Annotated in this window: 55 protein-coding genes and 2 riboswitches (1 of these 57 cut by a window edge); of the genes, 41 read left to right on the top strand and 14 right to left on the bottom strand. The window is 70.2% G+C overall.

The window, feature by feature from the left end; genetic code table 11:
* Positions 1–74: 74 nt before the first annotated feature.
* The 10 genes from ACIHAD_RS36000 to ACIHAD_RS36045 all read left to right on the top strand — a co-directional run bounded on the left by ACIHAD_RS36000 (position 75) and on the right by ACIHAD_RS36045 (position 11,889).
* Positions 75–674 carry a serine hydrolase domain-containing protein gene (locus ACIHAD_RS36000; protein WP_397359363.1) on the top strand — a complete coding sequence of 200 codons (600 nt, stop codon included), beginning with the start codon at positions 75–77 and terminating at the stop codon, positions 672–674.
* 184 nt (positions 675–858) lie between these two features.
* Positions 859–1,956 (top strand): hypothetical protein, encoded by a 1,098-nt coding sequence (locus tag ACIHAD_RS36005; RefSeq protein WP_397359190.1) that lies wholly within the window; start codon positions 859–861, stop codon positions 1,954–1,956.
* A 74-nt stretch (positions 1,957–2,030) separates the two neighbouring features.
* The gene (locus tag ACIHAD_RS36010) at positions 2,031–2,582 is read left to right on the top strand and encodes a DUF305 domain-containing protein (RefSeq protein WP_397359191.1); all 552 of its coding nucleotides are present in this window, start codon (positions 2,031–2,033) and stop codon (positions 2,580–2,582) included.
* A 60-nt stretch (positions 2,583–2,642) separates the two neighbouring features.
* Positions 2,643–3,338 carry a FadR/GntR family transcriptional regulator gene (locus ACIHAD_RS36015; RefSeq protein ID WP_397359192.1) on the top strand — a complete coding sequence of 232 codons (696 nt, stop codon included), beginning with the start codon at positions 2,643–2,645 and terminating at the stop codon, positions 3,336–3,338.
* Between the two features lie 34 nt (positions 3,339–3,372).
* Positions 3,373–4,623 (top strand): ABC transporter substrate-binding protein, encoded by a 1,251-nt coding sequence (locus tag ACIHAD_RS36020; protein WP_397359193.1) that lies wholly within the window; start codon positions 3,373–3,375, stop codon positions 4,621–4,623.
* Entirely contained in the window at positions 4,623–5,462 is an 840-nt protein-coding gene (locus ACIHAD_RS36025; RefSeq protein ID WP_397359194.1) for a carbohydrate ABC transporter permease, read from the top strand. The genes ACIHAD_RS36020 and ACIHAD_RS36025 overlap by 1 nt, the downstream gene beginning before the upstream one ends.
* Positions 5,459–6,268 (top strand): carbohydrate ABC transporter permease, encoded by an 810-nt coding sequence (locus ACIHAD_RS36030; protein ID WP_397359195.1) that lies wholly within the window; start codon positions 5,459–5,461, stop codon positions 6,266–6,268. Before ACIHAD_RS36025 ends, ACIHAD_RS36030 begins: the two co-directional genes overlap by 4 nt.
* Positions 6,269–9,214 carry a glycoside hydrolase family 38 C-terminal domain-containing protein gene (locus ACIHAD_RS36035; RefSeq protein WP_397359196.1) on the top strand — a complete coding sequence of 982 codons (2,946 nt, stop codon included), beginning with the start codon at positions 6,269–6,271 and terminating at the stop codon, positions 9,212–9,214.
* Positions 9,211–10,443 carry an enolase C-terminal domain-like protein gene (locus ACIHAD_RS36040; RefSeq protein ID WP_397359197.1) on the top strand — a complete coding sequence of 411 codons (1,233 nt, stop codon included), beginning with the start codon at positions 9,211–9,213 and terminating at the stop codon, positions 10,441–10,443. The genes ACIHAD_RS36035 and ACIHAD_RS36040 overlap by 4 nt, the downstream gene beginning before the upstream one ends.
* A gap of 9 nt (positions 10,444–10,452) precedes the next feature.
* The gene (locus ACIHAD_RS36045) at positions 10,453–11,889 is read left to right on the top strand and encodes a S10 family peptidase (protein WP_397359198.1); all 1,437 of its coding nucleotides are present in this window, start codon (positions 10,453–10,455) and stop codon (positions 11,887–11,889) included.
* Here the strand turns inward: ACIHAD_RS36045 and ACIHAD_RS36050 are convergent.
* From ACIHAD_RS36050 to ACIHAD_RS36070, 5 genes are all read right to left on the bottom strand, one after another.
* Positions 11,848–12,762: a hypothetical protein gene (locus ACIHAD_RS36050; protein ID WP_397359199.1), complete on the bottom strand. Its 915-nt coding sequence runs from the start codon at positions 12,760–12,762 to the stop codon at positions 11,848–11,850. The genes ACIHAD_RS36045 and ACIHAD_RS36050 overlap by 42 nt on opposite strands.
* Positions 12,753–13,172 (bottom strand): peptidase inhibitor family I36 protein, encoded by a 420-nt coding sequence (locus tag ACIHAD_RS36055; RefSeq protein ID WP_397359200.1) that lies wholly within the window; start codon positions 13,170–13,172, stop codon positions 12,753–12,755. The genes ACIHAD_RS36050 and ACIHAD_RS36055 overlap by 10 nt, the downstream gene beginning before the upstream one ends.
* A 176-nt stretch (positions 13,173–13,348) precedes the next feature.
* Positions 13,349–14,119, bottom strand: a complete 771-nt coding sequence (locus ACIHAD_RS36060; RefSeq protein WP_397359201.1) for an SDR family NAD(P)-dependent oxidoreductase — start codon at positions 14,117–14,119, stop codon at positions 13,349–13,351.
* Between the two features lie 22 nt (positions 14,120–14,141).
* Positions 14,142–15,125, bottom strand: a complete 984-nt coding sequence (locus ACIHAD_RS36065; RefSeq protein ID WP_397359202.1) for a DUF4432 family protein — start codon at positions 15,123–15,125, stop codon at positions 14,142–14,144.
* Positions 15,122–16,291 carry a DUF4185 domain-containing protein gene (locus tag ACIHAD_RS36070; protein WP_397359203.1) on the bottom strand — a complete coding sequence of 390 codons (1,170 nt, stop codon included), beginning with the start codon at positions 16,289–16,291 and terminating at the stop codon, positions 15,122–15,124. The genes ACIHAD_RS36065 and ACIHAD_RS36070 overlap by 4 nt, the downstream gene beginning before the upstream one ends.
* A 128-nt stretch (positions 16,292–16,419) precedes the next feature.
* On the opposite strand from ACIHAD_RS36070, the gene ACIHAD_RS36075 reads away from it, so the two are divergent.
* From ACIHAD_RS36075 to ACIHAD_RS36095, 5 genes are all read left to right on the top strand, one after another.
* Complete coding sequence (locus tag ACIHAD_RS36075; RefSeq protein ID WP_397359204.1) at positions 16,420–18,030, top strand: ABC-F family ATP-binding cassette domain-containing protein; 1,611 nt, start codon at positions 16,420–16,422, stop codon at positions 18,028–18,030.
* A 64-nt stretch (positions 18,031–18,094) separates the two neighbouring features.
* The gene (locus ACIHAD_RS36080) at positions 18,095–18,895 is read left to right on the top strand and encodes a hypothetical protein (protein ID WP_397359205.1); all 801 of its coding nucleotides are present in this window, start codon (positions 18,095–18,097) and stop codon (positions 18,893–18,895) included.
* A gap of 103 nt (positions 18,896–18,998) precedes the next feature.
* Positions 18,999–20,462 carry a sigma factor-like helix-turn-helix DNA-binding protein gene (locus ACIHAD_RS36085; protein WP_397359206.1) on the top strand — a complete coding sequence of 488 codons (1,464 nt, stop codon included), beginning with the start codon at positions 18,999–19,001 and terminating at the stop codon, positions 20,460–20,462.
* Positions 20,463–20,600: 138 nt separating this feature from the next.
* Positions 20,601–20,813 carry a hypothetical protein gene (locus tag ACIHAD_RS36090; RefSeq protein WP_397359207.1) on the top strand — a complete coding sequence of 71 codons (213 nt, stop codon included), beginning with the start codon at positions 20,601–20,603 and terminating at the stop codon, positions 20,811–20,813.
* A gap of 143 nt (positions 20,814–20,956) precedes the next feature.
* Complete coding sequence (locus ACIHAD_RS36095; RefSeq protein WP_397359208.1) at positions 20,957–22,003, top strand: NlpC/P60 family protein; 1,047 nt, start codon at positions 20,957–20,959, stop codon at positions 22,001–22,003.
* A 3-nt stretch (positions 22,004–22,006) separates the two neighbouring features.
* On the opposite strand, the gene ACIHAD_RS36100 is transcribed toward ACIHAD_RS36095, so the two are convergent.
* Entirely contained in the window at positions 22,007–22,501 is a 495-nt protein-coding gene (locus tag ACIHAD_RS36100; RefSeq protein ID WP_357702209.1) for an inorganic diphosphatase, read from the bottom strand.
* Between the two features lie 86 nt (positions 22,502–22,587).
* On the opposite strand from ACIHAD_RS36100, the gene dacB reads away from it, so the two are divergent.
* The 11 genes from dacB to ACIHAD_RS36155 all read left to right on the top strand — a co-directional run bounded on the left by dacB (position 22,588) and on the right by ACIHAD_RS36155 (position 32,242).
* Positions 22,588–24,003 carry a D-alanyl-D-alanine carboxypeptidase/D-alanyl-D-alanine-endopeptidase gene (dacB, locus tag ACIHAD_RS36105; protein ID WP_397359209.1) on the top strand — a complete coding sequence of 472 codons (1,416 nt, stop codon included), beginning with the start codon at positions 22,588–22,590 and terminating at the stop codon, positions 24,001–24,003.
* 47 nt (positions 24,004–24,050) lie between these two features.
* On the top strand, positions 24,051–25,127 hold the full coding sequence (locus ACIHAD_RS36110) for a zinc-dependent metalloprotease (protein ID WP_397359210.1): 1,077 nt from the start codon (positions 24,051–24,053) through the stop codon (positions 25,125–25,127).
* Between the two features lie 75 nt (positions 25,128–25,202).
* Entirely contained in the window at positions 25,203–26,198 is a 996-nt protein-coding gene (gene tilS / locus ACIHAD_RS36115) for a tRNA lysidine(34) synthetase TilS (protein WP_397359211.1), read from the top strand.
* A 10-nt stretch (positions 26,199–26,208) separates the two neighbouring features.
* A complete protein-coding gene (hpt, locus tag ACIHAD_RS36120; protein WP_397359212.1) occupies positions 26,209–26,760 on the top strand; it encodes a hypoxanthine phosphoribosyltransferase in 552 nt (183 codons plus the stop codon).
* A gap of 238 nt (positions 26,761–26,998) precedes the next feature.
* Entirely contained in the window at positions 26,999–28,993 is a 1,995-nt protein-coding gene (gene ftsH / locus ACIHAD_RS36125) for an ATP-dependent zinc metalloprotease FtsH (RefSeq protein ID WP_397359213.1), read from the top strand.
* A complete protein-coding gene (folE, locus tag ACIHAD_RS36130) occupies positions 28,990–29,568 on the top strand; it encodes a GTP cyclohydrolase I FolE (protein WP_352318609.1) in 579 nt (192 codons plus the stop codon). The genes ftsH and folE overlap by 4 nt, the downstream gene beginning before the upstream one ends.
* 117 nt (positions 29,569–29,685) lie before the next feature.
* Entirely contained in the window at positions 29,686–30,492 is an 807-nt protein-coding gene (gene folP, locus ACIHAD_RS36135; RefSeq protein ID WP_397359364.1) for a dihydropteroate synthase, read from the top strand.
* Complete coding sequence (locus ACIHAD_RS36140; RefSeq protein WP_397359214.1) at positions 30,489–30,935, top strand: nuclear transport factor 2 family protein; 447 nt, start codon at positions 30,489–30,491, stop codon at positions 30,933–30,935. The genes folP and ACIHAD_RS36140 overlap by 4 nt, the downstream gene beginning before the upstream one ends.
* Positions 30,925–31,290: a dihydroneopterin aldolase gene (folB, locus tag ACIHAD_RS36145; protein WP_397359215.1), complete on the top strand. Its 366-nt coding sequence runs from the start codon at positions 30,925–30,927 to the stop codon at positions 31,288–31,290. The genes ACIHAD_RS36140 and folB overlap by 11 nt, the downstream gene beginning before the upstream one ends.
* The gene (gene folK, locus ACIHAD_RS36150) at positions 31,287–31,790 is read left to right on the top strand and encodes a 2-amino-4-hydroxy-6-hydroxymethyldihydropteridine diphosphokinase (RefSeq protein ID WP_397359216.1); all 504 of its coding nucleotides are present in this window, start codon (positions 31,287–31,289) and stop codon (positions 31,788–31,790) included. The genes folB and folK overlap by 4 nt, the downstream gene beginning before the upstream one ends.
* Positions 31,787–32,242, top strand: coding sequence for a DUF3180 domain-containing protein (locus ACIHAD_RS36155; protein WP_397359217.1), 456 nt, complete (start codon positions 31,787–31,789; stop codon positions 32,240–32,242). Before folK ends, ACIHAD_RS36155 begins: the two co-directional genes overlap by 4 nt.
* Here ACIHAD_RS36155 and ACIHAD_RS36160 read toward each other — a convergent pair.
* Together ACIHAD_RS36160 and ACIHAD_RS36165 are read right to left on the bottom strand one after the other, a co-directional pair.
* Complete coding sequence (locus tag ACIHAD_RS36160) at positions 32,239–33,345, bottom strand: acyltransferase (RefSeq protein WP_397359218.1); 1,107 nt, start codon at positions 33,343–33,345, stop codon at positions 32,239–32,241. The genes ACIHAD_RS36155 and ACIHAD_RS36160 overlap by 4 nt on opposite strands.
* Positions 33,342–34,487, bottom strand: a complete 1,146-nt coding sequence (locus ACIHAD_RS36165) for an NADH-quinone oxidoreductase subunit D (RefSeq protein WP_397359219.1) — start codon at positions 34,485–34,487, stop codon at positions 33,342–33,344. Before ACIHAD_RS36165 ends, ACIHAD_RS36160 begins: the two co-directional genes overlap by 4 nt.
* Before the next feature lie 123 nt (positions 34,488–34,610).
* Here ACIHAD_RS36165 and ACIHAD_RS36170 point away from each other — a divergent pair, with 123 nt between their 5' ends.
* Entirely contained in the window at positions 34,611–35,324 is a 714-nt protein-coding gene (locus tag ACIHAD_RS36170) for a DoxX family membrane protein (protein WP_397359220.1), read from the top strand.
* Between the two features lie 2 nt (positions 35,325–35,326).
* On the opposite strand, the gene ACIHAD_RS36175 is transcribed toward ACIHAD_RS36170, so the two are convergent.
* On the bottom strand, positions 35,327–36,616 hold the full coding sequence (locus tag ACIHAD_RS36175) for an aminotransferase class V-fold PLP-dependent enzyme (RefSeq protein ID WP_397359221.1): 1,290 nt from the start codon (positions 36,614–36,616) through the stop codon (positions 35,327–35,329).
* A 47-nt stretch (positions 36,617–36,663) separates the two neighbouring features.
* Positions 36,664–36,779: riboswitch (SAM riboswitch) on the bottom strand.
* Positions 36,780–36,854: 75 nt separating this feature from the next.
* Between ACIHAD_RS36175 and ACIHAD_RS36180 the strand changes: the two genes are divergently transcribed.
* Entirely contained in the window at positions 36,855–38,054 is a 1,200-nt protein-coding gene (locus tag ACIHAD_RS36180) for a cytochrome P450 (protein ID WP_397359222.1), read from the top strand.
* Here ACIHAD_RS36180 and ACIHAD_RS36185 read toward each other — a convergent pair.
* On the bottom strand, positions 38,038–39,000 hold the full coding sequence (locus ACIHAD_RS36185; protein ID WP_397359223.1) for an SAM-dependent methyltransferase: 963 nt from the start codon (positions 38,998–39,000) through the stop codon (positions 38,038–38,040). The two genes, ACIHAD_RS36180 and ACIHAD_RS36185, sit on opposite strands and share 17 nt — an antisense overlap.
* A 194-nt stretch (positions 39,001–39,194) precedes the next feature.
* Between ACIHAD_RS36185 and ACIHAD_RS36190 the strand changes: the two genes are divergently transcribed.
* From ACIHAD_RS36190 to ACIHAD_RS36210, 5 genes are all read left to right on the top strand, one after another.
* Positions 39,195–39,419 (top strand): chaplin family protein, encoded by a 225-nt coding sequence (locus ACIHAD_RS36190; RefSeq protein ID WP_352358570.1) that lies wholly within the window; start codon positions 39,195–39,197, stop codon positions 39,417–39,419.
* A 334-nt stretch (positions 39,420–39,753) separates the two neighbouring features.
* Positions 39,754–40,644 (top strand): Rossmann-like and DUF2520 domain-containing protein, encoded by an 891-nt coding sequence (locus ACIHAD_RS36195; RefSeq protein ID WP_397359224.1) that lies wholly within the window; start codon positions 39,754–39,756, stop codon positions 40,642–40,644.
* Positions 40,645–40,666: 22 nt separating this feature from the next.
* Positions 40,667–41,500, top strand: a complete 834-nt coding sequence (panC, locus tag ACIHAD_RS36200; protein WP_397359225.1) for a pantoate--beta-alanine ligase — start codon at positions 40,667–40,669, stop codon at positions 41,498–41,500.
* Positions 41,501–41,584: 84 nt separating this feature from the next.
* Positions 41,585–44,110 carry an L-aspartate oxidase gene (locus tag ACIHAD_RS36205; RefSeq protein WP_397359226.1) on the top strand — a complete coding sequence of 842 codons (2,526 nt, stop codon included), beginning with the start codon at positions 41,585–41,587 and terminating at the stop codon, positions 44,108–44,110.
* 3 nt (positions 44,111–44,113) lie between these two features.
* Positions 44,114–44,896, top strand: coding sequence for a type III pantothenate kinase (locus ACIHAD_RS36210; protein ID WP_397359227.1), 783 nt, complete (start codon positions 44,114–44,116; stop codon positions 44,894–44,896).
* Between the two features lie 65 nt (positions 44,897–44,961).
* Here ACIHAD_RS36210 and ACIHAD_RS36215 read toward each other — a convergent pair whose 3' ends face one another.
* Positions 44,962–45,438: a hypothetical protein gene (locus ACIHAD_RS36215; protein ID WP_397359228.1), complete on the bottom strand. Its 477-nt coding sequence runs from the start codon at positions 45,436–45,438 to the stop codon at positions 44,962–44,964.
* Between the two features lie 148 nt (positions 45,439–45,586).
* Between ACIHAD_RS36215 and lysX the strand changes: the two genes are divergently transcribed.
* Positions 45,587–47,068: a bifunctional lysylphosphatidylglycerol synthetase/lysine--tRNA ligase LysX gene (gene lysX / locus ACIHAD_RS36220; protein WP_397359229.1), complete on the top strand. Its 1,482-nt coding sequence runs from the start codon at positions 45,587–45,589 to the stop codon at positions 47,066–47,068.
* Positions 47,069–47,115: 47 nt separating this feature from the next.
* Here lysX and ACIHAD_RS36225 read toward each other — a convergent pair whose 3' ends face one another.
* Positions 47,116–48,045, bottom strand: a complete 930-nt coding sequence (locus ACIHAD_RS36225; protein ID WP_397359230.1) for an NADP-dependent oxidoreductase — start codon at positions 48,043–48,045, stop codon at positions 47,116–47,118.
* A gap of 80 nt (positions 48,046–48,125) precedes the next feature.
* Here ACIHAD_RS36225 and ACIHAD_RS36230 point away from each other — a divergent pair, with 80 nt between their 5' ends.
* Entirely contained in the window at positions 48,126–48,524 is a 399-nt protein-coding gene (locus ACIHAD_RS36230; RefSeq protein ID WP_397359231.1) for a winged helix-turn-helix transcriptional regulator, read from the top strand.
* Here the strand turns inward: ACIHAD_RS36230 and ACIHAD_RS36235 are convergent.
* Entirely contained in the window at positions 48,514–49,710 is a 1,197-nt protein-coding gene (locus tag ACIHAD_RS36235) for a cytochrome P450 (protein WP_397359232.1), read from the bottom strand. The two genes, ACIHAD_RS36230 and ACIHAD_RS36235, sit on opposite strands and share 11 nt — an antisense overlap.
* A 185-nt stretch (positions 49,711–49,895) precedes the next feature.
* On the opposite strand from ACIHAD_RS36235, the gene ACIHAD_RS36240 reads away from it, so the two are divergent.
* Positions 49,896–50,108, top strand: a complete 213-nt coding sequence (locus tag ACIHAD_RS36240) for a LuxR C-terminal-related transcriptional regulator (protein WP_132597751.1) — start codon at positions 49,896–49,898, stop codon at positions 50,106–50,108.
* Positions 50,109–50,136: 28 nt separating this feature from the next.
* Here the strand turns inward: ACIHAD_RS36240 and ACIHAD_RS36245 are convergent, their stop codons facing one another.
* A complete protein-coding gene (locus ACIHAD_RS36245; RefSeq protein WP_397359233.1) occupies positions 50,137–51,180 on the bottom strand; it encodes an NlpC/P60 family protein in 1,044 nt (347 codons plus the stop codon).
* Between the two features lie 6 nt (positions 51,181–51,186).
* Positions 51,187–51,338: riboswitch (cyclic di-AMP (ydaO/yuaA leader) on the bottom strand.
* Between the two features lie 287 nt (positions 51,339–51,625).
* On the opposite strand from ACIHAD_RS36245, the gene ACIHAD_RS36250 reads away from it, so the two are divergent.
* From ACIHAD_RS36250 to ACIHAD_RS36270, 5 genes are all read left to right on the top strand, one after another.
* Complete coding sequence (locus tag ACIHAD_RS36250; protein ID WP_397359234.1) at positions 51,626–52,195, top strand: amino-acid N-acetyltransferase; 570 nt, start codon at positions 51,626–51,628, stop codon at positions 52,193–52,195.
* A gap of 85 nt (positions 52,196–52,280) precedes the next feature.
* Entirely contained in the window at positions 52,281–53,951 is a 1,671-nt protein-coding gene (locus ACIHAD_RS36255; protein ID WP_397359235.1) for an RDD family protein, read from the top strand.
* 105 nt (positions 53,952–54,056) lie between these two features.
* Positions 54,057–54,545, top strand: coding sequence for an RDD family protein (locus ACIHAD_RS36260; RefSeq protein ID WP_397359236.1), 489 nt, complete (start codon positions 54,057–54,059; stop codon positions 54,543–54,545).
* Positions 54,546–55,061: 516 nt separating this feature from the next.
* Positions 55,062–55,394: an Lsr2 family protein gene (locus ACIHAD_RS36265; RefSeq protein ID WP_125641669.1), complete on the top strand. Its 333-nt coding sequence runs from the start codon at positions 55,062–55,064 to the stop codon at positions 55,392–55,394.
* Positions 55,395–56,446: 1,052 nt separating this feature from the next.
* A protein-coding gene (locus ACIHAD_RS36270) for an ATP-dependent Clp protease ATP-binding subunit (RefSeq protein ID WP_397359237.1) crosses the window boundary here: on the top strand, positions 56,447–56,851 show its beginning. 2,097 nt of this gene lie beyond the right edge of the window; the window shows 405 of its 2,502 coding nt (coding positions 1–405); it begins with the start codon at positions 56,447–56,449; its stop codon lies off the right edge, out of view.

The following is a 56,851-nucleotide window of genomic DNA, read 5'->3' on the forward strand; positions in this document are numbered from 1 at the left end:
GCCGCCGCGTGCTGACGATGTGCTGACCTTCCGCGCCATCAAAGGCGCGTTGACCTCGGGCTTTTGCCCTACTCCTGCATTCCAACACCAACTACGTGCTGGTCAGGCTGCTGATCGAGAAGGTCACCGGCCGTCCGCTCGCCGAGGAGATGCGGCGGCGCGTCCTGGAGCCGCTCGGGCTGACGGACACCGTCGTGCCGGGCACCGACACGGAGATCGCCGGGCCGCACGCCCACGCCTACTACCGGTACGAGGAGGACGGCCAGGAGAAGACGGTCGACGTCACCCGCCAGAACCCCTCCTGGATCGCCACCGGCGGCGACATGATCTCGACCACCGAGGACCTGCACACGTTCATCTCCGGGCTGCTGGGCGGCAGGCTGCTGCCGGCGCCGCTGCTGGCCGAGATGCTCGACGCGCACCCCAAGATCGGCTACGGCCTGGGGGTGTTCGTGCAGGACGCGGACCCCGAATGCGGCACCATCATCACCCACAACGGCGGCATCTCGGGCTCCGCGGCGCTGATGTACAGCACGCCCGACGGCGGCACGACCCTGACCGCCTCGCTGACCTACGTGGACGACGCCGCGATGTCCCAGGCGGAGGCGTTCCAGAAGGCCACGCAGCGGCTGGTCACGGAGATCTTCGGTGGGGGATCGGCCGACCGGGGGTAGGCGCGGCCCGGGCCGGGAGGCCATGACCGTGCTGCCGGGACCGGCGTCCCGTACGACGGTTGATCGATTGTCCGGTTCCGGACACGGGGCTGGACCTGTCACCCGGCAGGCGTATTCCTGGAGGGTCGAGTGCCTCTGAGTCCGAGGACCGGCGGGAACACAGGAGCTCCTCAGAGGGGGACACGTGGCCAGGGGCGAATCCTTACCGAACTACGAGCAGCTGTTCGACGTCGAGCTCGACCACAGACAAGAGGACGAAGCCCGTACGGTGTACTCGCCGGGCGCCCACCTCGTCGACCTGCTGGGGCTCATGGAGAACGTCTTCCGGCAGCCGTCCCTGCTCGGCGAGGAGCGACGGCCGGATCTGCGCAGGATCCTGCTCGACGCCGAGAACACGTTCACGGAGTCGCCCTACCTCGACATCGTCGTGGAGATGCTCGAAAAGCTCGTCGGGCGGGATCCGTACGAGGTGATGCGCGGGCTGGCCTTCCCGTTCTCGATGCCGTTCTCGCTGCGTGAGGAGCGGTTCAGGAACTACCTGGGCCGCTTGCGGCTGGGCCCGGACGAGCTCTACCGGCTCTTCGCCCCGGACGCCGACCCCGGCACGGTGGCCCGGCTGTACCTCGGCCTGTCCCCCGAGGACGTCACCAACGCGACGACGGCCGCGACGAGCGAGGCGCAGGTCAAACGCCTCTACGGGCTCTCGGACCAGGACCGGCTGAGCGTCCTGGAGAGCGTCGGGCGCTTCCGCGAGGCCGCCGGGCTGACCGCGCTGGAACTGCGGGAACTGCTCGTGCAGGCGGAGGACCCGGACCGGCCGCCGGCGAAGTTCTTCGTCAACCTCGGCGGCCCTCCGGTGACGATGTCCGAGGACGGCGCCAAGCTGGGGACCGTCGTCGACGGCAGGCCGGGGCCGGTCCCGCCGTACTGGTTCGACCGGGTGAGCAGGCTCGTACGGCTGGCCCGCAGGACCGGCCTGAGCACCACCGACCTCGACCGCGTGCTGACCTCCTGCCGCGGCGGCGCCCTGGACGCGGCCGCGCTGCGGACCCTGGCGGTGGTCGTCCACCTGACGCGCGGCTACGACCTGACCGTCGAGGGCGTGTGCGGGCTCGTCGTGCCGATCCGCCCGGCCTGGAGGACCTGCCGCGCGTCTCGGGCGACATCATGGCCACGCACAACAAGGAGTACCGGCGCGGGCTGGCACGTTCCATCGGCACGGCGGAGAACGATCTGGCCGAGGTCGTGCGGCGCTACCGGGAACGTTACAACGCGTCCTTGACAGGGGCCCTTGCGCGTTTCGGGGAAATCGTCTAACTCTTAGGAAGGTTTCCTTTTTAATGGAAGGCGCGCAGAGTGGCCGCAACCCCCCGATCCGGCGCCCTGAAGCTCGTCCTGGCGGCCCTGGGCCTCCTGCTGGCCACCGCCTGCGGGACGGCCGGGGCCAAGGCCCCTCCGGTGAACGCCCAGGACGTGATGTTCGTGCAGATGATGGTCCAGCACCACCGCCAGGGCATCGAGATCGCCAAGCTGGGCGGCGAACGGGCCACCACCGACCAGCTCCGGATCCTGGTGGCCGCCGTGGCCGGCACGCAGCAGGACGAGGTCGAGATGATGCTGCGCTGGCTGTACGCCTGGGAACAGCCGCTCACCGCCGCCTCCGGCGCCCACGACCACCACGGCGGCATGCCGGAGACCGACCGCAAGCAGATCAGGGCGCTGAAGAAGTCGAAGTCCTTCGAGCGCGACCTGATGACCCTGCTGATCGCGCACCAGGGCGACGCGATCAGGATGGCGGACACCGAGGTGGCCTCCGGGGCGGATCCGGCGGTCAAGGAGTGGGCGGCGCAGGTCCAGGCGTCCCGCAAGGCGCAGATCGACCTGATGAAGGACCTGCTCAAGCGCTGAGCCGGAGAAATCGCCGGTCAGCGTAGACGTGCGTCGGATTAAGTGATTAGATCACTTGATATGTCCGAGGTTGCGCGGCCGACGCTTTCCGACGCTCTGACCGAGCGCATGCTGGAGCTCATCCGTAGTGGGGGGCACCGGCCGGGCGACAGGCTGCCGTCCACCAGGGAGCTCTCCCAGCGTTTCGCCGTCACCACCCCGACGCTGCGCGAAGCGTTGCGCAGGCTGGAGGCCACCGGGGCCATCGAGCTGCGGCACGGCTCGGGCATCTACGTCGGCGCCGACATCGAGCGGCTCGTGCTGCCCAACCCCAACATGCGCGAGATGCACGTCGCCCAGCTCCTCGAACTGCTCGGCGCGCGGATCGTGATCGAGCCGCCGCTGGCCGCCATGGCCGCCGAGCACGCCGAGGGCGCGGAGCTGGCCGCGGTCAAGCGGGTGCTCGACCAGGCGGGCCGGCACCTGCGCGGCGAGGACGCCGAGCTGCACGAGGCCAATATGTCCTTCCACCGGGCGACCGCGCGGATGGCGGGCAACAGCGTGCTGCACGAGGTGGTCGACTCGCTGCTCACCGTCCACGGGGCCGAGCAGCGGGAGATCCTGCAGATCTTCGACGACCGGCGCCGTGACTACGAGGAGCACCTGGCCATCCTGGAGGCCATCGAAGCGCGCGACGCCGCCGAGGCGCAGGCGCGTATGCGGGCCCATCTGGTCGACGTCCGGACCGTCGTCGAGCAGAGGTTGCCCCCCAGATAGAGCAAGTCCCCCCGAAAGAGCAAGGAGGCCGGCCATGTTCCGGTCACGTGTGGCCACGCTGGGCGTGGCGGCGCTGGTCCTGACCGCCTGCGGCGGAAACAGCGCCGAGGCGCCGGAGAAGAAGACCGAACTGACGCTCTACAACGACAAGGGCGCCTGGACGAAATACTTCGACGAGATGGGCGCCCTGTCCAAGCAGCAGATCGGCCTGGGCATGAAGCCGACGGGGTACACCGACTCCGCCCAGTACCAGGCCTTCATCAAGGCGTCCTTCCGCACGAACGTCAAGCCTGACCTGTTCACCTGGCAGACCGGGGGGATGCTGGAGGAGATCGTCAAGCAGAAGCAGGTGGCCGACACCACGGCCGTCTGGCAGGAGGCGATCAAGGCGGGCGACCTGTCGCAGGACCTCGCGCCGTACTACACGATCGGCGGCAAGCAGTACTGCGTGCCGATGAACGTCGCCTACTGGGGCATGTTCTACAACAAGAAGATCTTCGACAAGTACGGCCTGAAGCCCCCGCAGACCTGGGACGAGCTGGTCCAGGCCGCCGACACCCTGAAGAAGAACGGCGTCAAGGCCTTCTACCACACCAGCGTGTTGTTCTCCTTCGTCTGGTTCGAGCAGCTCATGGCCGGCTCCGACCCCGACCTGTACGACCGCCTGTCCACGGGTCAGGCCAAGTACACCGACCCGGGTGTGGTCCAGGTGATGGAGAAGTGGAAGTCGCTCATCGACGCCGGATATTTCATGAACCCGGGTGACAAGACCGACCCCGGTGACGTCCTGAAGAACGGCAAGGCGGCGATGGTCTCCTTCGGCACCTGGTTCGGCACCAGCATGACGCAGCGCGACCTGAAGTCCGGCACCGACTATGGATTCTTCGTCATTCCCAACGTCAACCCCGCGCTGCCGAAGACCTCGATGATCTTCGAGAGCGGGCCGCTGTGCTCGCTCGCCAAGGGGGCCGACCCCGACTCCAACATGAAGTACCTCAAGTGGTGGACCAGCGCCGACGCCCAGAAGAAGTGGGCCTCCACCAGGGGTGACGTGAGCGCCAACCCGAAGGTCGAGATCGCCGACGAAGCGCTCGGCACGGTCACCAAGGACGCGGGCGGCGGCAAGTACCGCCTGGTCAACCGCTACTTCGAGGCCACGCCGCCCCCGGTGCTGACCGCCGCGCTCGACGGCTTCGGCAAGTTCGTCACCGAGCCCGGCACGTACAAGGAAGTGCTGGAGACCATCCAGAAGGCCGCCGACGAGTACTGGGCCACGCATCAGTGATGCGGGCACCGATGCTCGGCCGGTTCAGGCACGGTTATGTGGCGCCCGCGGCCGTGCTGGTCGCGGGGCTGCTCTACGCGCCGTTCCTGTGGACGGCCTACCTGAGCCTCACCCGGTACGACGGCCTGGAGTCCCCGGCGTGGGTCGGCGTGCGCAACTTCGTCAAGCTGCTGGACGACCCCGCGCTGCTCACCTCGACCCGCAACACGCTCATCTGGGTGGCCGGCACGATGGTGCTGCCGGTCGGGCTCGGCCTGCTGGTCGCGGTGCTGTCCTACGACATCAAGGGGGGCGCCTGGTACCGGGTGCCGTTCATGCTGCCGTACGCGCTGAGCGGCGCGGGCCTGGCCATGGTGTGGAGTCCGGTGTTGTCCCACGACGGGATCGCCAACCGGCTGCTCGGCGTGGACACCGCGTTCCTCCAGGTCGCGCCGCACAACACGCTGGCCATGCTGCTGGTGTGGACCTGGCAGCAACTCGGCGTGAACACGCTGCTGTTCGTCGTGGGCCTGCAGTCCATCCCCAAGGAGCCGATCGAGGCCGCCCGCATCGACGGCGCCTCCGGCTGGCGGCTGTTCCGGCACGTGATCTGGCCGCTGATGCGCCCGCTGACCGCGGTCGTGGTCGGGCTGGCGCTGGTGGCGAGCCTGAAGACGTTCGACATCGTGTGGGTGCTGACGCAGGGCGGCCCGGGACGCAACTCCGAGACGCTGGCGGTGACCATGTACCGCGACACGTTCGTGGCCAGTGACTACGGCTACGGCTCGGCGGTCGCGGTGATGCTCACCGTGGTCACCGGGCTGGCCTCCTACCTCTACCTGAGGAGGCAGGTGCGATGATCCGGCGGATCGTGCTGATCGTGCTCGGGCTGATCTGGCTCGGGCCGACCTACCTGCTCATCGTCAACGCCTCCAGACCGGCGGCCTCGTACGATCCGGGTCGCGCGTGGGTGCCGTCCGGCGACTTCGCGCTGCTGGAGAACTTCGGCCGTGCCCTGGACAGCGCCGACCTGACCGCCAGCCTGGCCAGCACCGCCCTCTACGCGGTCGTCTCGCCGCTGCTCGGCGTGGTGATCGGGGCGCTGGCCGGCTACACGATCGTGGTGCTGCGGCTGCGGCACGGGTTCTGGTGGTTCCTGCTGATCTTCGGCGGCACGGTCTTCCCGTCGCAGATGTTGCTCGTGCCGCTGTTCGTCGGCTACAGCGACGCCGGCCTGTACGACAGCAGGCTCGGCATGATCCTCGTCTACACCGCGATCAACGTGCCGCTGGCCGCGTTCGTGCTGCGCAACTTCTACACGGGCGTCGCGTTCTCGATCTTCGAGGCGGCCCGCATGGACGGCGCGTCCACGTGGCGCATCTTCTGGCGGATCTACCTGCCGATCTCGCTCAGCGCGCTGACGGCGGTGTTCATCCTGGAGTTCACCTTCATCTGGAACGACCTGATCTTCGGCCTGACGCTGACGCAGACCGAGAGCGTCCGGCCGGTCATGACCGCACTGGCCGGCCTGATGACCGACGTCTACGCCGGCACCCCGGTCCCCGTCGGCCTGGCGGCGGGCCTGGTGGTCTCGCTGCCGACGGTCGTGCTGTTCCTGGCAACCCAGCGCCTCTTCGCACGGGGCCTGTCCCTAGGGAGTGTTTAGATGACGAGCCGGTTGCTGCAGCGGAGCCTGGGTAGCCCCGACTACGACGGGATCAGGCAGGCGCTGCGCAACGACACCTCGACCCCGGTGATCAGCGTGCGCGGGCTGGAGGTGCGGGTCGCGGTGCTGCCGCTGTTCACGCACGACGGCCGCCAGGCGGTCAGGGTGTCGAGCACGCAACCCCTGACCCACGTGCTGGTGGGCGTCGACAGCGCCTCGGGCACGGACGTGACGCTGCTGGTGCCCGAGGTGGACGCGCCGCGCACGCTCACCCTGGAGTGCCGCGACGACGCCGGCGTGGTCGGCAGCGCGCAGGTCACGGTCACCGCGCAGCGCAAGTGGAGCGTGTTCGTCGTGCACCACTCGCACCTGGACATCGGCTACACCGACCCGCAGGGCACGGTGCTCCGCCACCACCTCGACTACCTCGACGCGGCGCTGCGGCTGGCCGAGGAGACCGCCTCCTGGCCGGACGACGCCAAGTTCCGCTGGACGGTCGAGTCGTCGATGCCCGCGCTCAAATGGCTCGACGCCCGGCCCGCCGGGCAGGTCGACTCGTTCGCCGCGCTGGCCAGGGCGGGCGTGATCGAGGTGACCGCGCTGCCGTTCCAGCTGCACACCGAGGCGTGCTCGACCGAGGAGCTCTACCGCCAGCTCCGCTTCACCGCACAGCTCCAGGACCGGTACGGCTTCGCCACCAGATCCGCCATGCACACCGACGTGCCGGGCGCGGTCGTCGGCCTGGTGGACGCGCTCAACGCCTCCGGCGTGCGCTACCTGGCCGCCGCGCACAACTGGGCCGGGCGGTCGGTGCCGTACCTGCACGGCGGCGACAAGCTGACCAGGCCCTTCCGGTGGCGGGCGCCGAGCGGGAACGAACTGCTCGTGTGGTTCACCGACACGCCGCACGGGATGGCGTACATGGAGGGCAACACGGTCGGGCTGACCGACTCCTACGAGCTGGCCGACGACCTGCTGCCGCGCTACCTGTCGGCGCTGGCCACGCGGGGCTACCCGTACGGGCCGGGGACGTTCGGGTGGCAGGGGCCGGACGCGCCGCGCGAGCCGTACGAGCTGGACGTGCTGCACCTGCGGGTCCAGGGCGCGCACGCCGACAACGCCGGGCCGTCGATCGTGCCCGCCTCGATCGCCCGCCGGTGGAACGAGACGTGGGCCTGGCCGCGCCTGCGCTCGGCGGTCAACAGCGACTTCTTCGAGCACGTCGAGGAGCGCTACCACGACCGCCTGGCCGTGCACGAAGGCGACTGGACCGACTGGTGGGCCGACGGGCTCGGCTCGGGCGCCCGCCCGCTCGGCTACGTGCGCCGCGCGCAGTCGGCCCTGCGCGTCGCCGAGACCCTGCACACGATCGCCGGCGCGGACGCCACGGACCAGATCGACGAGGCGTACGACAAGGTCGCCCTGTTCAACGAGCACACCTGGGGCGCGGCCAACCCGTGGGAGGACGCCGAGGAGGCGGGCGACTCCGGCGGCCTGCAGTGGACCCGCAAGTCGTCGGGCGCCTACCAGGCCCAGGACGACGCCTCCGACCTGCTGCACGCCGCCACCCGCCGCTTCGCAGCCGCCCTGTCGGCCCCGGACGGGGAAGCCGCCGCTCTGGCCTCCTTCGCCGTCTTCAACCCCGGCACCCGGGCGCGGACCGACGTCGTGCGCGCGTTCCTGCCGCGCGACGTGGTGGCCGTGGACGTGCCGATCGCGCTGGTCGACGCCCGGACCGGGCAGACCGTGCCGCACCACGAGGAGTACGTCGACCCCGACGACTGGCCGACCCGACCGATCGGCCGGCACGTCCACGCGGTCGTGGCCGACGTCCCCGGCTTCGGCTACGCGCGGCTCGACGTCGTCCGGGGACAGAACCAGGCCCCCGAGCCGGTCGAGCCGGGCCTGGACGGCGTGATCGAGAACGAGTTCTACCGGGTCGCCTACGACGTCCGCGAGGGCCACATCAGCTCGATCTTCGACAAGTCGGCCGGCCGCGAGCTGGTCAACGGCGACGCCGCCGCCGGTTTCGGCCAGTACGTCTACGACCGCTACGCCACCGCCCCGCACTTCAACCACCTGTCGGGCCACGTCGGGGCGCACGACAGGACGCTCCTCGGCGACCGGGCCGTCGCCCGCAACGCCACGATCGTCAAGGCGCAGCGCACGGCGGTGAGCGAGAAGCTGGTCGTCGAGCTCCAGGGCAAGGGCGTCGACTGGCTGCGCACCACGATCGAGCTGCACCGGGGCGTCCCCAGGCTCGACCTGACCTACCAGCTCGCCAAGCAGGGCACCCCGGCCAAGGAGGCGGTCTTCCTGGCCTTCCCGTTCGCGACGGGCCCGGCCACGGCCTGGGAGCTGACCGGCGGCGTCGGCGGCCCCGGCGTGCCGCGCGTCCCGGGTTCGGCCGAGTACATGTTGCCGATCAGGCACTGGATCGCCTTCGAGGACCCCGAGCTGACCGTCGCCTGGGCCACCCTGGAAGCGCCGCTGGTGCAGCTCGGCACCATCCACATGCCGTACGCGCCGTTCCCGCCCACGCTCGACCAGGAGGACGGCACGGTCTACTCCTGGGCGCTCAACAACATCTGGGACACCAACTTCCCGGCCCAGCAGCAGGGCGAGACCACCTTCCGGTACGCCGTCACGTCGGAGGCCGGCGTCAAGGGCAGCAGGCTGGGCGCGGCGGTGGCCTCGGGGCTGACCGAGCCGTTCGTCGGCGCGCTGGTCACCGGCGAACCGGGGTCCACCGAGACCTACGCCTCGGTGGACCACCCCGACGTGCTGATCACCTCGATCGGCCGGGTGGACGGGGAGCGCGTGGTCCGGCTGCAGTCGCTGGCCGCCGAGCCGGTGACGGCGACGGTCACGGTGCCGGGACGGGATCCGGTCGAGGTCCGGCTGCCCGCGTGCGGGGTCGCCGTCGTCGGGGGGAAGCGCGCGTGAAGATCGTTGACATCCGGGCCACGACGGTCGCCGTCCCGCTGGAGGCGCCGCTGCGGCACAGCAACGGCGCCCACTGGGGGCGGTTCGTCCGCACGATCGTCGAGGTCGAGGCCGACAACGGGCTGGTCGGCCTGGGGGAGATGGGCGGCGGGGGAGAGAGCGCGGAGTCGGCCTTCCGCGCGCTCGTCCCGTACCTGAAGGGGCACAACCCCTTCGAGCTGGAGGCGCTGCGCTTCAAGATCGCCAACCCGACCGCCTCGCTCTACAACAACCGCACCCAGCTCCTGGCCGCCGTCGAGTTCGCCTGCCTCGACCTCGTCGGGCAGCACCTCGGCGTGCCCGCCCACGACCTGCTGGGCGGGCGGCTGCGGGACGCGGTCCCGTTCGCCTCCTACCTGTTCTTCCGGTACGCCGCCGACGGCCACCCGGAGATCCGTACCCCCGGCCAGCTCGTCGAGCACGCCGCCCACCTCAAGGAGGCGCACGGGTTCACCGTGCACAAGCTCAAGGGCGGCGTGTTCCCGCCGGACTACGAGCTGGAGTGCTACCGCGCGCTGGCCGAGGCGTTCCCCGCCGACCGGCTCAGGTACGACCCCAACGCCGTGCTGTCGGTGGCCGAGGGGCTGCGCTTCGGCCGGGCCATCGAGGGGCTGAACAACGACTACCTGGAGGACCCCGTCTGGGGGCTGGAAGGGCTCAGGGCCGTTCGGGAGCAGGTCAGGGTGCCGCTGGCCACCAACACGGTGGTCGTCAACTTCGAGCAGCTCGCCTCCAACGTGCTGCGCAGGGCCGCCGACGTGGTGCTGCTGGACACGACGTTCTGGGGCGGGGTGCGGCCGTGCGTGAAGGCGGCGGGGGTGTGCGACACGTTCCAGGTCGGGGTGGCCGTGCACTCCTCGGGCGAACTGGGCATCCAGCTCGCGACCATGCTGCACCTCGGCGCGGTGCTGCCGAACCTCACCTACGCCGCCGACGCCCACTACCACCAGTTGCGCGACGACGTGATCGAGGGCGGCAAGCTGCCGTACGCGGACGGCGCCATCGCCGTGCCCTCGGGCCCGGGGCTCGGGGTGCGCCTCGACCCCGATCGTGTGGCCCGCTACGCCGAGCTCTACCGGGAGACCGGCGGCTACCCCTACGACCGCGACCCGGGCCGTCCCGGCTGGTACGCCACCGTCCCGAACGAACGCTTCGCCGACCCCGCGATCTCGGTGGACGTTGCTCCATAATTGGCCGCTATGTCCGACGAAGTACAGACGAAGAAGCCCGCCGACAACCTCGTCACCACCCGGCACACCCTGCCGACCGGTGAGGGATACACCGCCACCACCGGAACCATGGTGGTGCGCGAGGAGGTGTTCACGGACGGGACGTTCGACGGCCACCGCCCGAAGGCCGAGGTGTTCCTCACCTCCTACACGCTCGACGACGCCGACCCGCTGACCAGACCGGTCACGTTCGCCTTCAACGGCGGCCCCGGGTCGTCGAGCGTGTGGCTGCACCTCGGCATCCTCGGCCCGCGCCGGGTCGTGATGGGGGACGCGGGCTCGCTGCTGCCTCCGCCGTACGCGCTGGCCGACAACGACGAGACCCTGCTCAAGGTGAGCGACCTGGTCGTCATCGACCCGATGTCCACCGGCTACTCCCGGGCGGCCGAGGGGGAGAAGGCCGACCCGTACCACGGGTTCAGCGGCGACGTGGAGTCGGTCGGCGAGGTGATCCGGCTCTGGACGACCAGGAACGCGCGCTGGATGTCGCCGAAGTTCCTGGCCGGCGAGTCGTACGGCACGGTCAGGGCGGCCGGCCTGGCCGACCATCTCCAGTCGCGGTACGGCATGTACCTCAACGGCGTGATGCTGATCTCCTCGGTGCTCGACTACGCGACCGTGGAGTTCAACGAGGGCAACGACGTGGCCTACGCCCTCTATCTACCGACATATGCCGCCATCGCGCACTATCACGGCCTGCACGGCGACCGCCCGCTGGCCGACGTGCTGCGCGAGGCCGAGGAGTACGCCTCCCGCGACTACCCGTGGGCCCTGGCCCGCGGCAACCGCCTCACCGCCGACGAGCGCGCCGCCGCGGTCTCCAGGGTCGCCGCGCTGTCCGGCCTGTCCGAGGACTACGTCGACCGCGTGGACCTGCGCATCGAGCACATCCGCTTCTTCACCGAGCTGCTGCGCGACCGCCGGCTGACCGTCGGCAGGCTCGACGGCCGCTTCACCGGCTGGGACCCCGACGGCGGGCGCGAGCACTTCGTCTCCGACCCGAGCATGAACGCCATCACCGGCCCCTACAGCGCCGCGCTCAACCACTACCTGCGGACCGAGCTGGAGTACGCCAACGACCTGCCCTACGAGATCCTCAGCTCGCGGGTGCACCCGTGGTCGTACAAGGAGTTCGAGGGCGTGCACGTCAGCGTGACCGACCGGCTCGGCGCCGCCATGCGGACCAACCCGCACCTGCGCGTGCACGTGGCCTGCGGCTACCACGACGGCGCCACGCCCTACTACGCGGCCGAGCACGCCTTCGCCCACCTGCCCGTGCCCGCCGAGCTGGCCGCCAACGTCGAGTTCAAGTACTACGAGGCCGGCCACATGATGTACGCGCACGAGCCCAGCAGGCTCGCCCAGTCAGCCGACCTGGCGGCCTTCGTGCTCGGACAGCAGGCGTGAGGCCCGCTCCAGCCGCTGCCGCAGGTTCGCGGCCAGCGCCTCGAAGCGTTCCCCGTTGTCCCGGATGACCGCGCGCTGAAGCTCGGCGTCGGCATCGAACCAGGCGGCGACCAGGCCCGACGACCACTTGCAGGTCGTGTCGGCCACGGCCGTCTGCTTCTCCTCCTCGCTCACGGCGGGCTTGTCCAGGTCCCAGCGGGAGTCGGCGATGGCCGCCTCGGGATCCGGGTAGGGGTGTCCTGCCTGGGTCATGCACGACTGCCAGCGCCTGGTCGCCGCGGCCACGCCGCCGTGCTTGGCGGCCTGTTCCAGGGTGAGCGAGTCCTGGAGACCCAGCCACGGCCAGTCCGCCTTGCGGGTGCCGCTCTCCATCGTCGCCGAGGCGCGGTCGAGGCAGCCGCGGTCGGCCGCGGTGCCGTACAGGCGGTGGCGGGTGTGCTTGGGCAGCTTGTTGACCCAGGAGGCGGTGGTGTCCGGGGACGGGGGCCTGGCCAGGTGGTAGCCGTACCGCTGGGCGGCCGTGGTGTCCACGACGCCGTAGCGGCGGGAGTTGCCGGGATCGACCGCCGCCAGCTCGGCGGCGTCCTCGGCGGGTGGGGTGACGGTGAGGCCGCGGCGGTTCATGCATTGCGCGACCAGATGGTTGTGGGCATTGCCCAGGACGGCCCGCTGCTCGGGAGTCGGCTTGTAGGCGTCGAACGGCAACACGAGCTGCGACACCGAGGTCACGCCCGCCGCAGGCCGCTCGCGTACGGGCTCGCCGGCGGCGCAGGCCGCGGCGGACAGCAGCAGCGCGCCCGCGAGGAGGCCGCGACAGCCGGTTTCCGGCGGCCAAGCCCGGAAACCGGCACTCCCGTTATTTCTCAGCGGCACCAGATGTCGATCGAGCTGGTGCGGTTGTTGCCGATGGCGTTGTTGGACAGGTAACCATCGTTGGAGTTGTGGGTGAAGGTGCTGTGGGCACCGGTGTAGTCGGCGTGCTGCCAGAGGGTGGCGCTGCAGCCGATGCGGTTCCTGACGGAGCTGGTCTCGTTGTCCATGCTGTGCCAGGTGTTGCTGAAGTCCCAGTTCAGCCAGTTGTTGTCGGCCAGGTCGGAGTCGTCGGCCGTGAAGTCGCGCCAGTGGTCGCTCTGGCCACGGTTGTAGTCGAAACCGGCGTACAGGCAGACGCGGCCGCCGTAGCACGTCGAGCGTGGGCTGGCCACCGCCGCGGCAGCCGGGACGACCACGGTGAACAGCGCGGCCGCGGCGACGAAGCCGACGGCCTTCTTGGTGAGCCTCACAGGTCTCTCCTAGATCGGTGAGTTGTTTCGGAACCCGTACCTACGTGCTTGAGGGGGCTCGGGACCCACCCTCGGATTACACGCAGAGACTCTGGTTACCAGGCTCACCACCTGGTACTTCGTCGCGTTGACACAACGATTGCCAGGATTGGGAGGCGACTGGGGACTTACTCGACCTAGTCGGGGAGCGCCGCCGGGTTTCGGGCCAGCAGACCGCCGTCCACGCGGTGCTCGGCACCGGTGATGAACGACGAGCGCGGCCCCGCCAGGAACGCCACCAGCTCGGCCACCTCCTCGGCGCGGCCGACGCGGCCCAGCGGATGGGCCCTGCCCCACTGCTCGACCTGCTCCTCCTGCGACAGCTCGCCCCGCCACAGGTCGGCCGCCCAGCGCAGCATGGGGGTGTCCACCGAGCCCGGGCAGACCACGTTGACCCTGATCCCGTCGGGCGCGTGGTCGAGCGCCATGGCCCTGGTCAGGCCGTTCAGGGCGGCCTTGCTCGCGGTGTAGGCGGCCACCTGCGCCTGCGAGGCGAACGCCTGCACCGACGACATGACCACGATCGAGCCGCCGCCGCGCTCCCTGAGCCTCGGCACGGCGGCCTTGCAGGTGAGGTAGACGCCCTTGAGGTTGACGTCCATGACCTCGTCCCACACCTCCTCCGGGGTGTCCTCGACCGTGCCGTACCGCTGGACGCCGGCGCAGGTGACGACGACGTCGAGGCCGCCGTACCTGGTCACGGCCAGATCCACGAGGTCACGCATGTCGCCGGCCCTGCGCACGTCGGCGACGACGCCGGTGACGTGCTCGCTGTCGAGCACCGCGTCCTTGTCCACGCCGCAGAACACCACGTTCGCGCCGCCGTCGGCCAGCCGGTCGACCACCGCCCGCCCGATGCCCATCGACCCGCCGGTGACCAGCGCCACCTTGCCGGAAAACTCACTCACGCCAGCACCTCCGCGCGCCACCTCAACACCTTGGTCTCCTGCGGTCCGAGCGACAGGGCGCTCCCGTTGGCCACGGCGGCGGCCAGGCCGTCGGTCGGCATGCCGGCGAACGGTTCGAGCCCCAGCGTGTAGGCCCGTCCCCACCAGGGGTAGCCGGTGGACGCCCCGAGCTCCTGCCACATCCACAGGTAGGGGAGGAGCGCCGCATCCCACTCCACCCGCATACCGATATCCCCCGAAATTTCGTACCAACCCTCAGGGAAACCTGCGAGGTAGACGATGTCGCTCGGCCCGCCCCGCTCCGGCACGACGCTCGATCCGTCTCCCCGCCCCCGTCGGCGGGCACCACCGGCCACCGCCACGGCCCGCCGGGACGCACCCGGCGCCCGGCCGGGTCGATCGGGCCCGCGTGCGGGATCACCCGCACCCCCTCGGGCAGCCGGATCCGCGCCCCCGCCCGCAGGAACGGCGCCCCGAAGACGATGTGCTGCCCCCACATCGCGTGCAGCGCGAGGTCCGCCTCGTTGGTCACCCGCCCCTCGACCTCCAGCGCGGCCGTGCCGGACCGGAGCCGGAACACCTTCTCCACCCGGTACGGCAGCCGCCGCGTCCGCACGCCGAGCCGCACCGCGACCTCCTCCTCGGAGTCGGCCACCACCTCGCACGACCACGGCAGCCCGGCCACCTCGCCGTGCTGGGCCAGGCGCGCGCCCCGGTACTCGCCGGGCGCGCCGCCGTTGGGGAAGACCTCCTGCCAGCCGCCCTCGTAGTGGTCGACGAACTGGGCGACGTCGTCGGCCGCGCCGTGACGGTGGTCGCGCGGGTCGCGCAGGCCCTGCGGGGAGAGCCAGACGAAGTCGGTGTCGGTGGGCTTGTGCAGGAACTCCACCACGTCGCCGCCCTTGTCCGGCACGACGGTCACGCGCAGCCGCTCGTTCTCCAGCGTGACCGCCCGCAGCCCGTCAAGGGTGAGGTGCCGCAGGCGCGCCGCCCAGTTACGTCTCACTCGAACGTCACATCCAGGAACCTGGGCCGGTAGACGGACACGTCCCGGTAGTGGTCGGTGTTGACGAAGCTGTTGACGTTGTAGGAGACCACCAGGCCGTTCCCGGCGACGTCGGGATGGGCGTGGGCGTTGTAGGTGAAGACGTTCCCGCTGGTCTCGGGGGTGGTGTAGACGTGCTGCTTGCCGGTGAAGGGGCCGGTGGGCGAGCACGCCGAGTAGGCCACGATGTTGGGGCTGAGCACCTCGGTCGTGTCATGAGTGATCAGGACATATCCGGATCCGACCCGGGTGACGCTGTACTCGTTCGCCACCCCGCCCATGATCCGGGCCGAGTCGGTCTCGTCCGGCGACCAGGAGCCGTCGGCCGTGCGGAACTCCCACGTGCCCAGCAGGCTCTGGCCCCTGACCCGGGCGAGGTGCATGTACTTGGCCGAGCCGAGGTCCTCGACGCCGTACACGTAGGTGTAACCGCCGTCCTTCAGCAGGCCGGAGGCCCAGGAGACGCCGTGTCCCGAGGGCAGGTCGTGCACGCTGATCGGCTGGTGGAGCCGGCCGGGCGCGAACCTGGCCACCACGTTCCGGTGCCAGCGCCAGTCCCACGCGCCGGGGCCGAACCGCTCGTACTCCTGGTAGGTGACCTCGACCAGGCCGCCCGCCAGCGTGGCGTCCCCGGCCCAGTACCAGTGCTTGTCGTCGCGGGGCGGCATCACGGCCTCGGGCTTCGCGGCCGTGCCGTCGTGGACCGTGGACAGCCGCCCGTCCCGCTCGACGGCGAAGGAGTTGTTCAGGAAGACGGTGGTGCCGCCCTCCTCGACGACCGGCGGCCGGGAGCCGTCGGGGTTGACCCGGCCGAGGAAGGTGTCGGAGAACACCCACAGCTCACGGCCGTTCGGCAGCCTGAGCGAGTAGGTGCCGTCGGCGCCCGTCCAGTCGTCCAGGCGGCTGTTGTCGTTGCCGTACGAGGTGAACAGGCTGGTCAGCCGGGCGTCCACGGACGCGCCGCGCACGGTGGGCGCGCACGCCGAGACCGGGCCGGACTGCTGTTGCGTCGCGCCGACCGACGGCGGCACGGGCTTGGGCGGCGCGGCCCACGCTTGCTGCGGCGCGGCGATCAGACCGAGCACCGCGACGGCGAGGGGGGCGAGGGAGGAGCGGAATCGCGTCATCACCGGTTCCTAGGGCTGGGGGGTCCCGTACAGTTCTAGTCATTAGATCACTTGCTGTCCAGGGTCCCCGGGATCACCGGCCCGAAATTCGGGTGCCGGTGGTGCGGAGCGGCCGGTAGCCTGCCCGGATGGGCCACGTTGAAGTAGGACATCTGACGTACGTGCTGCCCGACGGCCGGCCCCTGCTCAACGACGTCTCCTTCCGGATCGGCGACGGTGTCAAGGCGGCGCTCGTCGGGCCCAACGGCGCGGGCAAGACCACGCTCATGCGCCTGGTCGCCGGCGACCTCGAACCCGTCGAGGGCAGCGTGACCAGCTCCGGAGGGCTGGGCGTGATGCGTCAGTTCATCGGCAGCGTGCGCGACGGGAGCAACGTCCGCGACCTGCTGCTGGGCGTCGCCCCGCCGGCCGTGCGGCAGGCGGCCGAGCGGCTCGACGCGGCCGAGCTGGTGATGATGGAGCGCGACGACGAGAAGGCGCAGATGCGCTACGCGCAGGCCATCGGCGACTACACCGACGCCGGCGGCTACGAGATCGAGGTGCTCTGGGACACCTGCACCGTCGCCGCCCTCGGCGTCCCGTACGACCGGGTGAAGTACCGCGACGTGGCCACCCTGTCCGGCGGCGAGCAGAAGCGGCTCGTCCTGGAGGCGCTGCTGCGCGGCCCCGACCAGACCCTGCTGCTCGACGAGCCCGACAACTACCTCGACGTGCCCGGCAAGGAGTGGCTGGAGCAGCAGCTCCGCGAGACGTCCAAGACCGTGCTGCTGGTCAGCCACGACCGCCAGCTCCTCGCCAACGCCGCCGACCGCATCGTCACGGTCGAGTCGGGCAACATCTGGATCCACGGCGGCGGCTTCGCCGGCTACGGCGAGGCCCGCAAGGCCCGCAACGAGCGGCTCGACGAGCTGCGCAGGCGCTGGGACGAAGAGCACGCCAAGCTCAAGGCCCTGGTCAACATGTTGAAGAACAAGGCCAGGTACAACGACGGCATGGCGGCCCCCTACCACGCGGCCCAGACGCGGCTGCGCAGGTTCGTCGAGGCGGGCCCGCCCGAGCAGGCCCCCGGCGACCAGAACATCAAGATGCGGCTGCGCGGCGGCCGCACCGGCAAGCGCGCGGTCATCTGCGAGGGCCTTGAGCTGACCGGTCTCATGCGCCCGTTCGACCTGGAGATCTGGTACGGCGAGCGCGTCGCCGTCCTCGGCTCCAACGGCTCGGGCAAGTCCCACTTCCTGCGCCTGCTGGCCGGCGAGCCCGTCGCGCACGCCGGCGTGGCCAGGCTCGGCGCCCGGGTCGTACCCGGGCATTTCGCCCAGACCCACTCCAGGCCCGAGCTGCTCGGCCGCACACCGGTCGAGATCGTGATGAACGAGCACGCCAGGCTCAAGAACGAGGCCATGAAGACCCTGGCCCGCTACGAGCTGGCCGGGCTGATCGCCGAGCAGCGGTTCGACACGCTGTCCGGAGGCCAGCAGGCGCGGCTGCAGATCCTGCTGCTGGAGCTGTCGGGCGCCACGCTGCTCCTGCTCGACGAGCCGACCGACAACCTCGACCTGGCCAGCGCCGAAGCGCTCCAGGTGGGCCTCGACGCGTTCGACGGCACGGTCATGGCGGTCACCCACGACCGCTGGTTCGCCGCCGACTTCGACCGTTTCCTGGTCTTCGGCTCCGACGGCATGGTCTACGAGTCGTCCGAGCCGGTATGGGACGAGACCAGGGTCGTCCGGCGGCGTTAAAGAGTTGGTACGCCCGGCGCGTGTCATCTGACAGCCGTGCCCATGCACGGGTTATCACGGCAAAGTGATCCCGCGTAGCCGAACCGTCAGCCTCCTCGCACTCGGGGCGATCTGCCTCGCCGGTTGTTCAAGTGAGGACCAGCCAACCCAATCGCTCAAGCCGCTCGTTCTGAAGGAGCAGGTCTCGAACATCGCCAAGTCCTCCGACGGCTATGCCGTCAACTGGGCGGGCGTGCTCAGCAACGCCAACCCGTGGCACTTCGGCGAGCACGTGGTGGCCACCATCGTGGGCCGCGACGCCGCCGGCACCGAGGTGGTGCGCATGGACCAGCCGCTCGACGCCGTGCCGCCGGGCGGCTCCCTGGCCTTCACCGGCCAGGCGTCCACCGCCGAGAAGCCGGTCAAGGTGACCATCCAGTACCGTCCGGCGCAGTGGCGGACCGCCGCGCGCATCCCGTCGTCGTTCCAGTCGTTCCCGATCACCCGCGTCCAGACAATGCGCCAAAAAGACGACTCTTACCTTATTACCGGCTATGTCGGGAATCCGTATCAATTGCCGGCGAGCAGCCTGGTGGTGAACGCGTTGTTGCGCGACGGGGCCGGCAAACTGCTCGGCGGCGGCAGCACGTTCGTGGACGACGTCAAGGCCGGCAGCCCGCCCAGGTTCATCCTCACCGTGGCCGGACTGCCCAAGGGCAGCAAGGTCGCCAAGACCGACGTCACCGCCAGGACCTGGGGTTCGACCGGCCGCCCCTACGAGGATCTGGCCATGGGCGGCGCGATCCCGGAGCACACGGTCAAGCCCACCTCCGAGCCGTTCACGGTGGATCGGGGGAGCCAGGTCATGGGCCAAGTAAAGCAATAATCGGCATTAGTCCGAACAAATAGGTTGAGGAATTGACAGGTCGCGGTAGACAAGCGGCGGAACCGGTAGAACTACTAGTTACCGATCCATTACCTTCGGTCACATGAATGACCGCGTCCTGGTGGAGGCACTCCGCACCCGTGACCCGGGAGCCCTCGCCGCGCTCTACGACACCCACGCGGAGAGCGTCTACCGCTACTGCTGGTCCCTCCTCCTCGACACCGACAGCGCCCAGGTGGCCCTGCGCGACACGCTGATCGCCGCCGAGGCGCACGCGGGCGCGCTGTCCCAGCCCGACAGGTTCCGGGTCTGGCTGCTCGCGCTCGCCCGGCTGGAATGCCTGCGCCGCAGGATGGCCGCGCCGCCCGGCACCGACGAGGCCCTGGCCGAGGCGCCGCCGCTCGACGACCCGGCCGACGCCGACCTGCGGCTCATGGCCTGGAACGCCGTCGTGAGCCTGCCCGTCGCCGACCGCGAGGTGCTGGAGCTCGCGACCACGCACGAGCTGGGCACCGCCGACCTGTCGCAGGTGCTCGCGCTCTCGCCGCGCCAGGTCGAGCAGGCCCGGCAGCAGGCGCGCGAGCACCTCACCGACGCCGTCACCGCCGAGATCCTGGCACGCAAGGGCCCCTACGACTGCCCGCGCCGGGCCCGGATCCTCGACGGCTTCTCCGGCGAGCTCACCAGGGAGATGCGCGAGCACCTGGTCGGTCACGTCGCCCGCTGCGAGGTCTGCGCGCCCCACCGCGACCGCCAGGCCTCGGCCGCCAAGGTCTTCGCCCTGCTGCCCGCCGCCGCGCTCCCCGACGCGCTGCGCATCAGGGTCATGAGCTGCTTCGCCGACCCCGAGCTGCTGCCCTACCGCCGCTACGTCGCCCGCCGCACGGCCTCCCTGGACGCCGCCGGGTTTCCCGTTCCCACCCAGACGGCGGCTCGAAGGTGGCCTCAGGCGGTGGCGGGCGCGCTGGCGGCGGTCGCGACCGTGGTGGCGATAGCGGTGATCTTCAACCAGTTCGGCAAGGACAACGGCGGTCTCGCCGGGGTGGCGACGGCCGCGTTCCCCGCCACCGGCGAGCCGCCCGGCATCAGACTTCCCTGGCAGCCCGACCCGCAGGACGTCCAGTTGACCGTAGAGCCCATCCTCGACAGCGCGGCGCCCGAGCCGTTCGGCATGCTCGGCTCGACGACGCCGGTGCCGCCGGCCGTGCTCGTGCCCACGCACGCGACCGCGCCGACCGCCGAACCCGAGCCCGGCGAGCCGCAGCCGACGCCCGACGGCCCGCCGCAGGTCGATCCGCCGGGCCAGGACCCCGGCGACCCGACGTACGGCCAGCCCGGCCAGCCGGGTCATCCGCCGGGCCGTCCGACGCACGGGGAGCCCGGCCATCCGCCGCACGGCGAGCCGGGCACGCGTCCGCCGACCCGCACCCCGCCGGTGCCGACCCCCACCCCCGCCCCGACGCCCACCGAGACGCCCGCGCCGACCACCACGCCCACGGAGACGGCCACGCCCGCTCCCACGCACCCGCCCACCGAGGAGCCCGCCACCCCCGTCGAGAGCGGCTGAGCGGGTCGTGGAGGCGTTCGAGCTGCGCCAGGACCCGCACCTGGGCCGCCGGGTCTGCCCGCTGCCCGTCCCGGGGCGGCCCCCTACCTGGCGGGCACCGCGTACCCGGGCGACGGTCACGCCGCCGCCGACGCCACCATGACCCTCTTCCAGACCTACGACCGCCATCCGGAGGCCAGGCCGGCCATCGCGGCGGCGTGGGCCACGGCCCGGGTGACCGCCGACTGGTGCAAGGCCGAACTGCACGCCGCGTACGGCGGCCAGACCCCCGTCTTCACCTACCCGAGGGCCGCCCGGCCGGTGGTCGCCGGGATCCGTCCCTGGATAGAACGCCTCTTCCGCCTGCGGTGATGACGTTACGTGCATGAGAGCGCTGGGAACTGTGTGCATAGAGTAACCATCTGTTTTCAGGGGGACCTATGCGCTCAATTCGGGCCGGGCTCCTGGCGTGCGCGCTGCTAGTCACTCTGTGTCCGCTCACTCCGTGCCCGCCGGTGGCGGCCGACCCCATGCCGTCGGCCAAGGACGTGAAGAAGGCGCGTGAGACCGCCCGCCACCGCTCGAAGGAGCTGGGGGTGGCCAGCGCCGGGCTGGTCGCGGCCCAGTCCAGGCTCGACGATCTGGCGGCCGGCGTGGAACGGCAGGTGGAGGCGTACAACGGCGAGCTGGTCCGGCTCCGGCAGGCCGAGCAGGCGTACGAGCAGGCCAGGGGACGTCAGGCGGCGGCCGACGTCGAGGCCGAGCGCGCCCGGCAGGCCGTCGCGCTGCTCGCGGCGGAGAGTTACAGCGGGATGACGGCCATGGACCCCGTCATCGGCATGCTCATCGACGAGGGCGGCGTGGACGGCTTCCTGCACCGGGCGAGCGTGCTCAGTCAGCTCGGCGACGAGCGGGCCCGGATCCTGCGCAGGATGAGCGACGCCCAGGAGGTCGCCGCCATCCTCGGGACGCAGGCGCGCAACGCCTACGACGCCCAGCAGGCCGCCTCGCAGCGCGCCCGGCAGGCGAAGCTCGCCGCGGAGGCGGCCGTCGCCCGGCAGCGCCGCGAGACGCACACCCTCCGGCTGGAGAGGCGGCAGCTCCAGCGCCGGGTGAACGCCGCCCGCAGCCACGCCGAGCTGCTGGCCAGGCGGCGGGCCCTGGCCCTGTCGTCGGCCGGGCTGGCGGCGGGGTCGGCGGGCGGCAACCTGGCCGCCAACTGGGCGCTGAGCCAGCTGGGCAAGCCGTACGTGTGGGCCGCCGCCGGCCCCGACACCTACGACTGCTCCGGCCTGGTGATGCGCGCCTGGGAACAGGTCGGCGTGCACCTGGACCACTGGACCGGAACCCAGTGGACGTCCGGCCCGCACGTGCCGCTGGACCAGCTCCGCCGCGGCGACCTGCTGTTCTTCGGCCGGATCACCGACGACCCCGGGACGATCCACCATGTGGGCATCTACGTCGGCCAGGGCCAGATGGTGCACGCGCCGCAGACCGGCGACGTGGTGCGCGTGGCCCCGATCTGGAGAGGGGACCTGGTGGGCGCCACCAGGCCCCGGTGAGGATCAGTGGTGGTGACCCGCGTCCTTCGCCCGGTTGAACGAGCGCTCGATCTCGGCCTCGGCCTCGATGCGTCCCACCCAGTTGGCGCCCTCGACGGACTTGCCGGGCTCAAGGTCCTTGTAGACCTCGAAGAAGTGCTGGATCTCCAGCCGGTCGAACTCCGACACGTGGTGGATGTCCTGGATGTGGTGCATCCGGGGGTCGGTCGAGGGGACGCACAGGACCTTGTCGTCGCCGCCCTTCTCGTCGGTCATCCGGAACATGCCGACCGCGCGGCAGGTGATGTAGCACCCCGGGAACGTGGGCTCCTGGAGCAGCACCAGCGCGTCGAGCGGGTCGCCGTCCTCGCCGAGGGTGTGCTCGATGAAGCCGTAGTCGGCGGGGTACTGCGTGGAGGTGAACAGGAGCCGGTCAAGCCTGATCTTCCCGGTCTCATGGTCCACTTCGTACTTGTTCCGTTGCCCCTTGGGAATCTCAACGACAACGTCGAACTCCACCGCGGTTCCTCCGCTCAAGGCCCCCGGGAAGTCCCGGCTGGGCGTTAATGTCTCGTAGGCGAACACCAGGAGAGAGGTCAGGCGACGTGGCGCGGCACGAGCGTACGGTGATGCTGGCCACTCTCGCCGTGCTCCAGATCGTCACGATCGTCATCGGCGTTTACGCCATGACCAGCGACTTCAACCTGAGCGCGCTGACGAGGCAGCCGTCACCGATCGGGCCGACGGCGTCTCCCCGGGGAATCCCCCCCGCCCCCGTGGTCACCTCGGGGCCTGTGCTGGCCCAGCTTTCGGCGACGTCAGGGGACGGACCTCTCCCGACTAAGAGTACTTTGACCCGCCAGCTCACCGACGCGCTGGGTGACGAAGCGCTCGGCGGCCGGGTCGGCGCGGTCGTGCTCGACGCCGCGACCGGAGGGCAGATCTTCGCCTCCAACCCCGACACGGGCATCACCCCGGCCTCCACGAACAAGGTCGTCACGACCACCGCGGCGCTCGCCTCCCTGGGCCCCGACACCCGCTTGTCCACCCGCGTCGTCCAGGGCCGCGCGCCCGGCGCGATCGTCCTGGTGGGCGGCGGCGACCCGCTGCTGGCCGGACCGACGGCCAAGCCCGGCTACCCCAAGCAGGCCTCCCTCGCCACCCTGGCCGCCCGCACCGCCGCCGCGCTGAAGGCCAAGGGCGTCAGGAAGGTCACGCTCTCCTACGACGACAGCCTGTTCACCGGTCCGGCCATCGCGCCCGGCTGGAAGCCGAACTACGTGCCCGACGGCGAGGCGGCCCCCGTCCACGCCCTGGCCATCGACGAGGGACGCCGGCGCCCCGGCGCCCGGCCCCGCGTGCCCGACCCGGCCGCGTACGCCGCCTCCGCCTTCGCCCGGCTGCTCCCCAGGTACGGCGTCACGGTCTCCAAGGACATCCGCCAGGAGCGGGCCGCGGCGGGCGCCGCCGAGCTGGGCAAGGTCGACTCAGCCCCCCTGTACGCCCTGGTCGAGCACACCCTGACCCACAGCGACAACGACATGGCCGAGGCCCTGGCCAGGCACGTCGCCATCAAGGAGGGCAAGGAGGCGTCGTTCGCGGGGGCCTCGCAGGCCGTGCTCGGCGTGATGCGGCGGCTCGGCGTGACGAAGGGCGTCAGCGTCGCCGACGGCAGCGGCCTGTCCATCCGCAACCGGGTCAGCGCCGACGCCATGGCCCGGGTCATCGCCATCGCCAGCTCCGCCCAGCACCCCGAGCTGCGGGCCGTCGACTCGGGCATGCCGATCGCCGGTTTCTCCGGCACGCTGGGCAACGGCCGACGCTTCACCCGCGGCGACAGCAAGGGCCAGGTCGGCCTCGTACGCGCCAAGACCGGCACGCTCAACAACGTCAACACCCTGGCCGGCCTGGCCACCACCAAAGACGGCCGGCTGGTCACCTTCGCCTTCCTCGCCGACGACGTGCCGGTGAACGCCGAGCCCGTGCTCGACAAGCTCGCCGCGATCGTCGCGCGATCCTGAACGCCGCTTCTTCGCAGGCGTGACGAGAACAACGTACGGTGGACGCTATGCAGGTGATCGACTGGGATCTGGCCGTCACGACCGGCACGCGCCTGGTGCGCCCCGGTCCTCAGGTGAGCAAGGAGGAGGCCAGGCAGGCCGTCGCCGAGCTCCGCACGCTGTCACGTGAGGCCGAGGGCCACGTGCGCGAGTTCACGAAGATCCACACCGAGACCGCGCCGCAGCCCGCGACCGTCGTCGACCGGCCCGGCTGGATCAAGGCCAACGTGGAAGGCTTCCGCGTGGTCCTCGAACCGCTGACCCAGCGCATGGGCGGCGGCTCCAACCCGCCGCCCGCCATCGTCACCGCCGTGGGCTCCCGCATCACCGGCGTGGAGGTCGGGGCCGTCCTCGCCTTCCTCGCCTCCCGGGTGCTCGGCCAGTACGAGCTGTTCCTGCCGCCCGACCCGACCGGCCAGGAGGCGACCGGCCGCCTGACGCTCGTGGCGCCGAACATCGTCCACGCCGAGCGCGAGATGAACGTCGTGCCCCGCGACTTCCGCCTGTGGGTGTGCCTGCACGAGGAGACCCACCGCGTGCAGTTCACCGGCGTGACCTGGCTGCGCGAGTACGTCAGGTCGCAGATGACCGAGTTCCTGCTCGCCTCCGACCTCGACCTGCCCACGCTGCTCGACCGGCTGCGCAACGCCGCGGACACGGTGGCCGACGTGGTCAGGGGCGGCGAGGGCAACCTGATCGACGCCATCCAGTCGCCCGCCCAGAAGGAGATCCTCGACCGGCTGACGGCCGTGATGACCCTGGTCGAGGGCCATGGCGACTTCGTCATGGACGCCGTGGGCCCGTCGGTGGTCCCGTCCGTCTCGGAGATCCGCGCCAAGTTCGCCCAGCGCCGCGAGGGCGGCTCCCGGCTCGACCGCACGGTGCGGCGCCTGCTGGGCATCGAGGTCAAGATGAAGCAGTACGCCGAGGGGTCGGCCTTCGTCCGCAAGGTGGTCGACCGGGTCGGCATGGACGGCTTCAACAAGGTCTGGACGTCCCCGGAGACCCTGCCCACGATTGCCGAGATCGCCGACCCCGACTCCTGGATCCACCGCGTCATCGGCACCCCCGCCCTCCCCGCCTGACCTTCACCCGCGCCGAGAGGCCCACCGGGTCCGCCGTGGCGCGCGGCGGGTCCCGGCAGCCGGGACAATGGCCCTGTGGGTCCCCATCCAGCCGTGGCCGACGTGCGCAGGGCCGTGCGCGAGGCGCTGGCCGACCTCGGCGGCACCGGCGCGCTGGTGCTGGCCGCGTGCAGCGGCGGCGCCGACTCCCTGGCCCTGGCGGCGGCGCTGGCCTTCGTCGCGCCCCGCACCGGCCTGCGCGCGGGCCTGGTCACGGTCGACCACCAGCTCCAGCCGGGCTCCGCCGACCGTGCCCGGCAGGTCACCGGGATCGCCGCCGGGCTCGGCCTGGCCCCCGCGCAGGCGCTCACCGTCACCGTCGGCACCGAGGGCGGGCCCGAGGCCGCCGCCCGCGAGGCCAGGTACGCCGCGCTGGACGAGGCGGCCGACCGCCTCCAGGCCGCCGCCGTCCTGCTCGGCCACACCCGCGACGACCAGGCCGAGACCGTCCTGCTGGGCCTGGCCAGGGGGAGCGGCCTGCGCTCGATCTCCGGCATGGCCCCCAGGGCGGGCCGCTACCGCAGGCCCTTCCTCGACCTGTCCCGGGCCACGACGGTCGCCGCCTGCCGCGCGATGTCCCTCGACCCTTGGGACGACCCCCACAACGACGACCCCCGCTACACCCGCGTCCGCGTCAGGAAGCGGATCCTGCCGATGCTCGACCGGGAACTCGGCCCGGGGGTGGCCGAAGCGCTCGCGCGGACCGCCAGAATGGCTCGGGAGGACGCCGACGCCCTCGATCAGTGGGCCGAATCGGCCTTCCCGAATTGCGCTCTAAGCGATATCGGAACGTCCGTCACCCTGTCCGTACCCGAGTTGGAGAAACTGCCCGACGCCGTGCGCCGGAGGGTGCTGCGGCGCGCGGCCCTCGCGGCGGGCACGCCGTCCGGAGCGCTTTCCGCCACCCACGTGCTGGCGGTCGATCGGCTGGTCACACAATGGCACGGCCAGAAGGCGGTGGATCTACCCGGAGGTCTGTCCGCAGTTCGGCGGTATGGCACCCTGATAGTCGCCATCAGTCCCATCGTTTAAGGAACCACAGGTGGACGCTGCCGACATGGGCAAAGACCTGGAGAAGGTCCTCATCCCCGAGGACGACCTCCAAGCCAAGATCAAAGAGCTTGCCGGGCGCATCGACGAGGACTACGCGGGCAAGGACATCCTGCTCGTGGGCGTGCTGAAGGGCGCGGTCATGGTGATGGCCGACCTGGCCAGGGCGCTGCACGTGCCCGTGCAGATGGACTGGATGGCGGTGTCGTCCTACGGCGCGGGCACCAGGTCCTCCGGCGTCGTACGGGTGCTGAAGGACCTCGACACCGACATCTTGAACCGCCACGTCCTGATCGTCGAGGACATCATCGACTCCGGCCTGACCCTCCACTGGCTGCTGGAAAACCTGAAGTCGCGCAATCCGGCCTCGTTGGAGATCTGTGCGGCGCTGCGCAAGCCCGACGCGGTGAAGGTGCCGATCGACGTGAAATACGTCGGGTTCGACATTCCCAACGAGTTCGTCATCGGCTACGGGCTCGACTACGCGGAGCGCTACCGCAATTTGCCGTTCATCGGAACGCTCGCGCCGCACGTTTATAAGTAGTAATCCCGGCCATGGCCGGGAACATCGCGCAACGTGACGTACGTTGATAGGGCAAGACCGGTGTAGCGGGCGGGTCCCTCCGTGCGTCGTGCCGGTGTACCTTCAGACTCCGGAAGGGTGACCGCAAGTCCCCTTCGGGTAGTCAGAAGTCGCGGTGTCGGATGCCGCGGCCCCGGGCATGCCCGGGGTTCCAGGCCATGGTCAGGAAGGGACGGGCCCGCAAGGGGTTCCGCATCGGATGGATCTCAAGCGATTTACACGTGGGCCACTGCTGTGGATCCTGGGCATCGTCGTGCTGCTCCTGCTCGTCACCCAGCTCTGGAGCGGCGGGGGCAATTTCAAGCAGGCCGACACGTCCACGGTTCTCCAGCAGATTCGCGCCGGCAATTTCACCAGCGCCAAGGTCGTCGACAAGGACAATCGGGTCGAGCTCACCCTCATCAAGCCGATCGTCGTCCGGCCGGGTGACGCCCCGGCGAAGCTGATCCAGTCCAACTGGGTCAGCGGCTACGGCGCGAAGCTGACCGACGAGCTGCAGGCCCAGGTCGACGCCAACAAGACGAAGAGCTTCACCACCGAGGTGCCCCAGGAGAACTTCCTGCTCAGCATCCTGGTGAGCTTCCTGCCGATCGTCATCATCGTGCTGATCTTCCTGTTCCTCATGAACCAGATGCAGGGCGGCGGCTCCCGGGTGATGAACTTCGGCAAGTCGAAGGCCAAGCTCATCACCAAAGACACCCCCAAGACGACGTTCGCCGACGTCGCCGGCGCCGACGAGGCCATCGAGGAGCTCCAGGAGATCAAGGAGTTCTTGCAGGCCCCGGCCAAGTTCCAGGCGATCGGCGCGAAGATCCCCAAGGGCGTGCTGCTCTACGGCCCGCCCGGCACCGGCAAGACCCTGCTGGCCCGCGCGGTCGCGGGTGAGGCGGGCGTGCCCTTCTACTCGATCTCCGGTTCCGACTTCGTCGAGATGTTCGTCGGCGTCGGCGCCTCCCGCGTGCGCGACCTGTTCGAGCAGGCCAAGGCCAACGCTCCCGCGATCATCTTCATCGACGAGATCGACGCCGTCGGCCGCCACCGCGGCGCCGGCCTGGGCGGCGGTCACGACGAGCGCGAGCAGACCCTCAACCAGCTGCTCGTCGAGATGGACGGCTTCGACGTCAAGGGCGGCGTGATCCTCATCGCCGCGACCAACCGGCCCGACATCCTCGACCCGGCGCTGCTGCGTCCCGGCCGTTTCGACCGGCAGGTCACGGTCGACCGTCCCGACCTGGAGGGCCGTAAGGGCATCCTCAAGGTCCACGGCCGCGGCAAGCCGTTCGCGCCCGACGTCGACCTCGACGTCATCGCGCGCCGCACCCCCGGGTTCACCGGCGCCGACCTGGCCAACGTGATCAACGAGGCGGCCCTGCTCACCGCGCGGGCCGACCAGAAGCTGATCACGATGGACGTCCTCGAGGAGTCGATCGACCGTGTCATGGCAGGGCCCGAGCGCAAGTCGCGGGTCATGTCCGACAAGGAGAAGAAGATGATCGCCTACCACGAAGGCGGTCACGCGTTGGTGGCGCACGCGCTGCCCAACTCCGACCCGGTCCACAAGATCACCATCCTGTCCCGCGGTCGCGCCCTCGGTTACACGATGACGCTGCCGATGGAGGACAAGTTCCTGGCCACCAGGTCCGAGATGATGGACCAGCTCGCGATGCTGCTCGGCGGCCGCGCGGCGGAGGAGCTCGTCTTCCACGAGCCCACCACCGGCGCCTCCAACGACATCGAGAAGGCCACGGCGGTCGCCCGCCGCATGGTGACCGAGTACGGCATGAGCGAGCAGCTCGGCGCCCGTAAGTTCGGCACCGGCCAGGCCGAGGTCTTCCTCGGCCGCGAGATGGGCCACGAGCGCGACTACTCCGAGAAGATCGCCTCCTCCATCGACGAGGAGGTCCGCCGGATGATCGAGTCGGCGCACGACCAGGCCTGGGACATCCTGGTCGAATACCGCGACGTGCTCGACAACCTGGTGCTGGAGCTCATGGAGAAGGAGACGCTCTCCCGCGAGCAGGTCCTGCAGATCTTCGCCCCGGTGGTCGTCAAGGAGCACAGGCCCTCGTACGCGGGCTACGGCAAGCGGCTCCCGTCCGACCGCCCGCCGATCCTGACCCCGAAGGAGCAGTCGGCCAACGGCTCGCTCACCTCGGGCCACCAGGACGCCTTCCAGTCCGGGGACAGTGCGTGACCCAGCACGAGGTCGACCTGGGGCGGATCGAGAAGGCCGTTCGCGAGATCCTCTACGGCATCGGCGAGGATCCCGACCGCGACGGCCTGCTCGAAACGCCCGCCAGGGTCGCCCGCGCGATGGCCGAGCAGTTCTCCGGGCTCGGCCAGACGCCCGAGGACGTGCTCAACAAGGTCTTCGACGTCGACCACGACGAGATGGTGCTGGTCAGGGACATCGAGGTCTACTCGACCTGCGAGCACCATCTGGTCCCGTTCCACGGCGTGGCCCACGTGGGCTACATCCCCAACGAGCGCGGGCAGGTGACCGGGCTGTCCAAGCTGGCCCGGCTGGTCGACGTCTTCGCCCGCCGTCCGCAGGTGCAGGAGCGCATGACCTCGCAGATCGCCGACGCCCTCATGCGGGTGCTGGAGCCGCGCGGGGTCATCGTGGTGGTCGAGGCCGAACACCTGTGCATGACGATGCGCGGCGTGCGCAAGCCGGGGGCCAAGACGGTCACGTCGGCGGTCCGCGGCGACTTCCGTACCAGCGACAAGACCCGTTCCGAGGCGATGGCGCTGATCCTCGGCAGGTGACGATCGTTATCCACAACTGGGGACCCGAGATGTCGGCAGGTGTGGGGGAACGCCTAGGCTTGCCCCATGACTAGCGTGCCCATCAACGTGCCGGGCGGTACGGAACGGTGCCTCGTCATGGGCGTGGTCAACGTGACCCCCGACTCCTTCTCCGACGGCGGCCTGTGGTTCGACGAGAAGGCCGCCGTCCAGCACGGTCTCGACCTGGTGCGGGAGGGGGCCGACATCGTCGACGTGGGCGGTGAGTCCACCCGTCCCGGCGCCGCCCGGGTGTCGCTGGAGGAGGAGCTGGCCAGGGTCGTCCCGGTGATCCGGGCGCTCGACGCCGAGGGCGTCGCGGTGAGCGTCGACACGATGCGCGCCGAGGTGGCCAGGGCCGCGGTCGAGGCGGGCGCCAAGCTCGTCAACGACGTGAGCGGCGGCCTGGCCGACCCCGCGATGCCGCGCGTGGTCGCCGCGACGGGCGCCCCCTACGTGGTGATGCACTGGCGCGGCCACAGCCATGACATGGACAGCCGCGCCGTCTACGCCGACGTCGTGACAGAGGTGCGCGAGGAGCTGAGCAAGCGGGTCGACCTGGTGCTGGCCGAGGGGGTGTCCCCGGAGCAGATCGTGCTCGACCCGGGCCTCGGCTTCGCCAAGAACGCCGAGCACAACTGGGCGTTGCTGGCCGGCATCCCGCAGCTGGCCGAGCTGGGCTACCCGCTGCTGATCGGGGCCTCGCGCAAGCGGTTCCTCGGTCGGCTGCTGGCCGGCCCCGACGGCGCGCCCCGTCCGTTCAGCAGGAGCGACGACGCAACGCTGGCGGTGACCGCGCTGGCGGCGCAGGCGGGGGCCTGGTGCGTGCGCGTGCACGAGGTAGGTCCCAATGCCGATGCCGTGCGCGTGGCGGCCGCATGGAAGAGAGCCGGAGCAGGCACATGAGCGTCGACACTGCCGCCATCGAGACGGTCAACCAGGAGTTCTACACCGCGATCGAGAGCGCCGATCTCGACAAGATGACCGAGATCTGGGCCGAGGACACCGCCGACGACCAGGTGAGCTGCGTCCACCCGGGCTGGACGTTGCTGACCGGCCGGTCGGAGGTGTTGCGGTCGTGGGCGCTGATCATGGCCAACACCACCTACATCCAATTCGTGCTGACCGACGTCAACACGACGGTGCTGGGCGACGTGGCCGTCCTCACCTGCGTGGAGAACATCCTGACGGCGGGCGAGGAGGGTGAGTCCAGCTTCGCCGCGGGCAAGGTGGTGGCCAGTAACGTCTACATCCGCACCTCACAGGGCTGGCGGTTGTGGATGCACCACGGCTCCCCGGTGCTCCAGGGAGACGAGGACGAGGACGAGGAGGGCGAGCTTGAGGTCTGACCGCATCGCTCTCAAGGGCCTGCGGGCCAGAGGCAGGCACGGCGTCCTGCCCGCCGAGCGGGAGCTCGGCCAGGAGTTCGTGGTCGACGCGATGTTGTTCCTCGACACCGCCCCGGCGGCGGCCGGCGACGACCTGACCAAGACCGTCCATTACGGCGAGCTGGCCCAGGCGCTGGTCGAGGTGGTCGAGGGCGAGCCGGTCGAGCTGATCGAGACGCTGGCACAGCGGCTGGCGGACGTCTGCCTGGCCAGTGAGCTGGTCCACAAGGTCGAGGTGAGTGTGCACAAACCGGCGGCGCCGATCCCGCTGCCGTTCGACGATGTGATCGTGACGATCGAGAGGAGCCGCGTATGAAGGCCGTCCTCGCGCTCGGCAGCAACCTGGGCGAGCGGTTCCAGACGTTGCAGGGAGCCATCGACACGTTGTTCGACGCCCCGGGCCTGGAGTTCGTCAAGGTGTCCCCGGTCTACGAGACCGACCCGGTCGGGGGGCCGGCCGGTCAGGAGCCGTACCTCAACGCGGTCGTCGTCGCCGAGACCGCGCTGCCGCCGCGTACGTTGCTGGAGCGGGCGCTGGGCGTGGAGAACGCCTACGGGCGGGTGCGTGAGGAGCGGTGGGGGCCGCGTACGCTCGACGTCGACCTGATCGTGGTCGGCGAGACCGTGTCCGACGACCCCGAGCTGACGCTGCCGCATCCGCGGGCCCACGAGCGCGCGTTCGTGCTGGTGCCGTGGTCGGTGGTCGACCCCGAGGCCACGGTGCCGGGCAGGGGCCGGGTGGCCGACCTGCTCGCCGAGCTCGACCGGCACGGCGTGCGCCTGCGCGGCGACCTGAAGCTGCAGAGGCCCGATTGAGGCCGACGCATCCCGGCCGGCTGGCCGCTCTCCTCGCCGTCGTCGCCCTGGTCGTCTGGGCGGCGGTCCGGCACTTCTACTCCGACCTGCCCATCATGCCCTGGACGGCCATCCCGACCGTGCTGCTGCTGGCCCTGGGCGAGGGCTACAGCGGGTGGGTGACCAAGGCCAGGATCGCCAGGAAACCGGACACCAAGCCGGTCGAGCCGCTGGCGGTGGCCCGGCTGGCGGCGCTGGCCAAGGCGTCGGCGTACGCGGGGGCGGTGTTCGCGGGCATGTTCGCCGGGTTCGCCGCGTACACGCTGCAGATCTTCGACCGGGAGACGCCGCGCTCGGAGTTCTTCGTGGCGGCCGGGTCGTTCGTGGCCTGCGTGGTGCTCGTCTGCGCGGCCCTCTACCTCGAACACTGTTGCCGCATCCCGAAGGACTCCGAGGACCGCAAGTCCGACTAGCGCGGCTCCCCGGCCTCGCGCGTCCGCCCGGCCGGGGTCCGGCGGCGGCCGAAGAGGTAGATGACCGGCAGGGTGCAGATGAGCGGCCCGACGATGGCGATCGGCCGCTCCAGCCACCACTTCAGGTCCGGCGGGATCTTGGTGCCGAGGTTGCCGAACAGCCACCACGACAGCCCTAAGGCGATCGCCATGCCGGTCGTGTGGAAGAGGAACAGCGGCAGGGCGTAGCGGTTGATGAAGGAGTTCGCGCGGGCCCAGCGGGGGCGTTCGAGCACCCGTTCCATGGCCGGGCGCAGCACCTCGACCAGGCCGATCTGGAAGATCAGCAGGGCGACGATGACGAACGTGGGCGGCGCCATGTTCGACCACTTGTCGCCCGGCACGCCGACCATCGAGCCCGGGTAGATGCCCGAGTAGACCAGGCCGATCAGGGCGAACAGGCCGGTCCACAGGATGCCGACGTCGTACCGCCTGGGCAGGACGACGATCCGGTCGTAGAAGAAGCCCGCCTGGTGGGCCAGGCCCCAGACGATGATCATGTTGAGCCAGCCGGCCCACTCGTAGCCGTAGCGGAAGCGCACGACGTCCACGACCAGGGCCGAGCCGCCGAGCCAGATGAGGGCCAGCACGTCGTAGCGCCTGTGCAGGTAGAGGGCCACCGGCAGCAGCGCGATCAGCACCAGGTAGACGCCGAGGAACCACAGCGGGCTGAGTACGAGCAGCACCACCCGCCACATCCACTCCACGTGGAACGCCCAGGTGACGATCGCGCCGACGGAGATCCACACGCCGCACAGGAACAGCGCGGGCAGGGACAGCGCGCGGATGCGCCGCCACACGAACGCCCCGATGCCGACCCCGCGCGCCTGGGCCCGGTTCCAGGACAGCAGGTGCACGTGGCCGCCGACGTAGAAGAACAGCGGCAGCACCTGGAGCAGCCAGGTCAGGATCCACAGCCCGGAGGTGAAGCCGAGCGGGCTGGTGGGCTCGGGCCCGGTGGGCTTCCACTCCAGGATCGTGAACGCCCAGTGCCAGACCACCACGACGATGAGGCTGAGGGCGCGCAGCCAGTCGACGTACTTGTCGCGTTCGGGGGTGCTCACTTGTCGATGTCACCCACGACGAAGAACATCGAGCCGAGAATGGCGATCATGTCGGCCACCAGGTTCCCGGGCAGCAGCTCGCGCAGCGCCTGGACGTTGCCGAACGACGCCGAGCGCAGCTTGAGCCGCCACGGCGTCTTGTCACCCTTGGAGACCAGGTAGTAGCCGTTGATGCCGAGCGGGTTCTCGGTCCACGCGTACGTGTGGCCCTCCGGCACCTTGAGCACCTTCGGCAGGCGCTGGTTGACGGGCCCCGGAGGCAGCTCGCGCAGCCGGGCTACGCAGGCGTCGGCGAGGTCGAGCGAGACCTTGAGCTGTTCGAACAGCACCTCGAACCGGGCATGGCAGTCGCCGTCGCGCCTGGTGACGACCTTGACCGGCAGCTCGCCGTACGCCAGGTACGGGTCGTCGCGCCGCAGGTCGAGGTCCACGCCGGAGGCGCGGGCGATGGGCCCGCTGACGCCGTACTGGAGGATCTGCTCGCGGGTCAGGACGCCGACGCCCTTGGTGCGGGCCAGGAAGATCTCGTTGTTCAGGATGAGGTCCTCGATGTCGGGCACCCGGCGGCGGGTCTCGGCGACGGCCTCGGCGACCCGGTCGAGCCAGCCGAGCGGCAGGTCCTCCTTGAGGCCGCCGACCCGGTTGAACATGTAGTGCATGCGCCCGCCGGAGATCTCCTCCATGACGGCCTGGATGCGTTCGCGCTCGTTGAAGGCGTAGAAGACGGGGGTGATCGCGCCCAGTTCGAGGGGGTAGGAGCCGAGGAACATCAGGTGGTTGAGCACCCGGTTGAGCTCGGCCAGCAGCGTACGCGCCCACACGGCCCTGACCGGCGCTTCCATGCCGAGCAGCCGTTCGGCGGCCAGCACGACGCCCAGCTCGTTGGCGAACCCCGACAGCCAGTCGTGCCGGTTGGCGAGCATGATGATCTGCCGGTAGTCGCGGACCTCGAACAGCTTCTCCGCGCCCCGGTGCATGTAGCCGATGATCGGCTCGGCCGCCGTGATGCGCTCGCCGTCGAGGGTGAGCCGGAGCCTGAGCACGCCGTGCGTGGAGGGGTGCTGGGGACCGATGTTGAGGATCATGTCCTCGGTCGCCAGCTCCTTCGCGCCCGCGCCGATCCCGACCACGCGTTCCGTCATAGGGCCCATGCTGCCACCGTGCCACGAGGTGATCCAGCGTGGGGGATGGTCAAGGAATCGTATGGCAACGCATCCCGAAGCCAGACATGGGGATCAATACCGGGAACGGGGGGAGAAAACACTGTGAGAAGAGTTCTGTTTGATGTGGCGGCCCTGATCTCCCGGGTGGTACTCGGCGTGATCTTCGTGGCGCACGGCTGGCAGAAGTGGCAGGGCGGGCTCGGCGCCGCGGCGGGGCAGTTCCGCGAGATGGGCGTGCCCATGCCCGAGTTGTCCGCTGGATTCGCCGCCATTGTGGAGCTGGTCGGCGGCGCCCTGTTGATCCTCGGCCTGCTGGTACGGCCGGTGGCGTTGCTGCTGCTCATCGACATGATCGGCGCGATCGTCTTCGTCCACGCGGGACATGGGGTGTTGTCGCAGAACGGGGGATGGGAGCTGCCGGCCGCGCTCGGCGCGCTCTCGTTGCTGCTGGCCGCGCTGGGCGGCGGCCGCATCGGCCTTGACGGCATCTTCCACTCGATGTTCCTCCGCCGCAGGGAGCGCCGGATCGCCGAGGACGACCTCGCCGCGCACCGGCCGGCCCGGCGTGCCGAGCCGACGACGGTCGTCACCGAGGGGCCCGAGACGCAGGTCAGGCCCGAAGGCGGTCCGACGGCGCAGGTCAGGCCCGAAGGCGGTCCGACGACGCCGGTGCGGCCCGAGGGCGAGGTCGAGCAGCCCAACGTGCCGAGGCAGCCCAACGCGCCACGCCCCGGGCACCTCAACGACGAGGACATGAGGGACATCGACGCCCTGGTGTCCGACGAGCCGACCCAGCAGAAGCCGCCCAACCGCTGAGCTCAGCGGCTGACCAGGTCGCGCAGGGCCTCGATCAGGCGGTCGACGTGCTCCTGCGTGCTGCCGATGCCGATGGAGGCCCGCACCGCCGAGGCGGTCCCGTCCTCGCAGCCGCCGTCCGAGCTGCCCAGCAGGTGCCGGACGAACGGGTGCGCGCAGAACTTCCCGTCACGCACGCCGATGCCGTACTCGCCGGACAGCGCCTCGGCCACCTCCCGGGCCGAGTAGCCGTCCACGACGAACGACACGATCCCCACCCGCGGGTGGTCCTCGCCCCACAGCGACAGCTCGCGCACCCCCCCGATCGAGGCCAGACCGGTACGCAGCCGGGTGATCAGGCGCTCCTCCTCGCGCACCAGCTCCGTCCACCCTGTGGCGGTGAGCGCGTCGCAGGCGGCGGCCAGGGCGATGGCGCCGAGCACGTTCGGGGTGCCGGCCTCGTGGCGGGGCTCGGGGTCGTCGTGCCACTCGGTGGTCTCGCCCACCGAGCGCACCGCGCCGCCGCCCTTCAGGTACGGCTCGCCCTCGGCCAGCCAGTCACGACGTCCGACCAGCACGCCGGCGCCGAAGGGCGCGTACAGCTTGTGGCCGGAGAACGCCACGTAGTCCAGGTCGAGCGCGGTCAGGTTGAGCCTGCGGTGCGGGACGAGCTGGGCGGCGTCCACCAGGATCCGGGCGCCGTGCCGGTGGGCGATGTGGGCCAGGGAGGCGACGGGCCACAGCTCGCCGGTGACGTTGGAGGCGGCGGTGACCACGAGCAGCTTGGGGCCCTCGATCTGGGCCAGCGCCTCGTCGGCGGCGCGGACGGCCTCGCCGGGGAAGGCGGGCGGCGCCAGGCGTACGGACCGCGCCCAGGGCAGCAGCGAGGCGTGGTGCTCGGAGTCGAAGACGACGACGGTCGCGTCCTCGGGCAGGCAGCGGGCCAGCAGGTTGGTGGCGTCGGTGGTGTTGCGGGTGAAGATGACGGCGTCGTCGGGACGGGCGCCGACGAAGGCCCTGACCGTGTGGCGGGCCTGCTCGTACCGGGCGGTGGTGAGCTGGGAGGCGTAGCCCGCGCCGCGGTGGACGCTGGAGTAGGCCGGGAGCGCGGCGGCGACGGCGGCGCTGACCGGCTCAAGACAGGGGGCGCTGGCCGCGTAGTCGAGGTTGGCGTAGCCGACCAGCCGGCCGCCCTTGACCGGCACCTCCAGGTCGGCGCCGAGCACGGCGGGGATCTGCCGTCCGGTGGCGGGGGCGGCGGGGGCCTCGGCGGCCTGGGCGGGACCGGAGTTGAAGATCGTCAGAGTGGACATGGCACAGCTCCTCACGGGGTCGGTCGGACCCCTGGAAGCAGCCACGGAGCCCGCGCTTGCCCGCCACACCTCGTGACGGACCAGGTCTTCACCCGGGGCACCCCGCCGCGGACGCGAGGGTTGCCGGCCAGCTAGCCGGGGCTTGTCGCTGGCACTCATGACCTACGACGGCACTATAACCGACACCCGGGCCTGATTCGCAAGCCCGGCAGGTCAGCCCGTCTCATAAGATGAAATAGTGCGCTTTGATCCCTGGAATCCGGATTTCGTCGTCGACCCCTATCCGGCGTACGACGAGCTGAGGCGCGAGGCGCCCGTACGCTACTTCGAGCCGTCCGACCAGTGGCTGATCTCCCGGCACGCGGACGTGAACGCGCTGCTCAGAGACCGCCGGCTTGGCCGCGACTACACCCACGTCGCCACGCACGAGGAGTTCGGCCGGCAGCCCGCGCCGGAGTTCCAGGAAGCCTTCTGGCGGGTCAGCAGGAACGGCATGCTGGAGGTCGAGCCGCCGGATCACACGAGGCTGCGCCGGCTGGTCTCCAAGGCGTTCACGCCGCGCATGGTCGAGTCGCTGCGCCCGCGGGTCCGGGCCATCGCCGAGGGCCTGATCGACGCGTACGTCGAGAAGGGCGGCGGCGACCTGATCGCCGAGGTCGCCGAGCCCCTGCCGGTCACGGTCATCGCCGAGATGCTCGGCGTCCCCGATCAGGACCGCCACCTGCTGCGCCCGTGGTCGGCCGACATGTGCGGCATGTACGAGCTCAACCCCAGCCCGGAGACCCAGCACCAGGCGGTGCGCGCGGCCGAGGAGTTCGAGGCCTACCTGAAGGACCTGGCCCGCGAGCGGGTGGCCAACCCCGGCGAGGACCTGGTCAGCGCCCTGGCCGCGATCCCCGAGCTGACCCTCGACGAGCTGGCCGGCACCTGCGTCCTGCTGCTCAACGCGGGCCACGAGGCCACGGTCAACGTCACCGGCAACGGCTGGCGGGCCCTGCTGAAGAACCCCGGCGAGCTGGCCCGGCTGCGCGCCGACCGTTCGCTGCTGCCGACCGCCATCGAGGAGCTGCTGCGCTACGACACCCCGCTCCAGCTCTTCGAGCGCTGGGTGCTGGAGGACATCGAGGTCCACGGCGTGCGGATCCCGCGCGGCTCGGAGGTAGCCTGCCTGTTCGGCTCGGCCAACAGGGACCCCGAGGTGTTCGAGGACCCGGACCGGCTCGACCTGGGCCGCCCGGACAACCCGCACATCTCCTTCGGCGCGGGCATCCACTTCTGCCTGGGCGCGCCGCTGGCCAGGATCGAGCTGACGGAGTCGTTCACCGCGCTGCTGGACCGGGTCGGGACGATCGAGCTGCGCGCGGAGCCGGTCTACAAGCCCGGCTTCGTCATCCGCGGCCTGCGCTCGCTCGACCTCGACGTCACCGGCTCTGGCTGAGCCAGCCGAACCCGCCGAGCCCGGTCGGATCGATCAGCTCGGCCTCCTCCGACGCCCTCGACAACGCGCGTACGTAGCCGCGCGGATCGGTGCCGGCGAGGTCGACCGGCGGCCGGGCGCCGGTGAGGCCCAGCGCCCGCAGCATGTCACGCTGTGTGGACAAGGTTGTGGATATCGCGCCGGCCCGCCGTCCGGCCTCGGCGCACGCGTCGAGGGCGACGTGGGCGGTGATGTCGCAGGTCCCGTCGGGTACGGGGGCGACGACCGCGCCGTCGCGGTAACCGGTCAGCGTGCCACAGAGCGGTCGGTTATCCACAGGGTGTGCATAATCCACGGCTATCGCCCGGCCATGGGCGAGGCGTACCAGAACGGAGGCCCAGGCGTCGTCGCGGGGACGGCCGATCTCGGCGCGGGTGCCCACGTGCGGCAGCGGCCACCAGCGGTCGAGCCATTCGCGGTCGGCGGGCCGCAGCGGGCCGCCGAGACGCTCCTCGCCGGTCCTGGTGTTGACCATGACCAGACGGGGGCCGCCCGAGGTCTGCTCGGCCACGTCGAGCGGGATGTTGTCGAGCCACTCGTTGGCGATGGCCAGGCCGGTGATGCTGGAGGGCAGGCAGCGGCTCCACCCCACCCGCTCGGGCAGCCCGGCGGGCCTGGGCGACAGGTCGACGCAGGTGACCCGGAGCCGGTCGCGAAGGGCGGGCTCGGCCGCCGAGAGGATGCGGCTGACCAGCACCCCCTCGCCCGAGCCGATGTCGACCAGGTCGAGCCGCTCGGGGGAGCCGAGCTCGGAGTCCACCTCCGCCAGCAGGGCAAGGACAGCCTCCGCGAACACGGCCGACGCTCCGACCGAGGTGCGGAAGTGGCCCGAGGGGCGTTCGCGGAGGTAAAAGCCCTCCTCGCCGTAGAGCGCGCGTTCGGTCGCGGCGCGCCAGGTGAGCCACATGAGGCTGACTATCTCATGACTCCAGCGATCAACACGCTAAGTCATTGATTGACTACACTTGGTCGCTACATTGCGCTAACGTTTACGTACTGTCACCGAGCGACTGCGTTTCGCCCACCCGCGGTAAGCGGCGAGCCGGATCGCTCCACCAAAGCGTTGCGGCCCTACGGCCGCAGACTGAGAGGAGCCCCCCCGTGAAGAAGACTCTGGTCATGGCAGGTGCCATCGCCCTCCTGGCCCTGGCGGCCCCCGCGTACGCCGACGATGTCACCCACGGCAACAACGGCATCCTGAGCGGCAGCCCGATCCACCTCCCCATCACCGCCGTCGTGCCCGTCTGCGGCAACAACATCGGCATCCAGGCGGTTCCGATCAACGGCTGCCAGGGGAGCCCGAACACCGCGGTCTACAGCCGCTGAGGCAGGGAGAGCCCGGACCGCTCGCGCGCGGTCCGGGCTCTGATCCCGGCCGGTCAGTCGGCGGATGACCGGTCAGTGCACCTCCAAGAGGTCGCATCCAGGCGGGCGTCGGGTTGTCAGGACTCGGCGCCCGTCGTCGTGCGTGGACCCCTCTCCTCATCTCTTTCGACAGGGGGTGCATGATTCGTATGCCCTTGTCGCATTTGTCGTTAACTCAACAGGCGGTAAAGCGGCGGACATGCCGGACCGTGTTCGTCGGCCCGCGACCTGTCGGCCCCCGCCCGCCGGTTACGCTGGTCGGCAGTGCCATCACGGTCGACAGGGGTGAGACGTCATGGACGCAGGTGATCGCCCGGCACGGCTGACCGTCGGCGTGCTCGGCGCGGGCAAGGTCGGCTCCGCGCTCGGGTCCGCGCTGGCGCAGGCGGGCCACCGGATCGTGGCCGCGAGCGGGGTCTCCGACACCTCGCGCAGATGGGCCGCCGACCGGCTCGGGGTCGAGCTGACGCGGCCCGACGAGGTGGTGGCCGCCGCCCAGCTCATCCTGCTGACCGTCCCCGACGACGCGCTGCCCGACCTCGTGGCCGGGCTGGCCCGCACGGGCGCCGACCTCAAGGGCAAGCTGCTCGTCCACACCAGCGGCGCGTACGGCCTGTCGGTGCTCGCCCCCGCCGCCGCGGCGGGGGCGCTGCCGCTCGCGCTCCACCCGGTCATGACCTTCACCGGCCGGGACGACGACCTCAACAAGATCACCGGCATCTCGTTCGGCGTGACCGCGCCCGACCTGCTGCGACCCGTCGCCGAGGCCCTGGTGATCGAGATGGGCGGCGAGCCGGTCTGGATCGCCGAGAGCGACCGCGCGCTCTACCACGCGGCCCTGGCCAACGCCGCCAACCACATGGTCACGCTCATCGCCGAGTCCGAGGAGCTGCTGCGGCGCATCGGCGTCGAGCACCCGGGCCGGATGCTGGGCCCGCTGCTCGGCGCGGCGCTCGACAACGTGCTCCGGCTGGGCATCGCCGGGCTGACCGGGCCGGTCGTCCGTGGCGACGCGGGCACGGTCCGCAAACACGTCGACGCGCTGATCCTGGCCGCTCCGGAGGCCGCCGACGCCTACATCGCGCTGGCCCGGCTCACCGCCGACCGGGCGCTGGCCGCGGGGCTGCTCAAACCGGAGGAGGCGGAGCGGCTGCTCGACGCGCTTGGGGGCAATATATGGACCTGACCGTCGGGTGTGGAGGGCAGCAATGGATCTGATCGTGGCCGGCAACCGGGACGACCTGGTGAAGGCACGGGGCACGGGCCGGGTGGCGCTGGTCCCGACCATGGGCGCGCTGCACGAGGGCCACCGGTCGCTGATGAGGGCCGCCCGGGTACGCGCCGACCACGTCGTGGTCAGCATCTTCGTCAACCCCCTGCAATTCGGGCCAAACGAGGATTTTTCACGCTATCCCCGTACATTCGACGCCGACCTCGACGTGTGCCGGGAGGAGGACGTCGACGTCGTGTTCGCGCCCTCGCCGGAGGACATGTACCGCCCCGACCGCCAGGTGAGCGTCTGGGCGGGGGAGATGGGCTCGATCGTCGAGGGCGCCTCCAGGCCGGGCCACTTCGACGGCGTGCTGACGGTGGTGCTCAAGCTGTTCAACCTGGTACGCCCCGACCTGGCGATCTTCGGCCAGAAGGACGCCCAGCAGCTCGCCGTCATCCGCCGCATGGTGGCCGACCTCGACCTGCCCATCGAGATCGTCGGTGCGCCCACCGTACGCGAGCCCGACGGTCTGGCCCTGTCCAGCCGCAACCGTTACCTGTCGGCCCACGACCGCACGGTCGCGCTGGCCCTGTCCCGCGCCCTGCGGGCGGGCGCGGTCGAGCTGACCGCCGGCGCGATCCGGTCCACCGCCCGCGCGGTGCTCGACGAGGCCGGGCCCGACCTCGACCTCGACTACCTGGCGCTGGTCGATCCGGCCACGTTCAAGGAGGTCGACGACTCCTACGAGGGCTCGGCCGTGCTCGCCGTGGCGGCCCGGGTGGGCGGCACCCGGCTGATCGACAACGTCGTCCTGAGCCTTCGCCCCTGATCCGTACGGCGCCCCCGGGGCATGTCCACGCTGCGGCAGGCGTTATCGTCATAGTGACGAAATCGCCTCAGTGAGGAGACCCCCATGAGTGCACCGGCGATTCCCCTGCGTCTGACCGCCCCCGAACCCGGATGGACCGTCGACGCGGACGTGGTCGTCGTCGGCTCCGGCGTCGCGGGCCTGACCGTGGCGCTGCGGTATGCCGAGCTGGACCCCGCGGCCAAGGTCCTGGTCGTCACCAAGGACGTGCTGTCCGCCGGGTCCACCAAGTGGGCCCAGGGGGGCATCGCCGCCGTGCTCGACCCGCGCGACACCCCGGACGAGCACCTGAGCGACACCTTGCTCGCCGGAGTCGGATTGTGCGACGTCAGGGCCGTACGGACCCTCGTGACCGAAGGGCCGGGCGCGCTGCGGCGGCTCATGGACCGCGGCGCCCGGTTCGACCGCACCCCCGACGGCGAGCTCCAGCTCACCAGGGAAGGCGGGCACCGGCGCCACAGGATCGTGCACGCCGGCGGCGACGCCACGGGCGCCGAGGTGCAGCGGGCGCTGGTCGAGGCGGTGCGCGCCGGATCGATCGAGGTGATCGAGCACGCGCTGGTCCTCGACCTGCTCAAGGACGCACACGGCCGGGCCAGGGGAGTGACCCTGCACGTCATGGGCGAGGGCGCGCGCGACGGCGTCGGGGCGGTCCGGGCGCGGGCGGTGGTGCTGGCCACCGGCGGCATGGGCCAGGTCTACGCCGCCACCACCAACCCGGTCGTGTCCACCGGCGACGGCGTGGCGCTCGCGCTCAGGGCGGGGGCGGTCGTGCGCGACCTCGAATTCGTGCAGTTCCACCCGACCGTGCTGTGGCTGGGCGAGGGCTCGACCGGCCAGCAGCCGCTGATCTCCGAGGCGGTCAGGGGCGAGGGCGCCGTCCTCGTGGACCACGAGGGCAACAGGTTCATGCAGGGCGTGCACGAGCTGGCCGACCTGGCGCCGCGCGACGTCGTGGCCAAGGCGATCACCAGGACCATGGGCGAGACCGGCCGCGACCACGTCTTCCTCGACGGCCGCCACTTCGGCAGGGACAAGTGGGAGAGTCGCTTCCCCACCATTTACGCCATCTGCCGGGAACACGGCATCGACCCGGTCACCGAGCCGATCCCCGTCTCCCCGGCCGCCCACTACGCGAGCGGCGGCGTGCGCGCCGACCTGTCCGGCCGTACCTCGATCGAGGGCCTGTACGCCTGTGGTGAGGTCGCCTGCACCGGCGTCCACGGCGCCAACCGGCTGGCCTCGAACTCGCTCCTCGAGGGCCTGGTCTTCGCCGAGCGCATCGCCGAGGACATCCACCGGACGCGTCCCGAGCCGGGCGAGCCGGTTCCGGGGCCGGTCGCGAAGAGCCTGGTGGACCCCAGGGTCAGGGCCAGGCTCCAGTCGCACATGAGCGCCGGGGCCGGGGTGCTGCGCAGCCGCGCGTCGCTGCAGGCCACGTCGAAGGCGCTGCGCGACGCGCTCTGGACGCCCGTCGAGGTGCCCCCCTGCACCGAGTCCTGGGAGGTGACCAACCTCCTCACCGTCGGCGCCGTCCTGACCGGCGTGGCGGCGGCCCGGCTGGAGACGCGCGGCTCCCACTGGCGCGAGGACCACGAGAGCCGGGACGACAATGAGTGGCTGGGCCACCTGGACGTGACCCTGACCGAGGAGGGCCTTCGCATGACGTACACCCCGCACGGCGACGCGATGCCGCCGCGCCTGGCGCAGGAGCTGACCGCCGCCGGGCTCGACCCGGCCGAGATCGACGCGCTGATCGACCGCGCGCTCGAAGAGGACCTCCAGGAGGCCGGCGACGTGACCAGCCTGGCCACGATCCCGGCCGAGCAGCGTTCGGCCGGGGACGTGGTGGCCCGCAAGGACGGCGTGGTGGCCGGGCTGGCCGTGGCCGAGGCGGTCTTCCTCCGGCTGGGCGTCGGCCGGGCCGAGCGGCGGGCCAAGGACGGCGAGCGGGTCGCGGCCGGCGACGTGCTGATGACGGTCGAGGGCCCGACGCGGGCCGTGCTGACCGCCGAGCGCACCGCGCTCAACCTGCTCACCCACCTGTCCGGGGTGGCCACGCTGACCGCCAGGTGGGTGGCCGCGATCGAGGGCACGCGGGCGCGGGTGCGCGACAGCCGCAAGACCCTGCCGGGCCTGCGCTCCCTGGAGAAGTACGCCGTGCGCTGTGGCGGCGGCGTCAACCACCGCATGTCGCTGTCGGACGCGGCCCTGATCAAGGACAACCACGTCGTGGCGGCCGGTGGCGTGGCCGAGGCGTACCGGGCGGTGCGGGAGCGCTATCCCGAGGTGCCGATCGAGGTGGAGATCGATCGGCTCGACCAGCTGGAGCCCCTGCTGGACGAGGGCGCCGAGGAGATCCTGCTGGACAACTTCACGGTCGAGGACACCGTACATGCCGTACAAATCGTGAAAAGTCGGGCGAAAAACAGGGTTGCGCTTGAAGCGAGTGGGGGATTGACCTTGGAATCGGCTCGTGATGTGGCTGAAACTGGCGTTGACTACCTTGCGGTGGGAGCGCTCACCCACTCGGCGCCGGCCCTGGACATCGCACTGGATTTGCGGGGGTAATTGATGCTGCTCACGATCGACGTCGGCAACACGCACACGGTGCTGGGGCTGTTCGAGGGCGAGGACGTCATCGAGCACTGGAGGCTGGCCACCGACGCCCGCCGCACCGCCGACGAGATCGCCGTCGTGCTCCAGGGGCTGCTGGCCCAGTCACCGCTGCTCAAGGGCGCCGACATCAGCGGCATCGCCATCTGCTCCACCGTGCCGAGCGTGCTCAACGAGATGCGGGAGATGTGCCGCCGTTACTACGGCGACGTCACCGCGGTGATCGTGGAGCCCGGCGTGCGCACGGGCGTGCCGGTCCGCATGGACAACCCCAAGGAGGTCGGCAGCGACCGCATCGTGAACGCCCTGGCCGCCATCGACCAGTACGGCGGCCCGTGCATCATCGTCGACTTCGGCACCGCCACCTCCTTCGACGCGGTGTCGGCCAAGGGCGAGTACGTCGGGGCGGTCACCGCCCCCGGCATCGAGATCTCGGTCGACGCCCTGGCCGCCGCCGGCGCCCAGTTGCACAAGGTCGAGCTGGTCAGGCCGCGTTCGGTGATCGCCAAGAACACGGTCGAGGCGTTGCAGGCCGGCATCATCTACGGCTTCGCCGGCCAGGTCGACGGCATCGTCGAGCGCATGGCCGCCGAGCTGGCCGAGGACCCCGACGAGGTGACCGTCGTGGCGACCGGCGGCCACGCGGCGCTGGTGGTCGGCGAGTCGCGCTCGATCGACGTGCACGAGCCGTGGCTGACCCTCATCGGCCTGCGCCTGGTTTATCACCGGAACACCGCTTAGAACGTGACAAGCGGCCCCCGCTCGGAAAGGGGGCCGCCCGTCGGTAGTGGTGTCAGCTACGAGGGTCACTCGCTCTCGGCGCTGTAGAGCTCGCTCCAGGGCCCGCACTTGGTGGCGAAGGTGCCCTGCTCGGGGACCTGGCAGACCTTGGCCCGCAGGGTGAAGACGTCGTTCTCCTCGAAGTGGAACTTCTTGTAGCCCGGGAAGCCGCAGTACTTCCTGGTGTAGACCGTGGACCAGTCGCCGTCGGAGTCCTCGGCCTGGAACTTCACGTACGCGCACTTGCCGCCCTCGTCGTAGTCGCGGTTGTCCAGGTCGTAGAGCCGGCCGGTGACGTGGACCTCGTTGGAGTCCTCCTCGTCCCACTCGACGTCGACGTGACCCTGGGCCTTGGCCAGGTGGTGCTTGGCGTACACCGGGCCCCAGTAGTCGGAGTAGTCGTCGAAGTCGGCGGTGCTGGCGCTGGCGGCCGAAGGAAGCGACAGGGCCACGGCGCTGGTGGCGGCGATGGCGAGGATGCCCGTCGCGATCTTCTTCATCATGATCTCTCCCGGAGCTCCTCTCGGGCCGGCTCCTTGCCGGCTCCCCTCGGAGCTCGTGACTCATTGGTACAAAAGGGTCCTTGCAACGCCCCTGCAGGGAACCGTCACGAGCGCTTGCAGTTCGCCGTATCCCCTACGCTTTGTTGTTGTGAGCGAGGAACTTCCAGAGCAGATGCGCATCCGGAGGGAAAAGCTCGACCGCCTCCGCAGCGAGGGCGTCGACCCGTACCCGGTGAACTTCCCACGCACGGCGACCAACGCCGAGGTCAAGGAGAAACACCAGGGCCTGGAGCCCGACACCGCCACCGGTGAGACGGTCGGGGTCGCGGGCCGCGTCATGCTCAACCGCGTGGGCGGCAAGCTCTGCTTCGCCACGCTCCGCGACGGCGGCGCCGACCTGCAGGTCATGATCTCGCTCGACAAGGTCGGCGAGGAGTCCCTGGCGGCCTGGAAGCGCGACGTCGACCTGGGCGACCACGTCGGCGTGACCGGCGAGGTCATCACCTCGCGCCGCGGCGAGCTGTCGATCCTCGCCGACAGCTGGCAGATCACCGCCAAGTGCCTGCGCCCGCTGCCGGAGAAGCACGTCGGCCTCACCGACCCCGAGGCGCGGGTGCGCCAGCGCTACGTCGACCTCATCGTCAACGACGAGGCCAGGAACATGGCGCGGGTGCGCAGCGCGACCGTGCGCGCGGTGCGCGACTTCTGGCACGAGGAGGGCTACCTAGAGGTCGAGACCCCGATGCTGCAGCCCATCCACGGCGGCGCGACGGCCCGGCCGTTCCGGACCCACATCAACGCCTACGACATGGAGCTCTACCTTCGCATCGCGATCGAGCTCTACCTCAAGCGGCTGGTGGTCGGCGGCGTCGAGAAGGTCTTCGAGATCAACCGCAACTTCCGCAACGAGGGCGCCGACTCCACGCACAACCCCGAGTTCACCATGCTCGAGGCCTACGGCACCTATCTCGACTACAACGACATCGCCGACCTGACGCAGCGCATGTACCAGAAGGCCGTCGTGGCCGCCCTGGACACCACCGTGGTCGTGCACGACGGCGTCGAGATCGACCTCGGCCTGGAGAAGTGGCCGCGGATCCGGCTCTACGACCTGGTGTCCGACGCCGTGGGCGAGGAGATCACCACCGAGACCACCCTTGAGGAGCTGCGGAGGATCGCCGACCGCCGCGAGGTCCACTGGGACCCCAAGTGGGGGTCGGGCAAGCTCGTCCAGGAGCTGTTCGAGGCACTGGTCGAGCACACGCTCGTGCAGCCGACGTTCGTCATGGACTACCCGCTGGAGACCTCGCCGCTGGCCCGCCTCCACCGCGACAACCCGCTGCTGACCGAGAAGTGGGACCTGATCGGGTTCGGCACCGAGCTCGGCACCGGCTACTCCGAGCTCAACGACCCGATCGACCAGCGCCACCGCCTGGTGGAGCAGTCGCTGCTGGCCGCGGGCGGCGACCTGGAGGCCATGCAGCTCGACGAGGACTTCCTCCAGGCCCTTGAGTACGCGATGCCGCCCACGGGTGGCATGGGCGCCGGCATCGACCGGATGATCATGGCCTTCACCGGCAAGAACATCCGCGAGACCATCCTGTTCCCGCTGGTCAAGCCCGCTCACTGAGCCGCCGTCCGGTGCCCCGCCGATGCGCGGGGCGCCGGGCCGGGCGGTCAGGGCACCAGCACGAGGCGCCCGCGCAGCCCGCCCTCCGCCAGGCGGGCGTGGGCGTCGGCGGCCTTCTCCAGCGGGTACGTCCCGGCCACCCGCAACGTCAGCCGTCCGGCCTCGACCAGGCGTACCAGCTCCGCGAGTTGCCCGGCGTCCGAGCGGAAGAGGACGGTGGCCACGTCCGTCCCGCGCAGCGCCACCGGCGCGGCCCCCGACGTGAGCGCCACGAAGGTCCCGCCGTCCCGTACGGCGTCGAGCGCGGGCAGGCCCAGCACGGCCGCGTCCACGACGGCGTCCACGCCACCGGGGACCCGTGCCCGTACGGCCTCGGCCAGGTCCTCCTCGCGGGGGACGAACCATTCCGCCCCGAAGCCGCGTACCAGCTCCTCGTCCGCGGCGCCGGCGGCGGCCACCACCCTGACCCCGCGTACGGCGGCCAGCTCGACCAGGTAGCCGCCGACGGCCCCCGCCGCCCCCGTGACCAGCAGCGTGCCGCCCGGGCCGACGCCGGCACGGTAGAGCGCCTGCCAGGCGGTGAGCCCGTTCAGCGGCAGCGTGGAGGCGTGCACGGGGCTCACGTTCCGCGGGGCGCGGGCCACCGCCGGGGCGTCCAGCACGACGTACTCGGCCTGCGCCTTGTACGGCAGCTCCAGCCGCGCGCTGAGCCCCACGACCTGCTCTCCCACGGTGAAGGAGGTCCCGGGGCCCACCTGGTCCACGGTCCCCGCCGCGTCGAAGCCGATCCCGTACGAGTCCAGCTTCCTGGCCAGCCCGTACGAGGCCAGGGCCCCGGCCGCCACGGCCAGGTCGAAGGGGTTGACCCCGGCCGCCGCCACCTTGACCCGTACCTGGCCGGGCCCCGCCTCGGGCAACGGCGCGGACACCAGCAGGGGAGCGCCGGAGCCGCCGATGAGTGCGCGCATGTTCGTCATGCCCTCGACCCTAGGAAGAGCTACTCTCTTTCAGTAAGTAGGCACCTGGAAGTGCGTAAGGTTCGGCGAGGAGTGACACGATGGCGACCACGACGGCGGCGCAGCGGCGCGACCAGGCCAGGCTGGCCTTCGACGCCTACTTCGCCGAATGCCCCTCCCGCAAGCTGCTCGACCGGCTCAGCGACAAATGGGTCACGCTGGTGCTCAGCGCGCTGGCCCGCGGCGAGCGCCGCTACAGCGACCTGGCCAGGCACATCGCGGGGGTCAGCCAGAAGATGCTCACCCAGACCCTGCGCGGCCTGGAGCGCGACGGCCTGGTGGCGCGCCGGGTCACGCCGCAGGTGCCGGTGCGGGTCGACTACACGCTCACCCCGCTGGGCGAGAGCCTGATGCCGCTGGTGGCCGCCATCAAGACCTGGGCCGAGGAGAACATCGAGGACGTCGAGGCCGCCAGGGAACGCTACGACGCTACCGCCTGAGCCGCACCGGCAGCCGGGCCAGCCCGCGCAGCACCACGTTCTCCTTGTACGGAGGCTCCGGATCGGCGGCCTCCATCTTCGGCGCCGCCGCGGCCAGCGCGGACAGCGCGATCTCGCCCTCCATCCTGGCCAGCGTCGCCCCCAGGCAGAAGTGCAGGCCGAGCCCGAAGGCGAGATGCCGGCCGGGCTCGCGGCCGGGGTCGAACCGGTCGGGATCGGCGAACGCGGCCGGATCGCGATTGGCCGCGCCGATGGGCACGAGCACGGCCGAGCCGGCGGGCACCGGCGTCCCGCCCAGCTCCCTGTCCTCCAGCGCGAACCTGGAGGTGAGCTGGACCGGCGGATCGAAGCGCAGCACCTCCTCGACCACCTCCCTCGGCCGCTCGGCGGCTCGGTGCAGCAGGTCGTGCCGCAGCAGATTCAGCACGCCGTTGGCGATGAGGTTGACGGTGGTCTCGTGCCCGGCCACGAGCAGCAGCACGCAGGTCGCCAGCAGTTCGGCCTCGGTCAGCTCCTCGACGTGCGCGAGGGCGCTCAGGAGGTCCTCGCCGGGACGGTCGCGCCGCAGGGCGATCAGGCGGCGGAAGTAGTCGCGGAACTCGTTCCTGGAACGCTCCGTTTCCGACATGAGGGCATCTGTCAGCATCGGGTCAAGTCCGCGGGCAAGGGCCTCGCTCCATCCGCGGAAGCGCTCGTGGTCCTCCGGGGGCACCCCGAGCATCTCGCTGATCACCATCACCGGCAGCGGGTGGGCGAAGCCGGAAATCAGCTCCGCCTCCTCCGGCAGCCGCGCGACCAGTCCGGCGGTGATCTCCTCGACCCGCGGCCTGAGCCGTTCCACCATGCGCGGCGTGAACGCGCGGCTGACGAGGCCACGCAACCGGGTGTGATCGGGCGGGTCCATGAGCAGGAACGACCTGCCGGGCTGACCTGCCTCTTCCGCCACGGGTGCGGACGTTCCGTGACCGAACCCCGGGTCGCGCAGCACTGCCGCGCACAGCTCGTACGTGGTCACGACGAGCAGCCCGCCGCGCGTTCTGAAGATCGGCCCGGCCGCCCGCAGCTCGCGATATCGGACGTACGGATCGCGCACAAATTGCGGATCCGAGGGATCAAAACCCAGCAGGTCGGTGGCGCTCATCGGCGGCGGGACCGGGCCGCCGAATTGATCGTTTGGACCGTTCATAGCGGGTCATGGCGTGCCGACATATGCGGAGTACGTCACATATAAGTGATCATGTCAATAGCACTGGTCAAGGGCGCCGATTGTCATGCTTGACGACCTTTCCACGATGCGTTTACCTTCACCGAGACGAGCGGCTTTGCTTCGACTGAAAGGTCCAAGTTCTGCTGTTGGGGGGAGGGCTCCCGGTGGATGTGCTCACTGAAGGCGTTGAGCTGAGCCACGCGGATTTGGCGTTACTGGCTGAGCTGGCCAGAGGAGTGACCGTCGACCGGGTCGGCAGACGGCTGGATATCAGCGGACGGACCGTGCGCCGGAGACTGCGAGGCATCTGCGACCGCATAGGCGTGGCCACGGCGATCGAGGCCGTGGCCTGGGCGGCGCGCCGCCAGCTCATCTAGCGGCGCGCGGTCCGAAGTGGTTCGCCGATCAGTCCGCGATGCGCACGCCGCCGGCGAACGGCCGCCTGTCGATCGAGGCGATCCGCACGACGTCGCCCGTCTGCGGGGCGTGGACCATCATGCCGCCGCCGATGTAGATGCCGACGTGGTGCAGGTCGCTGTAGAAGAAGACCAGGTCGCCGGGGCGGAGCTCGTCGCGGTCGACGTGCGTGCCGGCCGTCCACTGGTCGCCGGTGTAGTGGGGGAGCGAGATGCCCACGCGCTGGTAGGCGGCCATCACCAGGCCGGAGCAGTCGTAGGAGCGCGGCCCTTCCGCGCCCCACACGTACGGCTTGAGCTGCTGGGTGAGGGCCCACTTGGCGGCCTGGGCGGCCTTGCCGTCGCCGATGACCGGCAGGTTGACGCGTACGGCGCGGGTGCCGGGCCGGCCGGCCTCGCCGACGGCCCGCCGGTAGAGGTTGCTCTCGACCTTGGTGACCAGCTTGGTGATCTTCGAGCGCCTGCCCTCCAGATCGCTGACGAGCTTCTGGACCTCGGCGATGCGGGTCTTGGCGCCGGCCCTGGCCCGCTCGGCGGCCTCCATGGCCTTGGCGAGCTGGTTGACCTCCTCGCCCTGCTGCTGTTCGAGCGCGTACGTGGTCGCGGCCCGGTCGAGGAAGGTCTCGGGGTCGTCGGACTGGGCGAAGACCAGGGCCTTGTCCAGGCCGCCGGTGATGTAGGCGTTCTGGGCCAGCAACGTGGCCCTGGCGCGCTTGGCGGCCAGGTCGGACTCGCTGGTGGCCAGGATCTTCTGGGCGGCGTCGTTGGCCTTCTGCGCGGCCTTCAGCCGTTCGCGCTGCCCGTTGTACTCCTCGGTCAGCGTCTCGATCTCTTCGTGCATCTTCTCGACCTGGTCGGCCAGGTCGGAGAGCGACGGTTTCGGGTCGGCGGCGGCGGAACCGACGGGGACGGCGAACAGGATCGCGGCGACGGCGGCGCCGATGACGCCGAGGCGCCGTGAGCGCCCGGCCTGTTCCCGGGGGCGGGCGTGCCTGCCTCCCGACTTCCCTCCGCGGTCGAGCGTCCGCTTCACCAACCAAGCTCCTCTCATCGACGCCGGCCGGGTTAGCTGACGGGTTCGGGCCGGAGCAGCCCTACCGAGATGATCGGATTCACCCCGAGTGGTGGCGCGAGGTGCTCGCCACCGGTGGTTCCCCGGCTTCCCTCGCGGGAATTGGGCGTGTCTTTCCGCGCGCATTACGCGGAGAACATCGTCGCTGGACACTAATGCACTCCGGGTTCACGCTCAACCGGAACTGCCGAGTCTGTAGAGGTTTCACAACTGAAGGGTCACAAGGTGATCTCGTGGGTAGCCGTACGGAAGCGGGCTTCTGCACCTTTTGTCCAGCATTTGGGGGGCTGAGGGCTGGAGGAAGGCTCCAAGTCAGTGCGTGTTCATCTGACCACGGCATGTGATGAGATGCCCGAGACGTGGGATTTAGGGCTGAGCCGTAATGAGATCTGTACCCTGGAGAGCCATGGAGCAGGTGGCCGAAGTGGCAGTCCCCGAGACCGCGGTCGTGGTCAGGCGTGCCCGCACGCCCGACGTGCGCGCGATCAGGCGTCTCGTGGACACCTACGCGGGCGCGGGGCCGCGGCTCCTGGAGAAGGCCACGGTCACGCTGTACGAGGACGTCCAGGAGTTCTGGGTGGCCGAGCGGAGCGGGGAGGTCGTCGGCTGCGGCGCGCTCCACGTGCTCTGGGAGGACCTCGCCGAGGTCCGTACGGTGGCGGTCGATCCCGCGTGCCGGGGAACGGGGGTCGGGCATCGGATCGTCTCGGCACTCGTCCGGCAGGCGAAGGATCTGGGGCTGCGGCGTGTATTCTGTCTGACTTTTGAGGTCGACTTCTTCGCGAGGCACGGTTTCCGCCCCATCCAGGGCACACCGGTCTCACCCGAGGTCTACGCCGAGTTGCTGGCCTCGTACGACGAGGGTGTGGCGGAGTTCCTTGATCTGGAGCACGTCAAACCGAACACCCTTGGCAACACCCGCATGCTGCTGCATCTGACATCGGGTGACGCGGACCTTGACCACTTGGAAAGGTGATTGTTGATACCTATGTCGATACGTTGGGCAGCACAGGCATGTGTCCTGACACGTGCCACATGCGCACTCGAAGCGAGGTGACACGGTGAGCACCGGACAGCCGCCGTATCCACAGGACGAATCCGGCGAGAACCCCGAGTACGGGCAGCACCAGGGCCGTCGCCCCGGTGAACCCGACCCGGACGTGACTGTGGTCGGCTACCGGGCGGACGACGCCTACGGCCAGCCCCCATATGGCCAGCAGCAGCAACAGGGCTATGGCCAGCAACCCCAATATGGTCAGCAACCGCAGCAGTACGGTCAGCAGCAGGGCTCCGGCCAGCAGCCCCAGTACGGCCAGCAGCAGGGATATGGCCAGCAGCAGGGCTACGGCCAGCAGCAGGGCTACGGCCAGCAGCCGCAGTCCTCGGGCCAGCAGTACACCCAGCCCGGCTACGGCCAGGAGGCCCAGTACGGCCAGCAGGCCGCCACGGGCCAGCAGGGCTACGGCCAGCAGCCGCAGTCCTCCGGCCAGCAGTCCTCCGCCCAGCAGGGCTACGGACAGCAGGGCTACGGCCAGGAAGCGCAGTACGGTCAGCAGGGCTACGGCCAGCAGCCCGCCTCGGGCCAGCAGGGTTACGGCCAGCAGCCGCAGTCCTCGGGCCAGCAGTACGCCCAGCCCGGTTACGGTCAGGAGGCCCAGCCCGGCTACGGCCAGGAGGCCCAGTACGGTCAGCAGGCCGCCTCGGGGCAGCAGGGCTACGGCCAGCAGCCCCAGTACGGCCAGCAGCCCCAGTCGCTGCCCGACTACAGCCAGCAGTCGCAACCCGACTACGGTCAGCAGTCGCAACCCGGCTACGGCCAGCAGCAGGGCTACGGCCAGGAGGCCCAGTACGGTCAGCAGGCCGCCTCGGGCCAGCAGGGTTACGGCCAGCAGCCGCAGTCATCGGGCCAGCAGTACGCCCAGCCCGGTTACGGCCAGGAGGCCCAGCCCGGCTACGGCCAGGAGGCCCAGCCCGGCTACGGCCAGGAAGCCCAGTACGGTCAGCAGGCCGCAGCGGGGCAGCAGGGCTACGGCCAGCAGCCCCAGTACGGTCAGCAGCCGGGCTACGGCCAGCAGCAGTACGGCGACCAGCAGGGTTACGGCCAGCAGCAGTACGGCGACCAGCAGCAGTACGGCCAGGCATACGGCCAGCAGCAGCAGTCGCAGCCCTACGGCCAGCCCGGCTACGGCCAGCCCTACGGTCAGCCCGTCGGCGTGCAGCCCCCGGGCGCTCCGGCCCCCCTGGCGGAGTGGTGGCAGCGTCTGGTCGCGAGGATCATCGACGGCGTCATCCTCGGGATCGTGAACTTCGTGATCGGCCTGATCCTGGGCCTGTTCGCGATCGGTTACGACTCGGCGACCGGCTCGACCTCCGGCTTCCTGTCGGGCTTCGTCATCGCCATCCTGTCGACGATCGTCACGACCGCCATCTGGGTGGTCTACGAGTTCTTCATGACCAAGGCCAACGGCCAGACGGTCGGCAAGCTGGTCATGGGGATCAAGGTCGTCCCGGTGGGCCAGGCCATGCCTCCGGGCGGGCTCGCGACCGACATGGCGATCAAGCGCGCCGGCGTCACCTGGGGTGGCTACATCCTCAGCATCATCCCGATCCTGGGTGCGCTGCTCGGCTGGGTGTGCGTCGCGGTCAACGGCGCCTCGCAGCTGTGGGACAAGCCGCTGCAGCAGACGTTCGCGGACAAGTTCGCGGGCACGGTGGTCGTGAAGATCAAGTAATCCCGCGTCAGCGTAAAACAGGGGCCGGCTTCCCGCCGGCCTCTGTTTTGTGTGTGCGGGGCGTACCAAAATGGGGGTACGACCGCCGACCGCGTGAGGTGGGATATGGCCGGGACACCGTCGCGGGCGGGCACCGTGCCCGCGGAATGGTGGGAACGCCTCGCCGCCCGCTTCATTGAGGCGCTGGTCTTCGGGGTCTTCTATTACATTCTGTTCATCGCGCTGTGGGGCATCTTCCGAACTGTCGGGATGTTGGAGGCGTTCGGCGGGCGGCTCCCGGGGCTCTTCGCGTGGTTCCTGGCCGGCCTGTGTTATACGGCCTATGACTGGCGGGCCCATTGCCTGCGCCGGCGGACCTTCGGTCAGGCGATCATGAGGATTCGCCTGGCGCCGGACGACCTGCCGCGCCGGGCCCTGCTGAAACGGGCTCTGGTCTATCCCGGGCCTGTCATGCTGATGGGCATTCCGGTGGTCAATCTGCTGGCCGGAATGCTGCTGTTCGGCGTCGGTCTGCTCATCCTGATCGACAAGCCGTTGGAGCGCGGGCCGCATGACAGGCTGGCCGGAACGCGGGTGGTAAAAGATCTTCGTTGAGGCATCCGCACCTGGGAAGATGCCTTTTCGCAAAATTTTCCCTTGATCCGGTAAGGAGCCTGGAGAGACTGGCATTAGGCTATGGGGCGTCCGGGTTGCCGGATGTCGGTGCCCCTGCTCCCTGAGGGCGACTGTGTGTGGCTATGGTCGGTTCCGGGTGAGTTGTCACCTAGGCGTCATGAGCGTCCGGCGTGCTCCCGCAGGTCGCGCCGGGATGCGCATTAAGCGCCCCCGAAACCCTGCTAGCCCTGGAGGCGAGGACGAATGGAAGCCGTAACAGACGTATTGTCAGCGCTCATCCCCCCGGTCGTGGTCGGCGGTGCCTTCATCTTTGGCGCGGTGAAGTTGCTGCGATCCGAGGCCGCCGGACGTCGGTCAAACCACCAGGATCGGGCCGAGAACCAGAACTGATCTGCCGGTCAGCCGAATCCCCGTAGCGCTGAATTGTCTCCGCGCCTTTCCGGGTATATGTTTGGGCGAGCGAATGAAACAATGCTCCGGGAAAGGATTGCGTAGATGGCCAAGCAGATCCAGGAGATTCTCATCGATGACCTCGATGGGGGCGAGGCCAATGAGACGGTCAGCTTCGCTATTGACGGCTCCTCCTATGAGATTGACCTCAGCGACGTTAACGCCAAGAAGCTGAGGGACGCACTCACGCCTTTCGTGCAGCACGCCCGCAGGGCAGGAGCCGTGTCCGCCCGTCGCCGTGGTCGCGGCGGCAACCGTGCGATGAGCCGCGAGAAGAGCTCGGAGATCCGGCAGTGGGCCAAGGCTCACGGCCTGCCGGTCAGCGAGCGCGGCCGGATCGCCTCCACCGTCGTGGAGAAGTACGAAGCGGCTCACTGAGCCTCGTCGAGAGAGCCATCTCCTGACCATGCGCTTATGCCGTTCGCCTAGGACCCCGGCGAGCGCCATAAGCGCATGATCGTTTTTGTGGGGAGTTCGCGAATCTCCCCGTCCATTGTTGATCTTCTAAATCGCCCAAATGTGGGCGTATTGCTCTCTCTTGGGTCGCCGTGGAAGGCGTCTTGTGGGAGAGCGGAACGTTCCGGGCTTTGCGGCGGCGTCCGTGTCATTTTCCGGGCGCCCGGCCGGGCCGCGTCTTCGTCGTCACCTACGGCGGGACCGGGCCAATGTCGTCACCCGCCGCAATGATCCCGTTCCCGGCTCCTGCGGCGTACGCGCAAAGCCGTGACGCTCCGCCACACAAACCGGTCTCCCGGCCCTTCTGGTACGCCCGTACCCTGCTCTCTTCCGTTCCGCCTTCTTACGGGCATCTGCGGGGTTCTCCGAGCTTCTGCGCGGTTCTCGGGGGGAGGAGTCGCGGACGACCGCAAAACGTGGTCGTGCGGCTGGTGGGGCTCGATGGAAATCCGGCGGCCTCTCCCATGTGCCGCCCATTGTCCCGTCGCGGGACCCTGTGGCGGCGGCGGATCGGTAACCCGGCTGACCCGATGGGGAATACGCGCGGCATGCGTTCCGTGCCGAGTTGTGCTCAGGGCGTAGCGTCCGCGCTTGGACTCGGTTTGGCGCAGGACATACGATGATTACGTAACAGCTACGGGCGCGGGCATCCGCGATGCATGGGCGGGCGGGCACCCAAGGCCGGCTTCGCCCCAGCGTCCGATGGCCGATCCGTGTTGGTCCGCCCTGGGCCGCGGGCGTCGAATTCCAGGCGCTTCCGGGAAGCGCCTAAACATCGTTCGCTTGCGGCGTATCGGGAACACGTCACCCCCGAACAGTAGTTGGATAGAGGGTGAACGCCCTGCTCTCGGGGAACGTCTCTGCTATAGAGCGTGTCAGCGGCAGTGGGCACGGTTCGCCGAGCCAGGGCTAGCATGCGGGATGACGGGACCGGATTTACCGGCCTGACTGACCGCTCTGTGAGGAGCGACGAGATGTTCGAGAGGTTCACCGACCGAGCGAGGCGTGTTGTCGTCTTGGCCCAAGAAGAGGCCAGGATGCTCAACCACAACTACATCGGCACTGAGCACATTCTTCTTGGTTTGATCCATGAAGGTGAGGGCGTAGCCGCCAAGGCTCTGGAGAGCCTCGGCATCAGCCTTGAGGGTGTGCGCCAGCAGGTCGAGGAGATCATCGGCCAGGGCCAGTCGGCTCCGTCGGGGCACATTCCGTTCACCCCGCGGGCCAAGAAGGTCCTCGAGCTGTCGCTCCGTGAGGCTTTGCAACTGGGCCACAACTACATCGGCACCGAGCACATCCTGCTCGGGCTCATCCGCGAGGGTGAGGGTGTGGCCGCCCAGGTGCTGGTCAAGCTTGGAGCTGATCTCAACCGTGTCCGG

Origin of the sequence: Nonomuraea sp. NPDC052265 (genome assembly GCF_044547985.1) — a bacterium.
Lineage (GTDB): Bacteria > Actinomycetota > Actinomycetes > Streptosporangiales > Streptosporangiaceae > Nonomuraea.

Bases quoted from the DNA above. Each gene is read 5' to 3' on its own strand.
- ACIHAD_RS36230 (WP_397359231.1), top strand. From the start codon at position 48,126: ATGGCGACCACGACGGCGGCGCAGCGGCGCGACCAGGCCAGGCTGGCC.
- ACIHAD_RS36015 (WP_397359192.1), top strand. From the start codon at position 2,643: ATGTCCGAGGTTGCGCGGCCGACGCTTTCCGACGCTCTGACCGAGCGC.
- panC (WP_397359225.1), top strand. From the start codon at position 40,667: ATGGATCTGATCGTGGCCGGCAACCGGGACGACCTGGTGAAGGCACGG.
- ftsH (WP_397359213.1), top strand. From the start codon at position 26,999: ATGGATCTCAAGCGATTTACACGTGGGCCACTGCTGTGGATCCTGGGC.
- ACIHAD_RS36025 (WP_397359194.1), top strand. From the start codon at position 4,623: ATGCGGGCACCGATGCTCGGCCGGTTCAGGCACGGTTATGTGGCGCCC.
- ACIHAD_RS36250 (WP_397359234.1), top strand. From the start codon at position 51,626: ATGGAGCAGGTGGCCGAAGTGGCAGTCCCCGAGACCGCGGTCGTGGTC.
- ACIHAD_RS36165 (WP_397359219.1), bottom strand. From the start codon at position 34,487: ATGACGGAACGCGTGGTCGGGATCGGCGCGGGCGCGAAGGAGCTGGCG.
- ACIHAD_RS36195 (WP_397359224.1), top strand. From the start codon at position 39,754: ATGGACGCAGGTGATCGCCCGGCACGGCTGACCGTCGGCGTGCTCGGC.
- folK (WP_397359216.1), top strand. From the start codon at position 31,287: ATGAAGGCCGTCCTCGCGCTCGGCAGCAACCTGGGCGAGCGGTTCCAG.
- ACIHAD_RS36075 (WP_397359204.1), top strand. From the start codon at position 16,420: ATGGGCCACGTTGAAGTAGGACATCTGACGTACGTGCTGCCCGACGGC.
- ACIHAD_RS36175 (WP_397359221.1), bottom strand. From the start codon at position 36,616: ATGTCCACTCTGACGATCTTCAACTCCGGTCCCGCCCAGGCCGCCGAG.
- ACIHAD_RS36035 (WP_397359196.1), top strand. From the start codon at position 6,269: ATGACGAGCCGGTTGCTGCAGCGGAGCCTGGGTAGCCCCGACTACGAC.
- ACIHAD_RS36185 (WP_397359223.1), bottom strand. From the start codon at position 39,000: ATGTGGCTCACCTGGCGCGCCGCGACCGAACGCGCGCTCTACGGCGAG.
- ACIHAD_RS36020 (WP_397359193.1), top strand. From the start codon at position 3,373: ATGTTCCGGTCACGTGTGGCCACGCTGGGCGTGGCGGCGCTGGTCCTG.
- ACIHAD_RS36140 (WP_397359214.1), top strand. From the start codon at position 30,489: ATGAGCGTCGACACTGCCGCCATCGAGACGGTCAACCAGGAGTTCTAC.
- ACIHAD_RS36110 (WP_397359210.1), top strand. From the start codon at position 24,051: ATGCAGGTGATCGACTGGGATCTGGCCGTCACGACCGGCACGCGCCTG.
- ACIHAD_RS36030 (WP_397359195.1), top strand. From the start codon at position 5,459: ATGATCCGGCGGATCGTGCTGATCGTGCTCGGGCTGATCTGGCTCGGG.
- ACIHAD_RS36215 (WP_397359228.1), bottom strand. From the start codon at position 45,438: ATGATGAAGAAGATCGCGACGGGCATCCTCGCCATCGCCGCCACCAGC.
- ACIHAD_RS36085 (WP_397359206.1), top strand. From the start codon at position 18,999: ATGAATGACCGCGTCCTGGTGGAGGCACTCCGCACCCGTGACCCGGGA.
- ACIHAD_RS36205 (WP_397359226.1), top strand. From the start codon at position 41,585: ATGAGTGCACCGGCGATTCCCCTGCGTCTGACCGCCCCCGAACCCGGA.
- ACIHAD_RS36235 (WP_397359232.1), bottom strand. From the start codon at position 49,710: ATGAACGGTCCAAACGATCAATTCGGCGGCCCGGTCCCGCCGCCGATG.
- folP (WP_397359364.1), top strand. From the start codon at position 29,686: ATGGGCGTGGTCAACGTGACCCCCGACTCCTTCTCCGACGGCGGCCTG.
- ACIHAD_RS36070 (WP_397359203.1), bottom strand. From the start codon at position 16,291: ATGACGCGATTCCGCTCCTCCCTCGCCCCCCTCGCCGTCGCGGTGCTC.
- ACIHAD_RS36210 (WP_397359227.1), top strand. From the start codon at position 44,114: ATGCTGCTCACGATCGACGTCGGCAACACGCACACGGTGCTGGGGCTG.
- ACIHAD_RS36090 (WP_397359207.1), top strand. From the start codon at position 20,601: ATGACCCTCTTCCAGACCTACGACCGCCATCCGGAGGCCAGGCCGGCC.
- ACIHAD_RS36265 (WP_125641669.1), top strand. From the start codon at position 55,062: ATGGCCAAGCAGATCCAGGAGATTCTCATCGATGACCTCGATGGGGGC.
- ACIHAD_RS36045 (WP_397359198.1), top strand. From the start codon at position 10,453: ATGTCCGACGAAGTACAGACGAAGAAGCCCGCCGACAACCTCGTCACC.
- ACIHAD_RS36225 (WP_397359230.1), bottom strand. From the start codon at position 48,045: ATGACGAACATGCGCGCACTCATCGGCGGCTCCGGCGCTCCCCTGCTG.
- ACIHAD_RS36260 (WP_397359236.1), top strand. From the start codon at position 54,057: ATGGCCGGGACACCGTCGCGGGCGGGCACCGTGCCCGCGGAATGGTGG.